Here is a 55,397-nt window from a genome sequence, read left to right as displayed (position 1 = left end):
CCAGGTCGAGCGTCTGCTCCAGGATGCGCCCCGCCCGACGCCCGTCCCCGGCGCCCTCGGCCAGCACCGCGTCCAGCAGCCCCGCGTCCAGGCGTACCGGTAGCGGCCAGGCAGTGGCGGCCGGGGCCTGCCAGTCCGGCAGGGTCCGCCCGGCGGCGGCGGGGTCCCCGGCCAGTAGCTGCACCTTCGCCATCGCCACCGCGAGCCCCGGGTCGGCCCCGTCGTCGGCGGCACCGGTCAGCAGGTCACGGGCGGAGTCCAGGTCGCCCCGCGCGGCCCGCAGTTCGGCTTCGGCGGCCCGCAACAGAGCTGTCAAATCGGCGGCGGACGGTGTGTCGGCCAGCGCCTCCCGGGCCAGCACGAGCAGCCGCTGGCCGGTGGCGGGGTCGCCGGAGTCGCGGTGCAGGTGCGCCCGGCACAGCGCTGCCACGGCTGCGGCCACCGGTTCGCCGGCAGCGCCGGCGCTCCAGTCGTCACCGATCTCGGGGTCGCCGGACCAGCCGCCCGCCACGTCGAGCGCCGGAAGAGCGAGGGCGAGGTTCGCGGCGGCCTCTTCGGGTTGGTCACGCAGCAGTGCCACCACGGTGAGAGCCAGGTACGCGTAGCCGCAGTCGAGCCGACAGGACCAACCCCGACAGGGCGGCATGCCGAGCGAGTCCCGGGCGGCCTGCTCGGCCGCCCGCAGCTCGCCGCGCACGGCGAGGAGCAGCGCGGCACGGCTCGCGGCGACCAGCTCGGTTCGCGGCCGGCCGGCTTCCCGGGCCGCCGCCCGGGCCCTGACGAAGCGGGCGGTGGGCAGCGCGCCGTCGGCCAGTTCGACGAGCCCCAGCGCGGTGCCGGTGAACGCCCGCAGGTCCAGGTCGTCGGCCGCGCCGCCACCACCGGCCGTCGGCGCGGAACCGGTCGCCCCGACCGGCACCCGGGTCGGCGTGGCCTCCGCGGGGCGGGTGCGCAACAGGCGAGCGGCGGCGGCCCGGACCTCGGCCCGGTCGTCGCCGAGCCGGGCCACTGTCAGCTCCAGCGCGGTGACCAGCCGCAAAAACCGGTCCCGGCGCGGCACCGGCAGACCGGCGGCATGCCCGGCGGCGACCCGCAGGTGCCCGGCGGCAGCCGGGAGGTCACCGGCGTACGCCCGCTCGGCGGCACACGCCAACGCCACCTCCGGGTCGGCGCGGATCACCTCGTTCGGCGGCGGCGCGGATGCCGGGGCGTGCACCCGGTCCCGGTCGTAGCGGGTCAGCTCCGGCCAGTGTGCGACGAACAGGTCGCCGGCCAGGTCCCAGCGGCCAGCGGCCAGGGCATGCCGCAGAGCGTCGGCGGGCCGGCCGTCGCCCGCGTACCAGTCGGCGGCCCGGACGTGCAGCTCGCGCAGCTCGTCGACGGGCAACCGGCCCAGGTCGGCGCGGAGCAGGTCGGCGAGGAGTGACTCGCACCGGTACCACGGCGGCCGGGTGTCGTCCCGGTGCAGCAGACCACCGGTGCCGGCCAGGTCGGCAAGCACCTGACCGGCGTCGGGTCGGCCGGTCAGGGCTCCGGCCAGGTCGGCGCAGACGCTGTCCACGACCGCGGTACGGCGGAGCAGGTCCGCCTCGGCCGGGGCGAGCGTCGCGAGCACCTCCTCGTGCAGGTAACCGGCGATCTCCGGTTGGTCTCCGCCGAACTGCGCCACCCAGCGCTCCGGGTCGGGCTGTGCGCGGACCGCCAGGGCAGCGATGCGCAGCGCCGCCGGCCAGCCGCCGGTGCGTTCCCGCAGCCGGTGCACCGCCGTCGCCGGAAGCGCGGCGGCGTGGGCGGTGAGCAGGTCGGCCACCTCGTCGTCGGTGAACGCCAACTCGTCCGGGCCGATCTCGGTCAGCTCGCCGGCCAGCCGGAGCCGGTGCAGTGGCAGGTGCAGTCCGGCCCGAGCCCCGATCACCAGTCGCAGCCGGCGGCCGGCATGCCGGAGCAGGAACTCCAGGCCAGTCAACGCCGCCGGGTCGGCAACCCGGTGCAGGTCATCCAGGACCAGCAGCACCGGACGGTCGGCGGCGGCCAGCCTGGCGGCCAGCGCCTCCAACTGGTCGGGGCGGGGCGGCCCTTCGGGGACCGGGCCGTCCTGCGCCGACCCGGTAGCCGATCGCAGCGCCGCGGCGAGGTACGCCCACAGCCGGTCGGCGTCGTCGCCGGACTCCACCGACATCCACGCCGAGACCGGATCGTCGGCGGAGGACACCGACAGGTCACCGGAGTCCGGCACCACAGCGCCCGGCTCCACGTCGGGCGGAGCAGCACCCAGCCGCACCCAGGAGGCGAGCAGGGTGGTCTTTCCCCAGCCGGCGGGGGCGGCCACCACCGTGACAGGTCCGGTGCTGCCCTCGTCCAAGCGCCGCAGCAGGCGGGGCCGGGCCACCACCGGCTGCGGCGGCACGGCCGGCGTCAGCCGGGACGCCAACAGCGGCGGCCCCGGAGCCGGCTCGACCCGTACGTGATTCTGTTCCGGCACCCGGCCCCACCCCCACCACGCGCTCCGCCCCCGGTCGGCGAGCGGTTACCCGACGCGGGCCGGTTCACCCCTTCCGGGCGAGCGCGCTTCACCCGACCGCGACCGACGATCGGGGGACGTGAACCGGGAGGACGGGTGGTACCGATGGGACGGCTGACGCGGGTGGGACCCGCCCTGGGCGGCGCTGCGCTGGCCGGGGCGGCGCGGTTGCTGCGCGTACCCCATCGAGGTGGCCGACCGGGCGCGGACGGCGACGCCCGGGCGCCGGCCCGGTGGGAGGTGGTGACCGTCGACCGGCCGCCGGAGCAGGTGCTTCCGCACGGCCGTTGGCCGGAGCCGCTGCGCCGCCTGGACGGTGCGGTGGAGGTGCGGGTGCGGCCCGCGCCCGGCGACCGGGGCACCGAGCTGGCCGCGAGGCCGCTGGCCGGCGTCACCCCGCCCACCGGGCTGGCCGCGCACCTGGTCGGGGACGACACGGGTCTGCTGGTCCGCCGGGCGTTGCGCCAGGTCAAGCAACGGGTGGAGGCCGGCGAGGTGCTCCGCGCGGACCGCTCCGCGCTGGACCGCCCCGGAGCCCACGGGTGAGGGCGCTGTGCTGGGTGGCCGCCGGCGAGCTGGCGGTACGCGAGGTGCCCGACCCGGAGCTGCGCAACGAGCGGGACGTCATCGTCCGGGTCCGGCGCAGCGCCACCAGCGGGGGTGACCTGCCGCTGCTGGCCGGCCGGCACCCGCTGCTGCGGGCCGGCGACGTGTTCGGCGCGGAGTTCCTGGGCGAGGTGGTCGAGGTCGGCCCCGGGGTCCGCCGACACCGCGCCGGCGATCGGGTGGTCGTCGGCGCGGGAGTGGCCTGTGGCGGCTGCTGGTACTGCCGCCGGGGTCTGCACTCCTGCTGCGACAACGCCCGCGCCGACCTGGCCAGCACCGACCCCGACCGGGCCCACTCCGACGCCGGCTGCTTCGGGCGGCCCCGCGCGGCCGGCGGCTTCGCCGGCGGTCATGCCGAGTACGTGCGGGTGCCGTACGCCGACGACAGCGCGTTCCGGGTGCCGGACGCCGTCGACGACGACCGGGCGGTGTTCGCCGCCGACGCGGCACCGACCGGGTGGCTCGCCACCGAGTTGGGTGCGGTGCGTCAGGGCGACGTGGTGGCGATCTGGGGCGCCGGCGCGGTGGGCCAGTTGACAGCACGGGCGGCGGTGCTGCGCGGCGCCTCCCGGGTGCTTGTCGTGGACCGGCACGACGACCGGTTGCGGATGGCCGAGCGGTACGCCGACGCCGAGCCGCTCGACTACCGCCGCACCGATGTCGCCGCCGAGCTGCGCGACCGCAGCGGTGGGCGCGGGCCCGACGTGTGCGTGGTGGCGGTCGGCACGCCGCCGGCCCGTTCGATGGTCGACCGGTTCGGCGGCCAGCACGCCGACCGACCGGACGCGCTGCGGGAGGCGGTGCACTCGTGCCGCAAGAGCGGCGTGGTGGTGGTCCTCGGCGGGACGGGCGGGTTCGTCGACGCGTTCCCGCTGGGTGCGCTGGCCGAGCGGCGGCTCACGCTGCGCGGCGCCGGTCGACCGGATCTGCGGAACGTGCCGATGCTGCTGGACCGGATGGCCCGCGACGAGTTGCCGACCGAACACCTGGCCACCCACCGGCTGCCGCTGGCCCGGGGCCCCGAGGGGTACGCGCTGTTCCGGGACCGGGCCGACGGCTGCGTACGCACCGTGTTCACTCCCTGACCCCCCGATCGTGATCACCTCATCGTCGCCGGCAGATGGCAGACTCCGGGGATGGCGGTGGAGCGAACGTACGACGTGGTGTTGTTCGGGGCGACCGGGTTCACCGGCGGTCTGACGGCCGAATACCTGGCCCGACACGCGCCGGCCGAGCTGCGTTGGGCGCTGGCCGGGCGCAACCCGCAGCGCCTCGCCGCCGTACGGGATCGGCTCGTCGCCATCGACGCGGGCCTCGCCGACCTGCCGCTGCTCACCGCCGACGTGACCGACGCCGACTCCCTTCGGGCGGTGGCGGAGAGCGCCCGGGTGGTGGCCAGCACTGTCGGCCCGTACGTCCACCACGGGGAGCCGCTCGTCGCGGCCTGCGCCACGGCCGGCACCGACTACCTGGACATCACCGGCGAGCCGGAGTTCGTCGATCTCATGTACGTGCGGCACCACGCCGAGGCGACCCGCACCGGCGCGCGGCTGGTGCACGCGTGCGGCTTCGACTCCGTCCCGCACGACCTGGGCGCCTGGTTCACCGTCAAGCAGTTGCCCGCGGACGTGCCGATCACTGTGGACGGGTACGTGCGGGCCGGCGGCCGGTTCTCCGCCGGCACCTACCACTCGGCGCTCACCGCGTTCTCCCGTACCGGGCAGGCCAGCCAGGCCGCCCGGGACCGTCGGGCGGTCGAGCCGCGCCCCACCGACCGGCGGGTCCGGGCGGTGCCCGGCCGGCTCGCCCGCTCGGCGGAGCTGGGCATCTGGACCGTGCCGCTGCCGACCATCGATCCGCAGGTGGTGCGCCGTTCGGCAGCGGCCCGCCCGGAATACGGTCCGGACTTCCGCTACCGGCACTTCGCGGCGGTGAAGCGGCTGCCCACGGTGCTGGTCGGCGCGGCCGGGCTCGGCACGCTGATCGGGCTGGTGAAGCTGCCGCCCAGCCGGCGCTGGCTGCTCGGGCGGCTCGCGTCCGGGCAGGGGCCCACCGCACAGCAACGGGCGTCGTCCTGGTTCCGGGTCCGGTTCGTGGGCACCGGCGGCGGGCAGCGGGTGGTCACCGAGGTGGCCGGCGGTGATCCCGGCTACGACGAGACGGCGAAGATGCTCTCCGAGTCGGCGCTGTGCCTGGCGCTCGACCAGCTGCCGCCGACCGCCGGCCAGCTCACCCCCGTCGCCGCGATGGGTGACGCGCTGCTCGACCGGCTCGTCCGCGCCGGCCTCACCTTCCGGGTGCTCGAGCGTTCGGCTTGACCCTCGACCGGGTCGAGGGGGCAGGATGCCCGACGTGAGCGACCTGCACAGCATCGGCGAGCTGGCCCGGGCCAGCGGCCTGACCGTCAGCGCCCTGCGCTTCTACGATTCGGCGGGGGTGCTGGAGCCGACTCTCGTCGACCCGGTGACCGGCTACCGCTGGTACGCCGGGGAGCAGATCGCCCCGGCCCGGCTGGTGGCCGGGTTGCGGCGGATCGGCATGCCGGTGCCGGAGATCGCCGCCGCGGTACGCGCCGAACCGGCAGTGGTGCACCACCTGCTCGACGCGCACCTGCGCCGGCTCGCCGACGGGCTCAGCGACGCCCGCCGTGAGGTCGAACGGCTCCGGGCCCTGGTGGACCCGGCCCCGCCGACCGCCACCACGCTCCTGCTCTCCCCCGCCGCTCTGGCCGCCGCGCTCGACGCGGTGCGCTTCGCCGTCGGCGTCGACAGCGAGTTGCCGATGCTCGCCGGCGTGCTGTTCGACGTGGAGCCCGACGGTGTCCGGTTCGTCGCCACCGACAGGTTCCGGCTCGCGCTGGCCCGGGCCGGGGCCGACGTCGACGGTCCGCCGGTGCGGGTGTTCGTGCCGGTGGCCCTCGTCGACCAGCTCCGGCCACTGCTCGACACGGCCGACACCTGGCCGGTACGGCTGACCGTGGCGGGCGCGGATCTGCGGGTGCGGGTGGCCGACAGCACGGTGACCGGCACCGCCCTGCCGTACGACTTCCCCGACTACCACCGGCTGCTGCGCAAGGCCGTCGGCGAGCGGCCGACCGCCCGCCGGATTCCGGTGGACGTGGCCGCGCTTCGCGCCGCGCTCGCCGACCCGGCGGCCCCCCGGGTCGCCCTCGACCAGGACGGTACGACCCGGCAGGTCACCGTGCTCGGCGTCGACGACCAGGGTGGGCTGCGACTGCTTCCCGCCGCCGACGTGGGCTCCGACGCGCTGCGCGTCGGGGTGGACGGCGGCTACCTCCTGGACGCGCTGGACGCGGCGGGCGCGCCGCAACTGGTGCTGGAGCTGGACGGACCGATCGCCCCGCTGGCCGTCCGCCGGCCGGACGACGCGGACACCTACTCGGTGCTCATGCCGATCCGGCTCTGAGGCGGCGGCCGGCACTCCCCGTCCGGGGACGAAAAGCCCGCGACGGTAGCATCTGGTGGTTCACCTGTGAACCCCGGACGGAGGCGTACGGAGCAGCATGCTCGACATGGAGTTGATCCGGAAGGATCGCGAGGCGGTGGCGACCGCGCTGGCGAAGCGTCTGGATCCCGCCGAGGTCACCCGGGCCCTGGACGAGATCCAGCGGCTCGACCAGGAACGCCGCGCCCTCATCACGGGGATCGACGCCGAGCGGCAGCGCCGCAAGGCCGAGGCCCGGGCGTACGCGCAGGCGAAGCGGGCCGGCGAGGAGCCGCAGGCCGCCGCACCGGAGTCCGAGCGTCAGCAGCTCGCCGAGCTGGAGTCCCAGCTGGACGAGGTGCAGGCTCGGCTGCGTGACGCGATGAGTGAGCTGCCCAACCTGCCCAGCGACGACGTGGTGGCCGGCGGCAAGGAAGCCAACCGGGTGGTGAAGACCTTCGGTGAGCCTCCGGTGATCGAGAAGGTCCGCGACCACGTGGAGTTGAGCCGTGCGCTGGGCCTCGTCGACTACGAGCGCGGCGTCAAGCTCGGCGGGTCCGGTTTCTGGATCTACACGGGCATCGGTGCGCGCCTGGAGTGGGCGCTGCTGAACTACTTCATCGACCAGCACATCAAGGCCGGGTACGAGTTCCTGCTCCCGCCGCACCTGCTGCTCGACTCGGCCGGCTTCGCCGCCGGGCAGTTCCCCAAGTTCTACGACGACGTCTACCACCTGGACTCGGCGTCCGCCCCGCGTGGCCAGTTCCTGCTGCCCACGTCGGAGACGGCGATCCTCGGCGCGTACCAGGACGAGATCCTGGAGACCCCGAAGCTGCCGCTGAAGGCGTTCGCGTACACCCCGTGCTACCGGCGGGAGTCGGCCGGCTCGCACTCGGACGAGCGCGGCACGGTGCGGGGGCACCAGTTCAACAAGGTGGAGATCTTCCAGTTCACGTTGCCGGAGCAGGCCGACGCGGCACTGGAGGAGATGCTCGACCACGCCGAGAGCCTGGTCGAGGGGCTGGGTCTGCACTACCAGCGCACGCTGCTCTCGGCCGGTGACGCCAGCGCGTCGATGAAGAAGACCCTCGACATCGAGGTGTGGATGCCGAGCACCGGCAAGTACAAGGAGGTGTCGTCGGTTTCCTGGGCCGGTGACTACCAGGCCCGCCGGGCAGCAATCCGTTACCGCGAGCCGGGCGGCAAGCAGACGCGCTTCGTGCACACCCTCAACGGGTCGGCGCTGGCCACCAGCCGGCTCTTCCCGGCCATCCTAGAGCAGTACCAGCAGGCCGACGGCAGTGTCCTGATCCCCAAGGCCCTCCAGGATCGCCTGGGAACCGACCGCCTGACCCCGCGCTAGACCCCGTCACCCCGTCGATCTTGCAGTTTCGGTCCCCGTTGTGGGGCTGTCCGCGGCTTTTGTCGCCACCGAAACTGCAAGATCGACGGGGCGGGGGCGGCGGGTCAGGGCTGCGGCGAGGAGGAGGACCGCCAGGGCTGCGAGCAGCAGTGCTGGGCCTGCCGCGTCCAGGGCGCCGGCCACCGTGTGTTGCAGCTGGGACGCCGCCTGGATGATCGGGTCGCGCAGGGCGTCGCGGCGGTCGGCGGCGAGCCTGATCTCGTACCAGCCGTACCAGGCGACGTAGCCGCCGGCGAGCAGCAGCACCAGCCCACTGAGGCGGGGCACCAGCGCGCCCGCGACGCGCAGCCGGGCCACCAGACCGTCGCGCAGCAACGCCACCCCGAGCGCGGCGACCGCGACCACCAGACCCATCCCGAGGGCGTACGCGCCGAACAGCGCCAACCCCTGACCGGTCGAGCCGGCCTGGAGGCTGGTCACCACGATGGCCAGGAACGGCGCGATGGCGCAGCCGAGCGACGCCAGCGCGTACGCCGCGCCGAACATCGCCATCGACGGCCAGGACCGGGTCAGCCGGGGTGCCCGCGCGGACCAGCCGGGGGCGGGCAGCCGCCGACCGGCGAGCAACCAGCAGCCGGCCACCACCAGCAGCACGCCGAGCGCCACGGTCAGCCACGGCAGCCGGGGCCGCAGCCAGCCGGCCAGCGGCGCGAGCGCCAGGCCGAACGCACCGAACACCAGCACGTACCCCACTGTCAGCCCGGCCGCCGCGGTGAGCGCGCGGCCGACCGCGCCGCGGGTGTCCGACGTCCCGGCGACCAACAACGAGAGGTACGCGGGCAGCAACGCGAAGCCGCACGGGTTGACCGCGCCGAGCATGCCGGCGGTCAGCGCGAGCAGCAGTGCGCCGGTCACGCCCCGGCCAGTGCGGTGACCTTGGCGGTGAGCGCCTCACCGTCCAGGAAGCCCTTGTGGACGACCGCGCCGTCCCGGTCGATGATCACGAAGATGCTCTGCTCGGTCACCTTGAACCGCTTCCAGAGCGCGCCCCTGGTGTCCTCGATCTGTGGCGTCGCGCCGAGGTCGAACTCGGTGACGAACTCCTTCATGGCCTTCCGCTCGCCCAGCCCGGCGACGCCGACGATCGGCACTGTGTCCCGGTACTTCGGTGCGATCTCGGCCACCGTCCAGGCCTGACTGGCGCAGGTGGCGCACCACGGGGCCCAGAACCACAGCACCACCGGTCTGCCGGCGAGCTGCGCCGCGTCGAACGCGGTCCCGCCGAGGGTGGTCCCGGTGAAGCGCAGCACGTCCGGGACCGGAGCCGGACCGGCGGGTGGGGCGGTGGTGGGTGCGCTGGTCGGCGTGGTCGGTGCGCCGGTCGGGGCGGTGGCCGATCCGGCGGCGGTGGGCCCACCCGGTGCGGTGCCGGTACAGGCGGCGCTGCCGGACAGGGCCACCACGAGCACCCCGGCGGCGGCGGCTCGACGTAGCTGCCCGGTCCCTGTCCACGCCATGCCGATCCGCATCCGCTTCTCCGTTTCGGTCCGGAAGGGACTCTTTCTGGGCCCGTGGCTTCGCTATTCGGCAGTGGCGAGTCGGAGTGCCAGCTCCGGGCAGAGCTTGACCGCCTTCAGCGCGCCCTCCCGCAGCCACGTCGGCACGGGGGTGGCCGGGAAGGCGGGAAATCCGTTCGCGTCGAGCCGGATGAAGTCCGGTACGACGTGCGCGCACAGGCCGTGTCCGTCGCAGCGCGACCAGTCCAGGGTGAGCTTCTGCGGGTTCGCGTCGGGGGCACCCGGCAGCCCCATCACGCCCTTGACCCGTCGGCCGCAGCCGTCACCTGTGCTGTGCAGACGCAGGTCCTCGGTGAAGACCTCGATCGCGGAGAGCGCGAACCGGGCGGTGCCGTCCGGGTGGCTGCACGCCCCCCGGCCCTTCACCTCGCCGGCGGCGGCGCGCACCACGTCCGCCGGTTGGCTGCCGGCGACGGCCAGGTCGACGGCGCGGGCCAGGTCGGGCAGGCCCATCTTGCACGGCCCGCACTGGCCGGCGGACTCGCCGGCCAGGTAGCGCACCACCTGGGCGGCCTCACCGAGCGGGCAGGTGTCGATGCCGATCGGGATGATGATGCCCGCGCCGAGCGTGCCGCCGACCGCTGCCAGGCCCTTGCGGGACACCTCGGCCGTGTCCGCCGCCTCCGGGGTGATCCACTTTCCGTGGTAGCCGCCCATCAGGATGCCCTGGACCTCGGGCACCTCGCACAGGTCGAGGACGTCGCGCAACGGCATGCCGGCGGTGCACTCCACCACCGCCGGTCGGCCCGCCGCTCCGGTCACCGTGAGCAGCACGGTGCCCGGCTCGTCGTCGGTGCCCAGCGCGGCGTACTCGTACGGGCCCAGGCGGGCGCCAACGGCGAGCTGGGCGAACGTCTCGGCGTTGGAGAGCAGGGTGGGCAGGCCGCTGACCCCGGAGTCGCTGGAGCGCTTCTTGGTGCCCGGCGGGATGTGCGGGAGCCCGTTGATCCCGTTGACGAGCGCGCCGCCCTCGCCGGAGATGAACCGGTGCGGCACCGTGACGATGGTCGTCTGCACCGGCATCCGGCGCTCTTCGAGAGCCTCCATCAGCGAGTCCCGGCCGACCCCGTCGTCAGCGACGCCGATCACGATCTCCTCGGCGTCCAGCGCGTACGCGGTGAGCGCCGCGCCGTCCAGGACCAGGTGCGGCGCGCGGGTCAGCAGCACCTTGTCCTTCCAGCTGGCCGGCTCCCCCTCGCTGGCGTTGACCACGACCACGGCGGCGAGGTCCTGCCGCTCGCAGGACTCCAGCACCGCGCGCATCTTGCGGGCGAACGGGAACCCGGCCCCGCCCTTTCCCTTGAGCTGCATGCCCTCGGCGAGTTGGAGCAGCTGCGCGGGCTCCATCGGGCCGATCGGGCCGTGCACCTCCTCGTGCGCGAGCAGGTCGAGCCGGCCGTACTCGGCGAAGCCTGCGGTGAGCCGGGGCTCGCCCACACAGGCGACGGGTGGCACTGCTGTCCGCATCACTTCGCCTCACCCCGCAGCCCGGCCCAGTACGCGCCGTCCACCGCGTCGGCGCTGGCCTTGCGCCGCTTGGACCGGCCCTCGCCGGCTGCCCGGCGGGCACGGCGGGACGCCAGGTCGACCAGGGTCGGGGTGTCGTCGACGGGCGGCGCCACCTCGTCCGGCACGTACCGGGCCGGCGGGCGCCAGTAGTCCGGCTCCTCGGGCAGGTCGTCCTCGACGCTGTGCCGGGCACTGCCGCTGCGCGGCGCCGACGAGATGGGGCTGCCGGAGACCGGGCCGGCCGAGATCGGCTCCGCGGAGACCGGGCCGGCGGAGATCGGCTCGTCGGCCTGCCAGCGGCGCGGGCTGTCCCACGGCTCCTCGGCCTCGTCGAGGGCCGGCTGCGGCGGCGCCGAGTAGCGGCTGCCGTCGTCCTCGCTGCGGGACCGGCGTCCGGACCGTTCGGCGACCGGCTCGTCGGCACGCCGCCGTCGGGTCGGCACTTCCTCGTCCCGGGTACGGGAGCCGCGTCGCCGGGTCACCGGCTCCAGCTCTTCCTCGTCGCGTCGGCGGGTGCCGGTCTCCTCCACGCTGCGGCGAGCCGATCGGGTGGTGGTGGTGGTCTCCTCGGAACGCCGGCTGCGCGAGGACCGTTCGGTGTCGCGGCGGGCGGCGGGCTCCTCCTCCCGCCGACGTCGACTCGGCCGGGTCGACTCGACGAGGGAACCGGGTTCGGGCACCACCGGGACGGTGAACCGTTCGGGATCACGCCGTGCGGCCGGCGCGGCCCAGGTGGCGGTGGTGGTCTCCGCCCAGGCGGGACGCTTGTCGGCAGCCTTGCTGCGTCGACCCAACCCGGCCAGCAGCGATCGGGCGGTCTTCGCCTCCTCGGCGCGGCCGGCCATCACCGCGTTGCGCACCGCGGCCTGGTGCTGCTCGCGGCTGCGCCGACCGATGGTGACCGAGAACCGGACCAGCAGGGCCAGCACCACGAGCAGGATGCAGCCGAGGTAGCTGAACACCACCCAGGGCTTCGCGGCCCGACCGGCGTTGAGGCCGTGCAGGATGGCGAACGGCCAGGCCAGGTACGCGGTGGAGTGCAGCGTGCGCCACAGCCACTTCGGACCGACGCCGGCGAAGCGGGCCCGGATGATGCCGGTCCAGATCACGCTGACCATCAGCAGTGCGGCCACCGTGCCGAGCCCGACGTAGAGCCCTCGCCCTCCGACGAACGGCACCAGCGCGTCGGTCGGCGCCGCCCGCCCGGTGGCGACCTTGGTGAGGACGTGGAAGCCGAGCCCGGCCACGCCCAGCACGCCGGTGGCCCGGTGCGCCGACTGCAACAGCACCCGGTGCGAGATGCGCAGCACCAGCCGGTCGGTGGCGAGCAGGCCGAGCATCACGGTGAGGCTCAGCGCGACCAGTGAGACCACGCCGGCGAAGAACTCGGTGAAGAAGAAGCCGTACGCGTACGCCGTCTGGCCGGCTCCGGTCAACATGACCGCCGCCCAGAGCGCGGCGAACACCGACGCGATCAGCAGGGCGCTCGCCGACCGCGACGGGGTCCGCACCCCCCGACTGCTGGTGCTGGTCCGGACCGTCGCCGCCTTCTTGTCCTGCTGTGCCCGGGCCATCTGCTCCTCGATCGTCTCGCGGCGGCGTACCACCGGCCGACCCCTGCTCCCCCATCCAGTACGGACCGGCGGGGCGTGCGGATCACCTGCCGGCGGAAATTTCTCTGCCGGAATCGAACCGAGGGGCGCGGCAGTGCGTTGTACCCGCTTCCACCCACGGACCTGAACAGTGACCACCGTCCATGCATTGACAGTGGCTGCAACACGCTTGTAACCTTTCAGCAAATTTCAGCCAGGCTTGCAAGATTCCGGCAAGCCGGCTCTCCCCCACCGCACCACCACCCCCGCTCCCGCTCCCGTCAGGAGTCCCCATGCACCGACGTCGACGCGGCACGGCGCTCCTCGCCCTCGGCCTGATCGCCAGCCTGCTCGTTCCCGCCACCGTGACGGCACCCCCGGCCGTCGCCGCCCCGTCCGGCGGCAAGAAGGTGATCGTCCAGCTCTTCGAGTGGAACTGGCCCTCGGTGGCCAGCGAGTGCCAGAGCACCCTCGGCCCGAAGGGCTACGGCTACGTACAGGTCTCGCCCCCGCAGGAGCACGTGCGGGGCAACCAGTGGTGGCTGGCGTACCAGCCGGTCAGCTATCGGGTCGAGTCCCGCAAGGGCACCCGGGCCCAGTTCCAGTCGATGGTGAACACCTGCCACGCGGCCGGGGTCAAGGTGATCGTCGACGCGGTGATCAACCACATGTCCGGACAGGCCAACGGCGGCACCGGCTGGGCCGGCTCGTCCTACTCGCACTACGACTACCCGGGCATCTACCAGACCCAGGACTTCCACCACTGCGGGCGCAACGGCGGCGACGACATCGCCAACTACAACGACAGGTACGAGGTGCAGAACTGTGAACTGGTCAACCTCTCGGACCTGTCGACCGAGTCGGACTACGTCCGTACGAAGATCGCCGCGTACCTCAACGACCTGCTCGCACTCGGTGTGGACGGCTTCCGGCTGGACGCCAGCAAGCACATGCCGGCCGCCGACATCGCGGCCATCAGGGGCAAGCTGTCCCGCTCGGCGTACCTCGTGCAGGAGGTCATCTACGGGGCCGGCGAGCCGGTCCAGCCGACCGAGTACACCGGCAACGGTGACGTGCACGAGTTCCGTTACGGCAAGGACCTGGCCCGGGTGTTCCGCTCCGAGCGGTTGGCGTACCTGCGCAACTTCGGCGAGGGCTGGGGGCACCTGCCCACCGGCCCGGCCTCGGTGTTCGTCGACAACCACGACACCCAGCGCGACTCCAGCGGGGTGTTGACCTATCGGGACCGGGGCATCTACGCGCTGGCGAACGCGTTCATGCTGGCCTGGCCGTACGGCTCCCCGACCGTCATGTCCAGCTACACCTTCAGCAACCGGGACGCCGGCCCACCGTCGGACGGCGCCGACAAGACGCTCAACACCACCTGCTACTCGGGCTGGGAGTGTGAACACCGCTGGCCGGTGATCGCCAACATGGTCGGCTTCCGCAACGCGACCGAGGGCGCCGGCGTGGCCAACTGGTACGACAACGGCAACAACCACATCGCGTTCAGCCGCAGCGGCAAGGGCTTCATCACCGTCAACGACGAGGACGCGGCGGTGAACGGCCGTTCCTACTACACGGGGTTGCCCGCCGGCCGGTACTGCGACGTCATCCACGGCACGTACACGGGAGGCACGTGCAGCGGGCCGGTGATCACGGTGGACGGTAGCGGCTGGTTCGCGGCGAACGTGCCGGCGCACGACGCCGTGGCCGTCCACATCGGCGCCCGGATCTGATGCGGCAGGGGCCTCCGGACGGCGGGTCTCGCCGAACCGGGGGCCCCGACGCATCCGCCACCATAGAGTGGTTTCGTGTCGTTTGACCGAAAGACCCCGTACCGCCGTCGCGGCGTCTGGGTGGCCGCCGCGATCGGCGTACCCGCGCTGCTGGTGACCGCGCTGCTTGTCGGCCAGGCTCTCACCCCCAGCTCGACGGCCCCCGACGACCGCAACCCGGTGGCGGCCGACCCGACACCGAGCAGTGTGGAGCAGAGCGCGGACGAGTCAGTCCCCCCGGCCGCGCCCGCCCCGGACGGGTTGCCGGTGGTCGACTACGACCCCGCACCCGGCGGGTTCCCCGCCGACCCGAACACCATGGACGTCACGCCGCTGTCCGACGGCGCGCACCCGACCCGACGGATCGCCGCGTACGACGCTCCCGGTGGTCGGCCGCGCGCCTTCCTCGAACCGACGATCCGCGGCGTCGAGCTGACCATGCCGATCGCCCAGCGACGCACCGGCTGGACCGCCGTCCTGCTGCCCTCGGCCAACCGTCGACTCGCCTGGCTGCCGCCCGGCGGGTTCGAGACGGTGCCGCTGCGCGACCAGATAGTGGTGGAACGCACTGTCCACCGACTCACCTGGTACCGGGCCGGCAAGGCGGTGCGTTCCTGGGAGGTGAGCCTCGGCCAGTCGGGCCAGGAGACTCCACTCGGACGGACCTTCATCCTGGGCCGCACCCCACCGCCCGAGGAGGTCTACGGCGGGGTGGACATCTACGCCCTCGGCTCGGTGCCCGACGACCCGGAGTCGGTGCCGACCGGGCTGCGCGGCGCGCACATCGGGGTGCACACCTGGCAGCACGACGACGAGTTGGGCGAGAACACCACCAACGGCTGCATCCGGCTGACCCGCAGCGGTCAGCGGGAACTGCTCGCCGAGGTCCGTCCCGGGAGCAGCGTCGTCGTCGTCGACCAACTGGCCGCCCCGCCGCCGACCGCCTGAGCGCGGGCACACACGCTCACTCGCCGAGCAGCCAGCCGTTCTGCTCGGCGACCCGGATCGCGTCGGCCCGGTTGCGGGCACCTGTTTTGCCGATCGCCGCCGACAGGTGGTTGCGGACCGTGCCCTCGGACAGGTGCAGCGCCCTGGCCAGGTCGGCGACGGTGCCACCCCCACGTCCGGTACGCAGCACCTCGGTCTCCCGGTCGGTGAGCGGGCTGACACCGGCGGCCAGGGTCTCCGCGGCGAGCGTCGGGTCGACCACCCGCAGGCCGGCGTGCACCCGGCGGACCGCGTCGGCGAGCTGCCGGGCCGGGGTGTCCTTGACCACGAAGCCGCTCGCACCGGCCTCCATCGCCCGGCGCAGGTAGCCGGGTCGGCCGAAGGTGGTCACCACGAGCACCCGGCAGGTAGGCAGCGCGGATCGCAACGCGGCGGTGGCGGCGATGCCGTCCAGGCCGGGCATCTCCACGTCCAGCAGGGCGACGTCGGGTGCGCTGCGTCGCGCCTCGGGCACCACCTCGTCGCCCCGACCGACCTCGGCGACCACCGTCAGGTCGTCCTCCAGAGAGAGCAGCGCGGCCAGCGCACCCCGGACCAGCGCCTGGTCGTCGGCGAGCAACAGCCGGATCGGCGTGGACCCGCCGCTCACCGGGCCTCCCCCGGCGCGTGCACCCGCAACAGGAAACCGGCACCCTCCGGCCGCCGTCCGACGCTCACCACCGCGTCCAGCCGCCGCGCCCGCTCCCGCAGGCCGACGAGCCCGTTCCCCTTCGGGTCGGGGGTGGACGGCCCCCGACCGTCGTCAGCGATCTCGACCCGATCCGGGTGCACCCGGATCACGCAGCACCGCGCCCCACTGTGCCGGACCACGTTCGTCACCCCTTCCCGCACCGCCCAGCCGAACAGTGCGTCCCACTCCTCCGGCAGGTCCGGCACCTCGGCCGGCAGGTCCGCCGCGATGCCCGCCGCGGCCAGCGCCGAACGGGCGCCGGCCAGCTCCGCGACGAGAGTGACCTCCCGGTACGCCCCGACCGTCTGCCGTACGTCGGCCAGCGCCGCCCGGGCCAGCGCCTCCACCTCGGCGATCTCGACGGCGGCCCGGTCCCGGTCGACCTCGATGAGCCGTCCGGCCAACTCGGCCTTGATCGCCACCACTGTCAGCGAGTGCCCGAGGATGTCGTGCAGGTCGCGGGCGGCACGGGCGCGCTCCTCGGCGACCGCGAGCCGACCGATCTCCTGCTGGGCGGCCCGCAGTTCGCTGTTGCGCTGGGCCAGCCGGGACACCCCGAACATGGCGAACGAGGCGAGCAGCACCGCCCAGACGATGCCGTGCTCGGCCTCCCAGCCCGGCACCAGCCAGGACGTCAGCGCGGGGGTCAGCGCACACAGCACCACGACGGCAAGCGACTCCCACGGCGGCAGCAGGAACACCGCCGCCGCCGCGACGTAGACCAGGGCGGCCAGCCAGTCCCCGCCGGTACCCGGAAGGCTGGCCAGGCCCACCGCGAGCAGCAGCGCCAGCCCGGCCCGCGCCCGGCCCACCGGAATCGGGAGCAGGGCCTGACGCAGCGTGCGGGCCCACTGGAACAGCAGCACGTAGCCGACGCCGAAGGCGACGAGAGCCACCACGCCGAGGACCCGCCGCCACGGCTCCGGCTGGTGCAGCGCGGTGGCGAGCGGCACGTTGAGGAAGAACAACCACACGGCGGCCAGCAGCCAGCCGGTGACCCGCCAGTGGCGGCTCATCGGCTGCGGCTGACCCGTGGAAAGGTCCATCGGGTTCACGCTATCGGTCGCGGCCGGTCAGACCCGCGCGGTGTCCCGGCGGAACAGCCGGGCCGCGCCGACACCGAAGAGCACCGCCCAGACGACGAGGTTCGCCACCGCCGCCATACTCACCCCGTCGCCGGTCAGCGGCGCGCGGGCCAGCACGCCCATGCCGTACACCGGGGTGAACTTCGCGACCTGCTGGAGCACGTCCGGCAGGACCTCGACCGGGACGAACAGCCCGCCGAACATGGCCAGCACCGCCAGCACCGGGCCGATGATCTGCATGACGTTCTCGGCCGGCGCCAGGTAGCCGATGAACAGACCGAACGCGGCGAAGACCAGCGAGCCGACCCAGGCGGCGAGCCCGGACAGCAGCCAGACGTACGCCGGGACGCGGACGCCGGCCGCCGCGCCCACCGCGAACTCGACGACGACAGCGAGCAGGCCGAGGCTCATCGCGGTGATCAGCTTGGTCGCCACGTACGCCGCCGGGCGTAGCGGGGTGAGCCGCAGTTGCCGGCTCCAGCCCAGCGCCCGCTCGGTGGCCACCGCGCCGCCGACACTGGTGGTCGCCACCATCGCCGCGTAGACGGCCAGGCTGATCATGACGTACGCCGTCACCGGCCGACCGTTGTCCAGCGACTGCCCGCCCTGCGGCAGTCCGAAGATGAGGAAGAAGACGCCCGGCATGATCAGTGTGAAGGCGAGGGTGCGCCGGTTACGCAGCACCCGGCGCAGCTCGATGCGCAGGGCACCCGGGGCGAACCCGCCCAGTGCGGGCAGCCGACGGTCCGGTGCGGTGACACCGGCGCGGACGGGGGTGGAGGTGGTCATCTCAGGCTCCGGTCTGCGCGGTGGTCAGGGCGAGGAAGGCGTCCTCGAGGTTGCGAGAGGTGATCTCGACGTCCCGGGCCGCGGTCCGGGTCAGCAGGTGCCGGGCGATCGCGTCCGAGTCGCCGGTGCGCACCAGCACGCTGTCACCGCGAACCTCCACGGCGTCCACGCCGGGCAGCGCGGCGAGGGCGGCCTGGTCGGCGCCGGGCAGGGTGGCCCGCACGGTACGGCCGGCGGCCAGGTTCTTGATCTCCGCGGTGGTGCCGTCGGCGACGATCCGCCCCTGCCGGACCAGCACGATCCGGTCGGCGTACGCGTCCGCCTCGTCCAGGTAGTGGGTGGCGAAGATGACGGTCCGCCCCCGTCGGGCGTCGCGGCGCAGGGCCTGCCAGAAGTCCCGCCGACCCTCGACGTCCATGCCGGTGGTCGGCTCGTCGAGCACCATCAGGTCCGGGTCGGGCAGCAGGGCCAACGCGAAACGCAGTCGCTGCTGCTGACCGCCCGAGCAGCGCCCGACCACCCGGTCGGCGATGTCGGTGATACCGGCCCGCTCCAGCACCTCCGCCACCGGGCGGGTGTGCCGGTAGAAGTACGCGGTCATCCGTACCGTCTCGCCCACCGTGAGGTCCTTGAGCAGGCCGCCGGTCTGGAGTACGGCGGCCACCCGACCCCGGGCCACCGCGTCGTCAGGGGTGCCGCCGAGAACGCGGACCGTGCCGGTGTCCGGGCGGGACAGCCCGAGCAGCATGTCGATGGTGGTGGTCTTGCCCGCGCCGTTCGGGCCGAGGAACGCCACCACCTCGCCGGGCTGCACCCGAAGGCTCAACCCGTCGACAGCGGTGACCGCGCCGAAGCTCTTGGTGAGGCCGTCCAACTCGACAGCCGGATGCGAACTGGTCATGGGTAAATGCTGGGGTGTCGCGGGCCTCGACTCTTGAAGCGGCTGTCACGTTCCGGCCGTGACATTTGTCAGGGCCCGAATCGCACGGCCAGGAACAGGCTGGCGGGCGAGGGCCGCGACGAGCGTGATGCCTCTGTGTCATCAATATGTCCCTGAGTCATCACGCTCGCAGACACCTCCGCCCCCGACGGAGGCATCGTGGGGGCGGCAGCGGGTAACCGCCGGGCCGGACGCCACGACACCGGGAGGACGCGATGGGTGCCACGCCGCAGGGTCGGGTCGACACGATCGTGCTGATCCACGGGCTCTGGATGACGCCGCGCAGCTGGGAGGGGTGGGCCCAGCGGTACACCGAGCGGGGCATGCACGTCATCGCCCCCGCCTGGCCCGGCATGGACCGGTCGGTGGAGCAGTTGCGCGACGACCCCGCCCCGATCGCCGAGCAGAGCATGGCCACGATCGTCGCGCACTACGACAAGATCATCCGCGCGTTGCCCCGACCGCCGATCATCATGGGGCACTCGTTCGGCGGCCTGTTCGCCCAGGTCCTCGCCGATCGGGGTCTCGGCGCGGCGGTGGTGGGCGTGCACCCCGCGGCGATCAAGGGGGTGCTCAAGGTGCCGCTGAACCAACTGCGCTCGGGCTTCCCGATCCTGCGCAGCCCCGCCAACCGGAACAAGGCCGTCCCGTTCACCACTGACGACTTCGCGTTCACCTTCGGCAACGCCATGAGCCGCGAGGAGTCCGACCGGGCGTGGACGCGGTACGCCGTCCCCGGTGCCGGCCGGGTCTTCTTCGAGGGCGCGTTCGCCAACGTCGACCCGCGCTCACCGGCCCGGGTCGACGTCGGGCGCAACGACCGGGCACCGCTGCTGCTGATGGCCGGCGAGGTCGATCACGTGGTGCCGGCGTCGGTGGTGCGCGCCAACGCAGGGCTCTACCAGAAGTCCCGCGCCCTCACCGCCTACGAGGAGTTCCCCGGCCGATCACACTTCACCGTCGGGCAGGACGGCTGGGAGCCGATCGCCGACTACGCGTTGGACTGGGCGCTGCGCGCTGCGGCCCTGCCCCGGGAGGCGACAATCGCCAGCGAAACCCCGCGCCGCTGACCTGGAGGGGTCGGTCATCGCCGTCCGGAAGGCTGGCTCAGCCCCAGCCCACGGAGATGTCGAGAATCTCCAGGTCGGGCGGCGCGGCTGGGGCGACCCGCTTGGGGTCGTGCGTGACCAGGTAACAGCGGTACAGGACGGCGGTCGCCACGGCGTGAGCGATGTCCAGAGGGACGTCGAACCGCGCTGCGATCCGGGCCACCCGCCGGCTGGTCGCCCCGTCGTACACCGCCACTTTGATGTCCCGCTCCTCGCTGAGGAGCAGGTCGAGCAGGTGGACGGCTGGTGTGCCAGCCACCTCCAGTTGGGCCTGCCCCAGGCACAGTGCCGGAATCCACACCTCCTGCGCCGGGTCCTCCTCGGCGAGGGTCAGGATCGCCCCCGGCTCGATGCTCGTGCCGGAGGCATAGGCGAGCAGAGCGGACGTGTCCAAGACGAGACCGTTCACGCGGCAGCCGACCCGTCCTGGTCGAACTGGCGCAGCCACTCGGCGTTGCGGGAGTGTTGTTCGTCGGTGATCGGCGCTCGTGCGGCGAGGTGCGAACGGGTCCGCTCGATATCCTCGTCGGTCACTACGTAGCCGAGTTGCGCCCACCTGGCACGAAGGCCGTCGGCGCGCATCTTTCGGCGCAGGATCCCGGTGATGAAACCCGACGTGTTGCCCTGCGTGCGCTCCACGTACGCGGCCACGTCGTCGGGCAGGCTGATAGTGATGCGGCGAGTCATACTCCGAGCCTACCTGCTGCATACTCGGACCGGGAGGATGCAGCGTCGCGCGTGTCCAGCTCAGCCGGGTCTGGCATGGACCGGCCCGCCCGGGGTAACTCGGCGGGATGAGGGCCAGTTTCCGGCTTGGCCGGGTCGCGGGGGTTCCGGTCGGTGTCAACTGGAGCGTTCTGGTCATCTTCGCGTTGATCGCGTGGGGGTTGGCGGCGAACCAGTTCCCCCGCTCGTACCCCGACCACTCGCCGGTGGCGTACACCCTCGCCGGGCTGGCCGCGGCGGTGGTGTTCTTCGTCGGCCTGCTCGCCCACGAGGTGTCGCACGCCGTGGTGGCCAAGCGCAACGGCCTGGAGGTCGACGGCATCACGCTGTGGCTGTTCGGCGGCGTGGCCGAGTTGCGGGGCGAGCCGCGCGACCCGGGCGCGGAGTTGCGGATCGCCGGGGTCGGCCCGCTGGTCAGCCTGCTGATCGGGGCGTTCTTCGGTGTCATCGCGGCGCTGCTCGCGCTGGCCGGGCAGGGCGGGCTGCTGTTCGGGGCGGTGGCCTGGCTGGCGGGCATCAACGTGCTGCTGGCCATCTTCAACGTGCTGCCGGCCGCGCCCCTGGACGGTGGTCGGTTGCTGCGCGCCGCGGTCTGGAAGGCCACCGGTGACCGGACCAGGGCGTCGGTGGTCGCCGCCCGGGCCGGCTGGGTGTTGGGTGTACTGCTGATCGGTCTGGGCCTGTGGCAGTTCCTGTCCGGGGTCGGTTTCGGCGGGCTCTGGTTGGCGCTGATCGGCTGGTTCCTGATCGGCGCGGCGGGGACGGAGGAACGGCAGGCCCGCACCGGGACGGCGCTGCGCGGGATCCGGGTGGGCGACGTGATGACGCCCCAGCCGCAGACCGCCTCGGCGGAGATGACCGTCGCGGATTTCGTCGACCACTACCTGTTCGCGTACCGGCATTCGGCGCTGCCGCTGACCGCTGACGGCCGGCCGATCGGCCTGGTCACCGTCGACCGGGTGCGGGGCGTACCGCCGGAGCGGCGGGCATCGACCACGCTGGCCGAGGTGGCCTGCCGCGCCGACCAACTGGTGCTGGCCCAACCCGGTGAGCAGCTCAACGACCTGCTCCCCCGGCTCACCGAGTGCGCCGACGGTCGAGCCCTGGTGGTGACCGAAGACGGCCACCTGACCGGCATCGTCTCCCCCAGCGACATCAGTCGCGCCGTCCAACGAAGCACCCTCCGCACTCCCACCCCCTCCCGGTGATCATGGGGTTGACGGGTGCGACACGCCGATATCGGCACCGCCAACCCCATGATCACCGCAAGCGGGGCGGGGTCAGGAGTGGGGGCAGGTGTCCCGGTACTCCTGGATGGTCGTCGAGGCGGCGGGTGCGGGGCAGAGGAACTGGTCGTAGCGGGTGTCGTCGTCCACGAAGCGCTTCAGCCAGGAGATGCTGTACTTGGCTATTGTCACGTTCGTCGAGTTGGGCGCGGAGTGGCTGGCGTTGTTGAGTTCCAGGTACGCCTTGTCCAGCGTGGACGGCAGGCTGGTGTAGAACGGCTCCGAGTGCGACGAGACCGGCGCCACCGAGTCGTTCTCCGCGCCGACCACGAGCGTCGGCACCCGTACGCCGGACCAGTTCTTGACCGTGTGCCAGCCGGTCAGCGGGATCGCGGCCTGCAACTGCGGCCGCGAGTTCGCCGCCGAGAGGCTGCCGCCGCCTCCCATCGAATGCCCCATCACGGCGAGCCGGTTGCGGTCGATCCGGGTACGCACGCCGCTGGTGTTGGTGAGGTAGTCCAGGGCCGCGAGCAGTTGCGTGCCCCGGCTGGCCGGCTGGTCGTAGCGGGACAACGTGTCGATGGTGATCACCACGAAGCCCTGTGAGGCGAGGCGCGGCCCCAGCCAGGCCACGCTGGACTGGGTGGCGGTGTAGCCGGGTGAGATCGCCACCGCGCCGAAAGTGCCCTCGGCGGTGCTGGTCGGGTAATAGATCGTTCCGCCCCGGAAGCCACTGACGCTCGAGGCGGCGACTGTGCTCTGGGCGATGGCGAACGCACCCCGACTGGCCTCGATGCTGGCCACCGAGGGTGCGGGGCCACGCTCGTACGGGCTGGCGGCGGCGTGGGCGGCCGGCGCGGCGCCCAGTCCGGTGCCGAGGACGGCCAGGGCGACCGCCCAGCGCAGGCCACGACGGGGGCGGCGGGGGACTGGGTCGGGGATGATGGCGGGTACGGGCTGCATGTCTCGCTCCGAGGGGTGGAGCCGACGGCCCCGGGACGGGGACCGGCCGATGTGATTCATCGACAGGCATCAGTGTGTGTCGGGCGTCCTCCGGCCCACCAATCCCATCCACCCCATGCCGGCGCGCTATGGCACCGGAGCGGGTCAGCGGGGGAAGTAGCGGTCCAGGGCGTCGGTGCGGAACGTGCCCTTCGGGTCCAGGTCGGCTAGGAGCGCGGCGAAGTCGGCGTACCTCGGGTAGCGGGCGGACAGCTCAGCCGGGTCGGTGACGAACACCTTGCCCCAGTGCGGGCGGGGCGCGAAGGGCGCCAGGCGCTCCTCCACGGCGGCCACCACCGGCAGCACCGCCGCGGTGTCGTCGACCCAGGTGAAGTGCAGCACGAAGCTGTCCCGACGGTAGTTCGGGCTGAGCCACAGCTCGTCGGCCGCCACGCTACGCAGCTCCGAGACCAGCAGCACCGGGGCGATCAGGTCCGCCACGTCGTCCAGGGCGGCGAGCGCGTCGGCCGCCGACGTCCGCGCGACGTGGTACTCGGACTGCAGTTCGTCACCGCTGCTCGGCGTGAAGCCGAGCTTGAAGTGGGGCAGCCGCTCGTGCCACGGACCCGGCTCGCCGAGCTGCGGGGTGCAGTTCTCCGCCGGCATCCCGAGCACCGGGTGGCGGGGCTGCTCGGCGGCGGTGGTGCCCAGCCAGTCCGCCGCGGGCGGCGGCTCATCCGCCACCTGCTTGCGCCACACTTCGCGCAGTCGGGGCGTACGGAAGTCGGTGAAGACACTCACGCTGTACGCCGAGCCGAGCGCCTCGTCCAACGCCGTCCGGTCGAGGTCGAGGCGTACGTACTGGCGCAGCGCGAAGGTCGGCACGACGTTCAGCGTGACGGTGGTGACCAGGCCGAGCGCGCCGAGCCCGACCACCATGCCGGCGAACGCGTCGGTGCCGTTGTCGACACGCAGCAGGTCGCCGTCGGCGGTGACCAGCTCCAGGCCGGCGACCGCGCTGGCCAGGTTGCCGTGGGTCTGCCCGGAGCCGTGGGTGGCGGTGGCCACCGCGCCGGCCACCGAGATGTGCGGCAGCGAGGCGAGGTTGGCCAGCGCGTACCCCTGGGTTTGCAGGTGTCGGGCGAGGTCGCCGTAGCGCATCGCGCCGCTCACCGTGACCTGCCCGCGCTCGTGGTCCACCTCGACGACCGGGGGCAGCCCGGCGAGGCTGACCAGGTCACCGTCGGTGTCGCCGAGACGGTTGAAGGAGTGCCCGCTGCCCACCGCCCGGATGCGGCTGCTGCCGGCGACGAGCCGGCGCAGGTCGTCGACGGAGGTGGGCCGGTGGAACGCCTTCGCGGCGTACCGCACGTTGCCGGCCCAGTTGCGGCGCGGAACGTCGGTCATCGACCCGGCCTGCGGTTCCTGCGCGGTCATGTGGCGGTCTCCCGGTCGGTGGTGTCGTGGTCGGCCAACGCGGCGACGAGGTCGTCCAGAACGGTAGCCGCCTGGCCCGTGTGGTAGCCACGCTGGGCGATCGGCAGACCGGCCGTGATCGCGCGTTCGATCTCCCCCCGGGCCGCGCGGCGGGTCGACGCGTCGGCGGACAACAGGGCGTTTTGGCCGCGTCGGATCAGCCGGTCGACCCGGTCGATCTGGTAGCCGCGCAGTCCCACCGGGAGATCCGGGATGTCGAAGGCGGCGCGACGCAGCGCGAGCAGGTCGACGAAGCGGCCCCCGGCGAAGCGGGTGAGTGCCGCGGACACCTGATCGGGTTGCTCGCGGACCTGGTCGAGAACGAGCACCTCGACGGCGGGGCGGCCGTCGAGCGGATGGCGGGCGGTCACCGGCTCGATCGTCACACCCGGCACGGGAACGAGCAGCAGTCGCGGCGGCTCCGGGTGCCCGTCGCGCCGGGGCGGCTCGTCGAGGACCAGCGTGTCGACCTCCGCCCACCTGACGTCGCGGCGCAGGCCGGGCCGTCGGATGCTCAGCCCGTCCGCGTGGATCCCGAACCGGAACCGACGCAACGCGCTGACCAGCGCCACCGCCCCGATCGCGATGGCACCCACCGCGATGATCGTTCGTAGCAGGGCGCCGTCGCTGGGATAGACCAACAAGAGCACTCCACCGAGTACGCAGACCAGGGCGAGCACGCGGGCGCCCCGACTCCGGCGCAGTTCCACGCTCGGACCCCCGTTCATGACCGTGGCGTCGGTCCCCGCATCTTCCGCCACACCGGGCACCGGGGACACCGGTCGATCGGGCACGGTTGTTCTCGTCGTCGTCGGGGAACCCTACGCCCATGAGCAGCTACCGTGATCCGGCCCTACGGGGCGACGTCTTCCCCTCCGAGGAGGAGCTGGACCCCACCGGCACCGAGGTCGAGCAGGTCGGCGCGCCGCCGTCCGGTGGGTTGCCGAGCCACCCGTCTCCCTCACCTGGCCCCCGGCCCACACCGGCACCCGCGCCCGCGCCGACGCCGGTGCCGGCACCCGGGCCGCCGCCGCGCGCTCCGGGCGCGCAGTCGATAGTGACCCGTCACCTGGACGGCTCGGTGGAGGTGGTCACCGACCTGGACGGTGACGGCGTCGCCGACGTCGTCCAGATCGACGTCGACGGTGACGGGATCCCGGACATCACCTATGTGGACAGTGACGGTGACGGGCGGTTGGACACCGTGCTGGGTGACCCGAACGCGGTCCGGACGGCGGCCCACCGGGCCTGATCGGCGGCGGGCGCCCCACCGGCACCGGTCGACTCAGAGCTTCGACATCACCTCGCCGGCGACCAGTTCCAGGTGGTCCAGGTCGCCGAGGTCCAGCACCTGGAGGTAGAGCCGCTCGCTGCCGATCTCCGCGTACCTGCCGATGGTGTCCAGCACCTCGGCGGGCGTACCGGCCAGACCGTTGGCCCGCAGCTCGTCCGGTTCCCGGCCGATGGCGGCGGCCCGGCGGGCCACCTCGGCGTCGTCGCGCCCGCAGCAGAGCACCAGGGCGTTCGACCAGACCATCCCGGCCGGATCCCGGCCGATGTCGACGCAGGCCGCGCGAACCCTGTCGAACTGCGCCGCCGTGTCCGGCACCGAGGCGAACGGCAGGTTGAACTCGTCGGCGTAGCGGGCCGCCAGCCGAGGGGTGCGCTTCGGGCCCGTACCGCCGAGCAGGATCGGAGGGCGCGGCTGCTGCACGGGCTTCGGCAGGGCTGGTGAGTCACGGACCGGGTAGTACCTGCCGTCGTGGTCGAACCGCTCCCCCTTCGGCGTGGACCAGAGCCCGGTGATCACGGCGAGCTGTTCCTCGAGCCTGTCGAACCGCTCGGCCAGCGGCGGGAACGGGATGCCGTACGCGCTGTGCTCCTCGGCGTACCAACCGGTGCCGATGCCCAGCTCCACCCGGCCGCCGCTCATCTGGTCGACCTGCGCCACGGTGATCGCCAGCGGGCCGGGCAGCCGGAAGGTGGCGGCGGTCATCAACGTGCCGAGCCGGATGCGGCTGGTGTCCCGGGCCAGGCCGGCGAGGGTGGTCCAGGCGTCGGTGGGGCCGGGTTCGCCGCTCACGTCGCCCATCACCAGGTAGTGGTCGGACCGGAAGAACGCGCCGTAGCCGGCGTCCTCGGCGCAGCGGGCGACGGCGAGCAACTGGTCGTAGCTGGCGCCCTGCTGGGGCTCGGTGAAGATCCGCAGTTCCATGATCCGAGCATAGGGAGCCGGTTGGCGGTGCCGCGCCGGGATGGCGATCGCAGCGTCGGCGAGATGGCCGACGGCCCCGGAGCCCGGAGCCGCCGGAACCCGGTCAGACGTACGGCCGCTTGGCGTACGCCTCGCGGAGCGCGGCCAACCCGATCGCCTTCGGCGTCAGGGTGCCCCACCCGGAGTTGAAGTAGTTGGTCCGCACGATCCGGGGGCCACGCTCGGCGTTGAGCTGGGCGATCGCCGGCGGCACCGTGGCGATCCAGGCCGCCTGGTCCGGGATCTCGGCTGACCTGACCCCCCACTCGGCGATGATCACGGGTCGGGACAGCGCCACCGGGCCGAGATCCGTCACCGCCCAGTCCTTGGTACGACGAAACCGGGCCAGCGCGGTGTGGCTGGCGTTGGTGCCGTACACGTTCCACTGGAGGTAGTCGAGGCGGGACATCAGCGACTCCGGGTGGGTGCGCTGGAAACAGGCCCGGTCGAAGCCGCCCAGCCCCACCGAGAAGGTCGTCCCGGTGGGCAACGTCCGCGCCTTGAACCACGTCAGGATGTAGGTCATGGCCTGCACGGCGCGCGCGTCCGACTCGGCCCAGGTGTACGCCTTGCCGTCCTCGGTGGTGCCGAACTCGTGATCGGTGTCCAACTCCGAGGCGAGCTGGATGTTCACCCCGAACCCGAGCGACCGGTACTGCGACAGGGCACGGGCGAACAGCCCGTCGCACTGCCCCTTGAGCACCTGGCTGTACCCGTACGCCCTCGGCCAGGTGGTGCCGGGTCGCTGCTGGATGGTCATCGACGGCGCGGGCACCGTGCAACTGACGCCGTCCACAGTGAAGCTCTGCGGTCCGTAGTTCGGGGAGCCGTAACTCTTCAACTCCAGGACCATGTTCATCTGCACCCCGACCTTACCCAGGTTGACCAGCCAGGGCCGGTTGTAGCCGGGGAAGATGTAGCCGTCGGCGAAGCTGCGGTACTGCGTGAGCGACCGGAAGTTGCCGCCCGCCATGTCGGCGGTCGGATCGGCACCGCCGGACAGGTAGTAGCCGCCGAGTACGGGTTGGCCCAGGCCCACTGTGTAGTCGACGCCGGCCGTCGCGGTGTTGCCGGCGGCGTCGCGGACCTGGACGGTGACCCGAGGCATCAGGCCACCGACCGGTAGACGGCCACCGAACCGTTGTCCGAGAGCCGGGTCCAGGTACGACCGGAGTTGTCGGAGACGGTCACGGTGAGCGGGTCGATGACCGCGGTGACCTTGACCGGCGCGCTGCTGTTGCCCTGCGCGTCGGTGACCACGATCGTGACGGTGAGCGGTTTGGTGTCGGGGTCCGAATAGTTGACTGTCAGCAGCATCTGCTCACCCGGCGCGAAGACGGAGGCGTTCAGGGCTGCGGTTGCGGTGGGAGCGGCCATGTCGGGCCCTTTCTGGCTCGATCGCCAGGGCTCGGCGCGCGGTTCGACGACGCCGGACCCCGGCGGGTCCACAGTGCGAATGGCCGGCGGGGCACGGGGACGCCTGGCACGACCGGCGGACGACGTTGCCCGACTGCCGGCGGTGCTGACGTCTTTGTCCGGATGGGCGGTGTCCCCGCCGGGCCGGAGGATCGGGATGTGGCCCGCCACCCGTCTACCTCCACCTGCCCCAAGGGTGCTCTACCAGGGGCTTTACCGTCTTGTCCGGTTTGCGACATGGGCCGGTGGGGCTCCGGCGCGACGGCTACGCGGGCCTCGTGCCCCGCACGGCCCAGGCCCGCGCGGTGAGCCGGATCGACCCGTCCGGCTCGACCGGCAGCCGGGTGGCAAGCAACTCCCGCAACGCGGCCCGGTCGTGTTCGGCCAACGTCGCGACGTACCCCGGCGCCGACCCCTGACCGCCGAGGAACGGCGTCCAGTAGTCGGTGAAGTCGGTGAAGACCGTCGGTACGTCGACCGGCCAGGTCGACACGTCCCGCAGCCCGGCCTGCTCCCACAACGCCCTCAGTGCGTCGGGCTGGCACACAGTGGTGCGGTTTTGCTCGTCCAGCTTCGTCGAGACCCTGTCGAGCTGGGCGGCGGCGGCCCAGAAGTGCCGCATCATCGCCATTCCCTCGGCGTAGTCCCAGACGTAGGCGGCGGCGACTCCGGCCGGCCGGACCACCCGGGCGAACTCCGCCACCGCCCGCGCGGGCTCCGGCACGAAGTTGAGCGTCAATCCGCTGACCACCACGTCCGCGACACCGTCGGGCAGCGGCAACGCCCGCGCGTCACCGACCCGGAAGGCCGCCCGGGGGTCGGTGACCCGGGTACGCGCGACAGCGACGAACCCCTCCGACGGGTCGATGCCGGTTATCTCGACGGGATCGTTGTGGGTGAGGATCGTCGAGGTCAGCGCCCCGGTGCCGCTGCCCACGTCGAGCCACTGCCGCCCCGGAGGCACTGCCAACCCGCGCAGGAAGTCCACCGCGACGAGGCGGCTCCACCGACCCACGTACGCCTCGTACGCGTCACCGTTCGCCCACACCGGCTGCGCCATTCCGGAACGATACGACAGGCCGGGGCTCTCGGTGCCGGCGTTCAGTCCAGATGGTCGGCGGGGGCGGTCTGGAGCAGCCAGGCCAGCGGCATCCGTGCCCGCGCCTCGTAGGTGCCGTCCCCGCTCAGCCGGTGCAGGGTGACCGTCTGCGCGCCGTCCCGATCGACCACCCAGTATTGCGGGATCCCCGCAGACGCGTACTCGCGGACCTTCGTCACCGAGTCCATCGCCTCCGAGCCCGGCGAGACGATCTCCACGACGAACCCCGCTACGAGGCGCGTCGCATGGTCGAACTCCTCGTCGCGGGGCTGCGCCAGGGTCGGAGCGCAGGGCCGCGCTAGCTTATTGATCATGGTGGACTGGGTGCTTCGAGCGGCTTCCGCGGCGGACGTCGAGGCGGTGGCCGAGTTGCGGGCGGTGGTGCTGCGGGCCGATCTGGAGCGGCTCGGGCGGTACGACGAACAGCGGGTGCGGCAGCGCCTGCGCGACGGTTTCGCTCCGGCGTACACCTGGGTTGTCGAGGTGGACGGCGCGTTCGCCGGCTGCGTGGCGCTGCGGCCCGACGCGGACGCCCACTGGCTGGAGCCTTTCTATCTGACCCCGCGGCTACAGGGCAGTGGCATCGGCACTGCCGTACTGCGCGAGCTGCTGGCCCGCTGCGACCGCGCCGGTACGCCGGTCCGGCTGAACGTGCTGCGGGGCAGCCCGGCCCGGCGGCTGTACGAGCGGCACGGTTTCACGCTCGACACCGAGGACCCGGTGGACGTGTTCCTGGTCCGCCCACCCGGAACGATCACCGCCGACGCCCCGACGCTGTCAATGTAAAGTTGACGGATGACGGAGCTGGCTCGGTTGGCGGAGATTCGCGCCAACCGCGCCCACCTGGACGCGCAGGAGCTGGAGACCATCGACCGGGCGCGCCACGGCGGGGCGACCTGGGCGCAGATCGCGACGGCGCTCGGCCTCGGCAGCCGGCAAGCTGCCGAGCAGCGTCGACAACGGCTGGTGGCGACGCGGTGGTTGAGGCGGCGGCGGCTCGACCTCCGGTTGCCCCCGCAGATCTCGGCGCTGCGGGCTGCGGTGGCCGACATCGCCGGCTGGATCGGTGCCGACCAGCGGTGGGACACCCGGTTCCGTCGAGCGAGTCTCGTGCGAAGCACAGTGGACACGGCGCTGGACGCCGCCCCGGGTTCGCTGTACGAGCTGGCCCGGCACCTCGCCACCGACCTCGCCGAGGCGGGTGAGCGACTGCCCGCACCCGTTCGAACCGCCGCGACGAAGCTCGACATTGCCTTGTCAACGAACCGTTGACAGGCGGTGGTGCCATTGCTTGCCCTCCGCTCAGGCTTGATGATATGAGTCACCTCGACTCAACTCGGAGCATTCATGCGTCGCAATGCGGGCCTGTTCGTGGTGATCTCCCTGCTGTCCGGCTTTGGCAGCAGCGCCATGTCCCTGGTCGCCGGCATCTGGATCCTGGACCTCACCGGCTCGACAAGCCTCGCCGCACTCGCCGGCCTCTGCGTGTACGCACCGGTGCTCGCCGGCCCGTGGCTGGGCGGTCTGCTCGACCGGGCCACCCGGCGACACCTGATCGTCGCCGTCAACCTCATCCTGGCAGCCGCCCTGCTGGCACTGCTCGCCGTGCGGGGGCCGGGGCAGACCTGGGTCATCTTCACCGTCTCGTGCGCCTACGGCGTCAGCTACGTGCTGATCGACGCCGGCGAGACGGCGCTGCTGCCAGCGGCGCTGGCACCTACCGAACTCGGACACATCAACGGGTGGCGCTCCAGCGCCCAGGAGGGCATGAAGCTCGTCGCTCCCCTGGCCGGGGCCGGTCTCTACGCGTGGCGAGGCGGCCACGCGGTCGCCGTCCTCAGCGCGGCCATGCCGGTCCTGGTCGCCATCCTCTATGCGGCGCTCCGCCTCAACGGGACGCCCACCGCCCAGCCCACCGAACGTGACGGCGGCCCCCGTACCGGATTGGTGGTCCTGTTCGGACAACGGGTGACGCGTCTGCCGGTCGTGCTCGCCTCGGTATCGATCGCCATGTCCGGCTTCATCACTGCGGCGATCTACTCGACCGTCGTCACCGAACTGCGCCTGCCGACGACGTTCCTGGGGGTGCTGGCCAGCGCTCAGGGCGCCGGCTCGATCCTCGGTGGCCTGATCGTCGGTCGGCTCGTCCTGGCAAGGGGCACGGGTGCGGCGGGTGCCGCCGGGACGGCACTGTTCGCGGTCGGCTGCCTGGCGCGTTGCCTGCCGTGGTGGCCGGCCACCGTCGTCGGGGCGGTGGTGGCCGGCGTCGGGCTGCCCTGGACCCTTGTCGCGGCGGTGACCGCCGTGCAGACCCAAACGCCGTCGGCGCTGCTCGGACGGGTCTCCGCGACGGCCAACACCGCGATGTTCGGGCCGCTCGTCGTGGCCATCCCGCTCGGCTCGGCGGCCGTCCACCTCGGCGCCCGCCCACCGCTCATCGCCGCCGCGGCCATCTGCCTGACAGCCGTGGCCGCCGCCTTCCACCGCCAGTCGACGCCACACGGTGGGACAGCGAGGGTACGAGCGCCGCGTGCTCTCGGCCCCTCTCGCGGGGCACCAGGGCTGGTGCGTCTTGGCTACGCTCCCCAGCACCAGGGAAGGGGTCCAGCGGTGAGAATTCGCGTACGTACCCCGACTGGTTGGCACGCTTGTGACGATCGTTCTGCTTCCGGGCGTCGTGTTCACCTGGCATGGCCTGGTCGTGAACGGATTGACTGAGCCGACATGGCCGATCTGGCCGGCTCTGGCTCCCGTGCTGGTGCCGCTGGCGCTCGTCCTGCTGTGGGGCGGGGTGATCTTCTACGCGGGTCGGCGGGAGTCGAGCAGCCGGGAACCCCACCCGAGCGCAAGCCAGCCCTGAGCCGTGCGACTGGATACTGTCTAGTCATGCCGCTCAGTCCGGACGAGGTCGAGCTGTTCGAGCGCTCCAGGGCCCGCCTGGAGGCGATCGCCTATCGCCTGCTGGGCTCGGCAAGCGACGCGGAGGACGCCGTTCAGGACACGTTCCTGCGGTGGCAGGGCGCCGACCGGGAGCACGTCGAGACGCCCGAGGCGTGGCTGACGAAGGTCCTCACCAACGTGTGCCTCAACCAGCTGACGTCGGCGCGGGCCAGGCGGGAGACCTATGTGGGCATGTGGCTGCCCGAACCGGTCCTCGCCGGGGACCGGATGCTCGGCCCGCTCGACACCGCCGAGCAGCGCGAATCCGTCTCGACGGCGGTGCTCACCCTGTTGGAGCGGTTGTCACCCAACGAGCGCGCCGTGTACGTGCTGCGGGAGGCGTTCGGCTATTCGCACGGTGAGATCGCCGAGATCCTCGGCATCACCGAGTCGAGTTCCCAGCAGACCTACCGGCGTGCCAAGCAGCACGTCACGGTCGAGCGGGCCCGCGCGGAGGTCGACCAGGCCACCGCACGGAAGATCATCGCGGAGTTCCTCACCGCTGCCAACAACGGCGAGATCCAGCGGCTGGTGGAGTTGCTGACCGACAACGCGACGAGCACCGCCGACGGTGGCGGCAAGATCCCGGCCCGGTCCGCGCCGATCGTCGGCGCGCTGGCGGTGGCGAAGTTCCTGCGCGGCCTGTTCGCACCGGCCGACGTCAAACGGGGCCTGGCCGGTGGCAGCCCCGCGCTGCACGTCACCGCCGCGAACGGCGCTCCGGCGGTGGTGGTCGTGGTCGGCGACCGGGTCATCGGCGTGATGTCCCTGACGGTGACGCCGGAGGGTGTCGCGGCCATTCACAACCAGGTCAACCCCGACAAGCTCGTCCGCGCCACCCGGCAGTGGGCCGCCTCCGCGCACGAGGAGCCCACCCTCCGCGTCTGGTGATCCAGCTCATAACCGACTCCTGTCAGGAATCGCGTCGCTGTCCGGTTCAGGAAGCGACCACCACCGAGACAGGAGTGCCACCATGAAGCACCGCATCGTCGTCCTCGGAGCGGGGTACGCCGGAGCCATGACCGCCGGGCGACTCGCCAGGCGGCTGTACGCCGACGACACCGAGATCACTGTCGTCAACGCCGACGCGGATTTCGTCGAGCGGGTCCGCATGCACCAGCTCGCCACCGGGCAGGACCTCACCCGCCGCCCCCTGAGCGAGGTCTACGCCGGCACCGCCGTCTCGCCTCGGCTGGCCCGGGTCACCGCCGTCGACGTCGACCGCCGGACCGTCGCGCTCACCGACGACAACGGCACCGACGAGATCGCGTACGACACTCTCGTCTACGCCCTCGGCAGCGTCGCCGCCGACCATGGCGTGCCCGGGGTCGCCGAGCACGCGTGCGACGTCGCCGGCAGGCCGTCGGCGCTGCGGTTGCGCGACCGCCTCGCTAACCTCGCGGCCGGCGGGACCGTGCTCGTCGTCGGCGGGGGCCTCACCGGCCTCGAAGCGGTCACCGAGATCGCCGAGGCCCGGCCGGACCTCGACGTCGCGCTCGCCGCCCGCGGCGGTCTCGGTGACTGGCTCAACGGCAGGGCGCAGCAGCACCTGCGCGGCGTCTGCGACCGGCTCGGCATCACAGTGCACGAGCACGCCGACATCGCTCGCGTCGAGGCGGCCGGCGCGGTCACCAGCGACGACCGGCAAATCCCGGCGCAGGTGACGGTGTGGACGACGGGCTTCGCCGTGCATCCCATCGCCGCGGCCACGACCCTGGCCGTCGCGCAGACCGGGCAGATCATCGTCGACCCGACCATGCGGTCGGTCTCACACCCCGAGGTGTACGCGGTGGGCGACGCCGCGATCGCCGCAGGCCCGGGCGGTAAGCCTCTGCGGATGTCCTGCGCCTCGGGCATCCCGATGGCCTGGCAGGCCGCCGACGCGATCGCCGCACGGCTGACCGGGCGGGCGAAGTTCCCGAAGGCCCCGCTGCGTTACGTCAACCAGTGCATCAGCCTCGGCCGCCGGGACGGCATCATCCAGTACGTGACCGCCGACGACCGGGCCCGGGGGGCGCAGCTCACCGGGAAGCTGGCGGCCCGCTACAAGGAGTTCGTCTGCGCGGGCGCGGCCTGGAGCATCTCCCACCCGCTGCTCTACCCGGTGCGCCGCCACCGCGTCGTCCCGACCCGAACGGAGATCCACGCTGCCGCGTCCTGACCGGTCGCACGTCGGCCCTAGGCTGTCGCCACGGCGGCGGAGCAGGTGGTGATCGACCTCGACGGACACGGTCATCAGCCGGGCATCACTCATCGGAACGTCGCGAAGAGGCGGAGGGTGCTCCTTCAACTCGTCGCCGCCTTCGTGATCGGTGTGGTGCTCGGCGGCATCGGTGTCAGCGAATTGCGAAACTCTCGCGACCAGCGAGAACGGTCCAATGCGGTTGCCCTCGTGGCCCTACCTGGCAGGAGGACGTTCTGCGCTTATGCGAGCCCCAACTCGACTCGCAGCCGGGGCGGCTCATGCCCACGACCGAGCCGGGCCGCCCCCGTTGGAAACGGCCCGCCCGCATTCGCCCGGAGCCGGTTACCCGCCGTGGCCCCAACCGGCCTGAGCCGGTGCAGCCATCCAGGTGGCCGCCAGGACGGCCCCGACGGCTACTGCGTAGATAACACGACGGATTCGCATGATGTCTCCCTCTTCAGGATGTGTGCCGCCGCCTGAACGGGCGACAGCGCTGACGGAACGTTGCGGGTCCCCCACCTGTCATCACCCATGTCGTTCGCCGGCGTTCTGGGTGATTGGACGTCAGAGTATTGCCGTCAGTTAGGCATCGGCTACGGTCGGCGCCTGTCCCGAACAGCCACCCGCCTGTCCGGGCTGGTCACGGGCCTGTCCGGATCTGTTCGGGCCTCTCAGAACGGCTGTGTCCGCGCGAGAGGCCGGAGCGCGGCCCAGCCGTCCTCGAACGGCTCGGCCCGCTCGTCGCGGCGTCAGGGTGTCACCCGGGTGGCCGGGCTGTTACCGGGCAGTCCCCCCGCGTCGTGGTCCGTTTCCACCGGAGGCAACGGAGTGGTCCCGAGGACGCCGCCGTCTCTGGCGTACGCGGTGAGCGTGGCCGGCCGAGCCGGCGGTACCTGGGCGGTGCCGGCACTCGAAGCGTCGAGCGCGACAGTGACCGGGGGTGCGCCTGCGACCGTCACCGTGACGCGGGCCGCGTCCGGCGGGGCGATCACCCGCACCTGGCCGGTGGGAGGCCGGGTGCCGTCCTCGGTCCGCACCCGCCAGCCGATCGGTCGCTTGTCGACGCCCGCCACCGGCAACAGCAGCCGCAGGTCGGTCCACCAGCCGGTCCGGTCGTCGCCGTGCATGGCATACGCGATCACTCCGCCACCGGACGGCTGCACGGTGAGCAGCGCGGCGCTCTGTCCGTGATCGCGGCCCGCCCACCGCACCCGTACCGTCGTGCCGGCGGCTGGGAGGCGGCTGTCCTGGAGTGCCGTCTGGACGAAGGTGAGCAGGTCGGCGTCGTCGAGCGGCGTGCCTCGGGTGGGTCGACGAGCGCCGGTGAGCAAGGCGTCCATCTCGGGCCCGGTCGGGTCGAGCCCGGCGTACGGGCCGCCGCCCAGACCGCCTTGGAAGAACACCTGGTCGCCATGGCTGACTCGGACGACGGGCTCGTGCGGAAGTGGTTCGGGCGGCAGGACGGCGATCCCGATTCCTGTCCCGTCGGCCCTGGCAATGTCCTGATATTCCAGGGTTCCTCTCGACGTGTATCGGGGTTCGCCACTGATCGTCACCGTGGATGCGGCCGGACCGACGACGACGGCGAACCCGGCCCGGTCGGGGTGGACCTGCATCAGCGTCATCACCGGGTCAGTGGCATCCTCGCTGTGGCCCCCGTAGCGCATCTGCTGGGCGCCAGCTCCGGCCGGGCCCACGTACCAGACCAGCGCCTCCCTGGTCAGCAGGCCGAAGCGCAGCGGCACCGCGACCAGTGCGACCCGCTGGCCCGGCTGGTCACTGCCGTAGAGCAGTCGGATCCGGTCACGGTCGCCGGCCTTCCAGGAACCCACCGGGGCCTCGATTCTCACCGGCAGATCGGTGCTGATCCGCGTCCGCAGCGTGTCCAGCCAGGCCCGATCTTCGGCGAGCGCGCCCCGCGGTGGCGCGTCGAGCAGCGCCGCCGGGGCGGCGACCGCGATGCCAGGTGCCCATCCGGGCAGGGGAACCACGTTGGACTGGACCCCGATGAGCACGACCCCGACCGCGGCGGCCAAGGCCGTGCGAATCAGCCGCGTCCGCCGGTGCCGTCGCTCACGCCGGGCGAACCCGGGCCAGGGGTCCTCGGGTACGTCGACACCGTGCGCGGCCTGCCGGAGCGCCGGACCGAGCGTCGAGTTGGCGAAGCTGCCGGTCATGCCAGTTCCTCCTCGAGCCGTACCGGGGACTGCCCGGCGGGTGGGGCGAAGTCGTTCCGCAGCCGGGCCAACCCGCGCGACGCCTGGCTCTTGACCGCTCCCACGGAGCAGCCGAGAACCTTTGCGGTGTCCGCCTCGCTGAGATCCTCGAAGTAGCGCAGCACGAGCACCGCCTGAGTCCTGGGCGGTAGCCGCCGCAACGCGGCGAGGAGCAGTTGCCGCTGCTCCACCTGCACGTACGCGTCATGCGTCGGCTGGCTGTCGGAGGTCAGCAGCGGCACCTCCAACGGCCGCCGCCGACGCCGCCAGGAGATCGCCGTGTTGACCATGGCCCGGCGTACGTAGACCTCGGGCGCGTCCCTGCGCAGCACCCGCCCCCAGCGCCGATGGGTCTTCTCCAGGGCCGACTGCGTCAGGTCCTCAGCCGTCCCCCGGTCACCGGTCAGCAGGTAGGCCGTTCGGAGCAGCGATCCCCACTGCCGTTTGACGAAAAGCCGAAACTCTTCGTCGTCGTCGTGCCGACTCACGCCACCTCCAGGTCGCGTCCACCTCGCGTCTGAGTACGGACGCAGAGTGAGACGCCACCTGGGGCGTCCGGGGTTGAGTGGCGGGTCGCTCGGCGGTCAGATCCGGGGTCGCGAGCGGCTACCCCGGCGGGGCGGATATCTGGGCACCGATCATGGTGAGCGCCGCGATTGCCGGGATGATCGACCCGAGCGCGGTGTGAACCGTCAAGCCAGCACCAGCCCTACCAGCGCGAGGCGGGCACCGACGACGAAGATGGCTCGCTGCACCCGAGCCATTCGGGACCAGGTCCGTTCGCACCTCGTCGCCTGGCCAGTAGCGTTCACGATGCACAGCACATCGCCGGGCTCGTGACACGCTCATGCAGACCTGCTCAGTCCTCTGGTTCTTGACCTGTAGGCGGCCCGTTCGACTCAGCCTGGCGCTCGGCCTGCCAGATGGCGTGTCCTTTGAGCAGGTATCCGATCCAGTAGATTGCGAACAGGATCAGGAAGCACGCGAAGAACACTCCCGAGACCACGCTCGCGAAAACGAACCCTTCCCTGCTGTCGGCCAACCCGTGCGCCGTGAAGCTAACGAGGCCCAGCACAAAAAAGATGACCATGTAGAGCGGCAGTGTCGAGCTGTCGGCTGGGTGGGGCGCGCGAGGCATCCACGGGATGCGAGGCTCATTGCTGATCACTTGATGAGTGTGAGGGACGCACTCGGCCAGAGCTACCGTCCGTCTCTACCGAACACGCACCGGCGCTGCCGTCCGGCAGCAGCGAGCATCGTCCGATGGAACCACTCCCCTGCCCGATGGGGTTCGATCCGGGTCAGTCTGCCTCGATGCCGGCGGCTCGCAGGATCTGGCGGACCCGTTCGCGGCTGTAACCGGTCCGCTTGACGAGATCCACCTGCCGTGCGCCGGCCCGGTGCTCCGCAACCATCGCACGGTGCAGCTCGGCGCGGGCGTGGTCGACCCGGGCGCGGGCATCGGCCTTGATCTGGCGGGCGGCCTGCGCGGCTTGTTCCTCCGCCTGGGGTAACGCCTCCTCGGCGGCCTTCAATGCGCGCATAGCCCCGTCGAGATCCACTTGGCCATCTTGTCCGCCACTTGCCTAGGCCAATCGCATCGGGGTTATCATTTGGCCTACACGCATACTGTAAGTAGTTGGCACTGGAGGATGCGTCCCCCGGTTCGCGCTGCGAACGCTGACCGGGGGACTTGATCGCCCCAGGGAGGCGACCCATGACCAAACTACCTTTCGCGCTGGTCGACTGCGGAAAGCCTGCGGCCCTCCGAATCGAGGTCTACAGCCACATCAGGGCAGAGTCGTTGGACGGCGTGGCCTACGTCTGCTCCGCCCATCCGAGCGCGGCGACCGACGCCATCACGGCTGCCGGGTTCACCACTGCCTTGGCCCCGGTGACACGAGATGTGGAACGGCGGTGCGGGTTTGTGCACATCTTCCCCACCGGGACACTGGCGGCGGACGTCCGCCACCCCAGCTGGTGTGGCGGCGATGGATGCGACCGAGGCAGGGAACACCGGTCCCGGATCTCGGGCGTGGACACCAACCGGCCCGAAGCGTCGATCGTCATCCTGGGGTTGGTGCAGACGACCCAACCGGCGGCCGAACCCATGGTGGTGATGACCGCGACCGACGGCGCGGCGTCGAACCAAGTGGTGTTGTCCATCGGCCAAGCGCGCGTCCTGCGCTACCGCCTCGGCGCACTGGTCGACATGGCCGAACGCGGACGTATTTCATAGTCGTGGCCGCAAGCGCGGAACCCCGCTCCGCGTCGACCGGTCCCCCAGTCGGCGGAAGGCATCTTCGATCGCTGCGCGGTCCAACAGCGGATCAGTGGCGCTCACGCGACGTTCAACTCCTGGGCCGCTACGTAGATACCGCGACGCCTGAACGCCGCTGGCGCATGCACCACCGCGTCGACACGCGCAGCACGGGAGTTGAAGGGGAACCAGAACTGCCGCAGTGAGCGCGTCGCAACCCACGACGGCGCTCCTCGCCCATCTTTTGCCGCTAAATGCTCCGCTAACGCCGCCAGGAAGACGTCCCAGTGCTCATCACCGATTAGGGCTGGTTCCGCCTCCAGCAGAGCGACGCGGTCCACGGCCGGTTCCCACCGGTACTCCTCCAGAAACTCCGCCACCAACCTCCACCGTCGCGTCTCGTCAGCCCCGACAAGCAGGGCACCCAGTCGCTCCACCGTCAGGGGCTCGTAAGCCGCAGCACGATCATTCACAGCTATGACGCTAGTACACGGACAGGTAGATCCAGGGTCAGCCAGCGCACAACCCAAGCGTGGAATCCCGCTCCGGGTCGACCGCTGAGGTCGACCCGGAGCGGGACCGTGGACGGGCTGCCCGTCAGAACCCGCCCCACTGACGGGCCGAGCACTTCCAGGTTTTCCCGTCGTCCTGCGAGACGCAGAACACCAGGATCTTGCCGAGGATGGGCAGGTTGAGGGTGAAGAGGTGACCCTTGGTCTTCGCGTACGCGACGCCGGACTTCTCGGCGACGTCGGCCAGCGCCCACCCGGGGTCCGGTCGGTCCACCGTCGCCACCCGGCGCAACGTCGTGATGTCCTTGCCGTCGAGGAGCGTCTTGATCTCGTCCGCCGACGGCTCACCGTCACCGACAAGCGTCTGCACGGCGTACGGGCCCTCGGCGGCTGCACCGTTCGCCTTCTCGAAGGCAGCCTTCATCCCGCCCACAGTGGTGCTGCCGGCGAGTTCGAGGGTGAAGATCGTTCCGCCCGGCAGGCGCGACAGCAGGCACTCCCACACGGATTTGCCCGAGGCGACGCACATGGTCAGGCACCACTCCCGGCCGTCGGGGGTGGACGAGGCGAAGAGCAGCGAGGTCGCCGTCCCGCCGCTGCCACGGCCGTCGTACGCCCCGTCGGCGAGGTCGGCCATCGTCGTGCCGAGGACGTCCCGGCTGCCCGGAATCGTGCCGACCACAGTGACACCGTCGACCTTCTTACCGGCGGCGAGCGCTTCGAGTTGGTCGGTGGTGAGGTTCCGACCGCCGGTGTCGACGGCCAGCACCTTGTCCAGGTCACCGACGGGCCGACCGGTCTGGTCCTCCAACTGTCGAAGCATCGTCCCCGGCGCGCCGGGGTGGTCGGTGACAGTGGTCCGGGCGGCGTCCTCGGCGGCCTGTGACGGGGCGTACGACGCGGTCAGCCCGACGACCAGGACGGTCGCGACGATCGTGGCGCGCCTGGTGATGTCCCGCAGAGTTGTCATCGTGTCCTCATCTCGGCGATCGGGGGTGTGACGGGCTACCAGCGACACGTGACGATGTCGCCGACGGTGTTGGGGGACCCCCAGTCGCAGTGGTCGTCGATCCACTCACCGATGTCACCGATGGTGTCCACGATCCAGGCGAACACCGACTTGATCGCGCCCCAGAGGCTGAAGTAGACGACTGTGGACTCGGGTGTGCCGCCGGCCTCGTCGATGACGTCCTTCGTCGACATGGCGGCGTTCGGCTTCTCGATGACGTCCAGCACCCGTACGCCGGTGTCGTCCTTGCCGGCCAGCAACGCCGCGACCTGCTCCGGGGTCCGCTCCTTGCCGTCGTCGACCGCCACTATCGCGCGGTCGACGAACACCTCCCGGCTGCCGCTGACGGCCCGGGCGATGCCGGTGATCTCGCCGACCGTGAGGTCGTTGCCGAGCGCGGGGCCGGTGAACCGTCGAACGGACACGGCACCGGACGGCTCGACCTGGATCTCGTCGGCCGTGATCATGTCGCCCGCTCCGAAGGGCGCCCACGCGAACGTCCACTTTCCGCCGACGCAGCGGAACGGGCCGTACTCCCGGCCCTCGGGCGCGGTCTCGGTGCGGAGAATCTTGCCGCGCTCGTCGACGTGCTGGACCACGCAGTCGGCGCCCTTGCTCGGCGGCTTGTCGGTCTGGGCGACGGCGGCGGACGACATGGCCAGCACCGTCGCGCTGACCACCCCGATCACCGCGAGGCGGTGTGCCAGAAGACTCATCGAACGCTCCATTCCTGATGCGGAAGAGACTGGTGTCCGAAGAGTGCCGGGCGGCCCTGAAGCGGCCCGGAAACGGCGCTGAAAGCGGGGGTACGTCAGCGCAGCCGGGTGACGTCGAGCTGTTCGAGATCCGTACGGATCTTGTCGGCGTCGGCGTCACCGAGTTCGTCGAGGATGGCCAGGGCGCGACTCCAGGCGGCACGGGTGGCAGCGAGGTCGGCGAGGGCGCGGTGGCTGTCACCGAGATTGACGTACGTGCCCGCCTCGGCGTACTTGTCGTTGACCTGCGTGAAGAGTTCGAGGGCGTGCTCGTAGCAGGCGATCGCCCGCCGATCGTCCCCGAGCTGGTGGTGGGCGTGGCCGAGGCTGTCCCAGGTGTCCGCCTGCCCCTGGACGTCGTCGACCTCCTGCAACATCAGCAGCGCCTCGCCGCACGATTCGAGGGCCTGGTGGTAGTTGCCGAGCAACGCCTCCTGCCAGCCGACGGCGTTGAGGGTGTACCCCTGCCCGGCCCGGTTTCCGGTCCCCCGGAACAGGGCCAGTGCCCGCCGGGAGTGGCGCAGCGCCTGCTGGTGCTGCCCCTGCCGTTCGGCCAGTTGGCCGAGGTTCAGGTAGGTGTGTGCCCGGCCGGCGTCGTCGTCGACGTCGGTGAACAGGTCGAGTGCGCGGCGCAGGTGGTCGTCGGCCTCGTCGTACCGTCGGAGCCGGGAGCAGGCGAGACCAAGGCTGCGGTGCGCGTGGCCCTGCCCTGCCTGATCCCCGACACCTGACGCGGCGGCCAGGGCGATCCGCTGCGTGCCGAGCCAGTCCTGCCAGTGCCCCTGCCGGTGAAGGAAGCCGGCCATGGTCCAGGCGAGCCGCCACGCGTGCCCCTCGAAACCGGACCGCGCCGCGAGCGGTACCGCGGCGAGCAGGACGGGAACCTCGGCGGCGAACCACGCGGCGGCGGCCGACCGGTTCTTGGGGCGTTCCGGCGTCACGCCCGCCCGGGGTGGGGGAAGGCCGATCGTGCTGAAGTGCGGGTGCAGTGCCAGGTCCGCGGCGTGGGCGGTGTGCAGGCAGTGGTCGAGCAGCCGGTGCACGGCGTCCCGACGGTCGGCCGGCGGCTCGGCGTCGTCGGCGAGGTCGGCCGCGTACGCGCGCAGCAGGTCGTGGAACGCGTAGCGCCCGTAGGTGTGCTCGGTGAAGAGGTTCGCCCGGGTCAACTCGGTCAGCAGTGGACCGGTCGCCGGTCCGTCGACGCCGGCCAGGCTGGCCACGGCCGGGGCGGAGATGTCCGGGCCGGGATGCAGGCTCAGCAGCCGGAACAGCCGGGCGGCGGGTGGGCTGAGCGTCCGGCACGACCAGGAGAAGACCGCCCGGACGTCGGTGGTCTCGTCGCCCGCGCGGAAAGCGTCCAGGTCACCGAGTTCGCCAGCGACGGCGGCCAACGAGAAGTGCCTGTTGGTGGCGGCTCTGGCCGCCACGATGGCCAGGGCGATGGGCAGCCGGGCGCACCTGTCGGCGATGGTGTCGGCCGCGGCGGGTTCGGCGGCGACCTGGCGCGCACCGAGCCGGCGGACCAGCATGTCGCGGGCCTCGTCGGCGGTCAGCAGGTCGAGGGGCACCGGTTGGGCGCTTTCCGTGACGACCAGCGGGATGAGCTGGTCGCGGCTGGTGACGATCGCGAGGCAGTCCGGTGAGCCGGGCAGCAGCGGCCGGACCTGGTCCGCGTCCCGGGCGTTGTCGAGCACCACGAGCAGTCGCCTGCCCGCCACCGTCGTGCGGTACAAGCTCACCATCGTGTCCGGGTCGCTGGGCATCCGGGCCACCGGAACGCCGAGCGCCTCCAGGAAGCCGTGCAGCGCTCGCGCCGGCTCGGTCGGTGGGGCGGCCGGGTCGAAACCGCGCAGGTTGACGTAGAGCTGCCCGTCGGGGAAACGCTCGGCCGCGCGGTGCGCCCAGTGCACGGCGAGCGCGGTCTTGCCGACGCCGGCGGTCCCGGACACCACCACCGCGCCGCCCCGGTCGACGAGCGCGTCGAGGGCGGCAAGCTCCGCGTCGCGTCCGGTGAACGTGGGTACGGGAGGAGGCAGTTGCGCCGCGACCGGGGCCACCGCGACCGGGGCCGGTGCGTCGATCGCGGTGTCCTGCCGCAGGATGGCGCACTCCAGGTCCCGTAGCCGCGGCCCCGGGTCGATGCCCAGGTTCTCCCGCAGGTTGTCGCGCAGCCGTCGGTACGTGGCGACCGCCTCACCCTGCCGGCCGTCGCGGTAGAGGGCGAGCATCAGTTGCGCGTGCAGGCGCTCGTCGAGGGGGTGCTGTCGGACGAGACGTTCCAACCCGGGGACCAGCCCGGCGTGCTCACCGACCGACAACCGGGCCTCGGCGAGCGACCGTTCGGCCTCCAACCGCAGGCGGGCCAGGTGTTCGGCCTGCTCCTCGAGCCAGGCTGACCCGGCCACGTCGGCCAGCGGCGGGCCCCGCCACAGGGCCACCGCGTCGGTCAGGTGCTTCACCTGCTCGCTGCGGTCCGTCGACCGCCGGGCCAGCTTGATGAGGTGCTCGGCGGCCTGCACGTCGGTGGAGTTCGGCCCGGTGTCGAGCAGGTAACCCGGGGGGCGTGCCATGATCGCCCCCGGCTCGCCGAGCACTCCGCGCAGGTAGGAGATGTGGCGTTGCAGTGTGTTCGCCGCGGTGGCCGGTGGCCGGTCGCCCCAGACCACGTCGAGGAGCCGGTCGACGCTCACCACCCGGCCCGCGTGCAGCGCCAGCGTCGCCAGTACCGCCTTGCGGCGCAGGCCGTTGACCGCCTGCGGACTGCCGGCGACGACCACCTCCACCGGCCCGAGCAGCCTCACCCGCACGCCCGTACCAGCCGTCGAGATCACCGAATCAGGCTAAATCTCCAGCCCGGCAAGCTCGGTCTGTTCGTCGGGCACTGGACAGCATCCACGCCGAGGCCGGTGGCGGTGGGCGTGGCGCGGAACCCACCGCCACCGACACTGCTAGCCGGTGTACTTGCCGTTGCGGGTGTCCCCGGACGTGCCGTCGTAGAGCACCTTGCGGTAGCGGTGCACCGAACCCTTCTTGACCGCCTGCCAGTGGAACGACGCCACCTCGTAGTCGTGGTGCTTGTAGTAGTCGCCGGCCGACTTGTAGTAGATCCGGTGCCGGGCGTACCCGCCGCAGTTGGCGAGGTAGCTGTAGGAGTACATCTTCATGCCGCCGAAGTCGGACGAGTAGTACGTCTTCGGCTGGTGCCACACCGAGCCGGGGTTCGGGTAGCCGGGCAGCTCCGCCCAGTTGTACGAGTTCCAGTACAGGTCCCAGCAGGTCATCACCGCCGCCGCGGCCATGCCACCCGACGTCGGCACGGCGAGGTCGTCGGCGACGACCACCGACGCGGCGATGGTGCGGTAGGCCAACTCCGGCGGGGCCGGCGTGCCGGCCGGCGGTTCCGACAACAGCTCGCGCGGGACCGGCACGGACCGGGGCGTGATGGTCAGGTACGTCTTCAGGATGCCCTGCTTGTCGTCGTACGCCACTGGCGCGTTGCGGCCCATCTCCCCGTCCTGACGAATGCCCCAGTCGCCGGACGCCTGGTCGCGGGAGAACACCACCCGCACACCGTCGCGGTAGCCCAGCCGCGCCAACTCGATCTCGCGGTCCACGGGCTCGTCGTCGTACACCGCCGCACTTGATCCCCCGGCGGCGCTTGCCGGCGCGGCGTTCCACGCGGCCACCGTCGGCAGGACGACAAGCACCGCGAGCAGTGCACGTCCTGACAGCACTACTGCCATGACAACTCCTTATTCGATCGGTCCCGAGACGCGGACCCGGTCGGATCGCGCCTCTGTGTGCCGTCGACATCCTGCGAGGCGAGGTTCAGAGCGTCGTCAAAGTGGCGTCAATCGCGCCCCCGATTCGCTGTCGTAACGGCGACGTTCGCGTACGTACGCCCGCCACCGCAGCGCCAAATGAGAGAGGAACCAGCTTCCACCGGAGGGCAGCCGATGAGCGCGACAGCGGATCACCTGTTGAGCCGGCGGTGCACGCTCGTGGTGGGCGCAGCCGGGTACGGCAAGACGTTCGCCGTACGACGCTGGCTGGGCGACCGCCCGGCGCACTGGTGCGACGCGGCGGACGTCACAGCTCTGGCGAGGGCCGGTCCGGAAGCCCTCGTTCCACTCAGCGCACGGTCAGCGCTGGATCCACCCGTCGACGCGCCGAGGTGGCTCGTCCTCGACGACGTGCCGCGACTCTCCCGCCACCGACTACAGGTGTTGCTGGACAGTCTTGAACACCTTCCGCCGCAGTTCAGGGTGGTGCTGGTGACCCGCCACCCACCGACGCTCTCCCGTCGGCAGTCGGGGCTGCTCGCCCTGCACGGCCCGCCGGACCTTCGACTGTCACTCGACCAGGTGGCGGCCATCCTCGCCGACCACGGCCTGACCGACCCGACCCTCGCAGCCCGGATCCACGCCGCGACCGGCGGTTGGCCGGCGCTTGTCACCTGTGCCGCCCGGACGGCCACTGCCGGCGGCACGGACCCGGACGACCTGACCGAGCCGGGTACGCCGCTGGAGTCCTGCCTGGTGCGCGACGTGTTCACGGAGTTGGCGCCCGAGGTCCACCGGTTGCTGCGGGACGCGGCGCACCTCGATCCGTTCCACAGTGACCTGGCCCGCCTGCTCGGGCACCGACACCCAGACCGCTGGCTGGACCAGCTGACCCGCGCCGGCATCCTCGTGACGACGGACGAGCACGGGTACCGGATGGTGCCCGTCGTCGCCAGCGTCGCCCGCCGCCGGTTCCCGTTGACAGGGGCGGCGGTGCGACGCCTACACACGAGGGCGGCACCGTGGTACGCCGAGCACGGGTTCCACGTCCCGGCCCTCCGGTCGTACCAGAAATCGGGTGTCACCGAGACCACCGCGCGGATCCTCGCCGACCACGGCGCGGCGCTGCTCGCCGCGGGCGGTGCCGAGGCCGTCGTCGACGCCTTCCAGTTTCTGCCCGAGCGCACCCGGTCCGACTGCCTGCGGCTGCTCTACGGGGAGGCGCAGCAGATGCGCGGCGACTTCGATACCGCACTCGCCGTGTACGCCGGGCTGGCCGATCGGCCGGGGCCGATCGCCGCCGGGCTCGCCTGGCGGTACGGCCTGGTGCACTACCTGCGCGGCGAACCGCACTCCGCCCTGGAGGTCTTCCAGCGTGGCGTGCTCGACCCGCACCCGTCCACCGACAACGCCCGACTGCTGGCCTGGACCGCCGCAGCACAGTGGACCAGCGGAAACGCCGCAGCTTGCCAGGACAACGCCGAGCGGGCCCTCGCGGCGGCGACAGCGATCGGAGGCGACGCCGCACTCGCCGCCGCGCACACCGCGCTCGCCCTGGACGCCAAGCTCCGTGGTGACCGACCGGCAGCCGACGAGCACCACGAGAAGGCGCTGCGCGCGGCCGAGGCGGCGCACGACACCGTCCAGGTGACCCGCATCCGCGCCAACCGCGCGTCAGCCCTGGTGGGCGAGGGCCGATACCTCGAAGCCCTGGCTGAGACGCGGCCCGCTGTGGAGTTGGCCCAGACCAACGGGTACGCCGCGATGCTCGCGCTGGCGCTCTGCAACGAAGGGTCGGCGCACTTCCACCTCGGGCAACTCGCCCAGGCCACCGCGTGTTACGAACGCGCCGTACCGCTCCTGCAGCGGATGGGATCCCGCAAGGTGGCGTACCCGTTGGTGGGTATCGGCGACATCCACGCCCTGCGGGGGCGCACCAACCTGGCCCGCGCGGCGTACGAGGAGGCGCTGCGCGCCAGCGAACCGGTGAACGATCTCCAGATCCAGGTGCCGGCACTCGCCGGACTGGCCCGCGTGCTGGCCGCCGAGGACGGCGCCACCGCGTTCGCCCTGGCCCAACGTGCCGTCGAACTGGAACGCGGCCCGGACTCGGCGACCGCCCGTCTCGCGCTCGGCTGGGTGGCGCTGGAGATCGGCGACCGCACCCGGGCCGTGGAGGTGGCGCTGACGGCGTCCGCCGCCGCCCGGCTGCATCGTGACCGTGCGGCGCTGGCCGAGGCGTTGGAGCTTCGCGGGGCCGCCGCCACCGACACCGACGACACCCGGCGCGCCTGGCGGGAGGCGGCGGCGACCCTGCGTGACATCACCTCGGTGGTCGCGGCAGACCGACTCACCGTGCTGCTCAGCCGGTTGCCGGGGGCGGACCCTCAGGAACGCGTCGACGCCCGAATGGCAGCCGAACGGCTGGCAGGTGCCGGGGTGCCGGCACCGACGCTCAGCCGGCAGGGCCCGCGCCGCGCCGCGCAGGTCACCATCCGCACCCTCGGGCGCTTCGAGGTGTACGTGAACGGTGTGCAGGTGGTGGCGGCGGCCTGGCAGTCCCGCAAGGCCCGCGATCTTCTCCGGATCCTCGCTGCCCGGCGTGGTCGCGCGGTGCCCCGGGAACAACTCGGCGAGATGCTCTGGCCCGCCCAGGACCCGGCCCGGGTCAGCCACCGGCTGTCAGTGGCGCTGTCCACCCTCCGAGGCGTGCTCGATCCACAACGCCGCAGCCCGACGGACCACTTCATCATCGCCGCCCACCCGAGCCTCGCCCTCGACGTCGGTCACCTCGAACTCGACGTCGAGGAGTTCCTCGGCGAATCGGCACACGGCCTCCGGTTGGCCGAGCAGGGCGACACCGACGACGCACGCGCCGCGCTGCTCCTCGCCGAGCAGCGCTACCGGGGAGACTTCCTGGAGGACGAGCCGTACGACGACTGGTCCCGACCGACCCGCGAGGAGGCACGTCGGGCCTACCTACGCGTGGTACGCAAGCTGGCCTCGCTCGCCCGCGGCGCCGACGACGTCGACGAGACCATCCGGCACCTCGGCCACGCCCTCGACCTGGAGCCCCACGACGAGGGTGTGCACGGCGAGTTCATCCGGACGCTGGCAATGGCGGGCCGGCACGGCGAGGCCGCTCAGGCGTACCGACGCTACGAGGAGGCGATGTGTGCCATCGGCGTCCCGGCGCAGGCGCGAGACAGGGTGTGCGGTCCACCAGGCGGAAAGCCCGTCCCCGCGGTGATGGCGGGTGGCAGAACGTCAATGCCCGACCGGGATCGATGATGGCCGTAGTCTGATCCGTGGTCCACGAGTCGTCGATGGGAGCGCTGTGACCACACGTAGTGGCAAGGTGATCGCCGACCAGACGATCTTTGCCGACGGATACTCGGCCGGGCTCAACCAGATTGAGGAACGCCCGTTCGGCGACGACGGCGGCGACGGCTGGGGCCGAGGGCTGCACTCCTGGATGTTCGACGCGGCTGAGGAGAACCACGCCGAGATCGAACAGCTCACACTCGCCTCAGCCGTCATCATGGGGCGCAACATGTTCGGCCCCGTGCGCGGGCCCTGGGATCGAGAGTGGAACGGCTGGTGGGGTGACGATCCACCGTTCCACAAGCCGGTGTTCGTGCTCACCCACCACGTGCGCGAGCCGCAGCCGATGGCGGGCGGCACCACCTTCCACTTCGTGACCGACGGGATCGAGTCGGCGCTCGCACAGGCACGCAAGGCGGCCGGCGACGGCGACATCCTGATCCACGGCGGTGCCACCACGATCAACCAGTATCTCGCCGCCGGTCTGGTCGACGAGCTGCGGCTGCACATCGTGCCGCTCACCCTCGGCGCTGGCGTGCGGCTGTTCGAGGGCGTCCCACCGCTGAAACTCGAACAGGTGACGGCACGGGCGGCGAGCACGGTCCTGCACGTGACCTACCGCGTGCTCTCCTGAACCAACGGAGGATGCGTTGTCTGCTATCGCGTCACTGACAGTGGTCCCCAGGGACAGCATCAGCGAGCTGAGCCGCCTGGCCCGCACCTCGCCGTCGTCCTTCCGAATGTATCTGGCCGAAAACGGGAGCAAGACGCGGCAGGAGTACGACTGGTCCGGGTACTGCATGTTGTACGTGCTCACCTACCTGGAAGAGCGCGGCATCGACCTGGAGTCGTCGGAGTTCAATGCCGAGTCGGAGGCCATCAACAGCGTCTACGGCCTGACCACGCTCATCGCTCCGGCCCAGCGGCTGGTGGAGCAGCTCGACCCCGGCGCGCACCGCGAGGAGGAGTTGATCGCCCACTTCGAGGAGATGGGGATGGACTTCGAGGAGAGCGGCACGGCCGGTCTGGACACGCTGAGGCTGTTGCGTGACAGCATCTCCGACCTTCGCGACGACCAGGTGTTGCTCGTCAACGTCGGCTGAGAGCGACCGAGCGCCGCTGGGCCGGCGAGGGCGTAGTACGCCGGTTTGGTTCCTCCGACGGCGGGAAACCCGCAGCGTGCTCTGACCGTTGGGGGAGGCTCATGTGCTGGTTCCGCGCGGCTCGCGATGGCTCCACGACAGGCGCGACCAGATCCAGCAGCCCGATCGGTGCGGAACGAGATCCGAAGCGGCTGGTCACCTTCAGCGACGCGGTCATCGCCATCGCCGTCACCCTGCTCGTCCTGGAGATCCAGCCACCGGAGGACACCGAGCACCTGCTCCGTGGCCTCATCGACCTGTGGCCCTCCTACGTGGCGTACGCCATCACCTTTTTGCTGATCGGGCAGATGTGGGTGAACCACCACGTCATGTTCGACCACATCCGCTCCGCGGACCGCATGCTGCTCCTGCTCAACACACTGCTGCTGATGGTGATCGCGTTCCTGCCGTTCGCCTCGTCCCTGCTCGCGCACGCTTTCGAGTCCGGCCACGGCAAGCGCACCGCACTCATCTTCTACGGCGCCACCTACGAGGTGGCCGCCATCCTCTTCAACGTGATCTGGGAGTACGCCAGGCACGGTCGTCGCCTGTTGACCTCCGCCACCGACAACGACACCGCCTGGGCGATCAGTAGACGGTTCCGCCCCGCGCCGTTCTGGATCGTCGCCGGGACCGCGCTGGGAGCCCTTCATCCGGTAGTGGGCCTCGTCGTGGTCATCGCGTTCATCCCGTTCTACTGGCTGCCGATCAGAGGCGAGGTCGCCAGCATCGAGCGCACCCGCGAGCAGAGTCACGGTGAGTCGTAGCCACACGAACCCGCTGCCCTGGTACCCGGTGACTAGCGGGGCCGGCTGTCGCGGGGAGTGAGCGGTCGACCCAGCGCATCCTGGACGGAGACTGACACCGAGTTCTTACCGACCCACTCCGGCCCGGGTGGTGCGGCCTGCATCACGAAGCGACCGGCCCCGTCGAAGCTGTGGACTTCGAGGGGCACCATTTCGGCGTCGCGGAACCGGGCCTGAACATCACCGCCGTCCGCGGCCACCTCGGCTCGGGCTGCCGCTGCGGGAAGCATGCCGAAGAGGATCGGGGTGGTGGCACCGCGGAGTGTGCGGACGCTGATCTCGTAGTTCTGCAGCACCCCGGACTCGGTGCAGGTGCGTGCCACTGTCGCGCCGTCCTGACGCAGGTAGAGACAGTCGCCCCAGGTGCTTTCCCGAACCTGGACCACCGACCAGTTCACGCCGCCGGTAGTGCCTTCGGTGAGGAGCCGGGGGCCGGTGACGCTGGGCCGCCGCCCGTCCCAGCCCTCCCAGGTGAGGCCACCGACCACGGCGAGCCCACCGAACACCACCAGGACGGCCACCAGGGTACGGAAACGGCTAGTAGACACGCAGTCCACCGCCCTGCGCATCGCGCAGCCGCAGCGACACGACCTCGACCCGGTCGCCGGCGTTCGGCACGTACAGGGCGTAGACCCGATAGTCGTCGTGACCCGATCCGATGGTGACCGCCTCGCGTGGCGTGCCGTCGTCGAGAACGATCTCGATTGACGTGGCGGCGGCCGGCACGATGCCGTAGAGAATCACGTCCGGCAGACGCCGTCCCAGACGCTCCGAGTTGACCTGCTCGACCCGTCCGCCGGCCAGCCAGCCGTCGCCGTCCGCCACGCGGGGCCAGGCACAGTCCCTGCCCGCCTCCCGCCAGTTGACGTACGGATCGGAGAACGTCTCCCGCTCCAGTTTGGCGCAGCGGACATCGAACGAACCGGTGACCCGGAGCCGATAGTTGTCGCCTTCGTCGAGGGTGAAGAAGGCGACGTTGCTCTTCCACCGGTCACCGATGGCGACGTAGGCCCACCCGGAGACCGCCAGCAGGACGAGAAGAACGATGAGGGTACGGCGTAATGCCTTGCGCGGTGCGGCGGTCATGCGGCGCTCCCCGGTGGGTGTGACGCACCCACGGTAGCGGCGACACACCACCACGTCGGGGAGACTGGAGTACCGGCCCGATCAGCTCACCGGCGCCGGGCTGCCCCTCCGGCCGATGCCTCCGGGGTTAAGAAGATCGACGGTCGTAAGATGCCTGTCGTGGGATATTCGGTGTGGCCGTCGGGCCGTCTGCACCTACCGGAGTTGGACGACATCGCGGCGGCCTCCGCCGCCAAAGCCGCGATGGCCGAACACGCGGGTTGGTACAAGCCCGATGCGTCTTCGTCGGATGACAGGCTCGTCGACATGGCGTGCGAGGCCAGAGCCTCGATAACCCGTGACGGAGACTGGATCGAGTTCGATCATGACGACGAGGGCGACCCCAAGTGGTCACTCCAGGCCATAGCCTTCTACGTCGCGATCGCGCCGTTCGTCCGCTCGGGGGTGCTTCACTTCGAAGGCGAGGACGGCGCTCGCTGGTCCTACATCTACGCCGGCGGGCAGATGAGCCAACAGGGTTGGTGCGGTTGGGACGGGTCCGTCGAGCCCTTCGGCCAGTACGTCGATCTCCCATCCCAGGTTCGCTCCACCTCTGAGTGAGGCAACCGACGGTGACCGGCCTGGCCAGCACCCGAGTGCTGGGGGTTGAACAACACCCGGTCAGCGCGCCCGCGTTTCCCAGACCGGCCGCTGTGGCTCGTCGTTGTGCACGACGATGTCAGCCCGGTGCGCCGGCTGGGCCGTAGCGAAGTAGAGCTGCTGGGAGGGGATGTACCGTTCCCGCCAGCGCCGTTCGACGTCGGCCCGGGTCGACTGCCGGCGCTCTCGGACCACGGCACGATCCACTGTCTTCTCGAGTGCCACCGACACGAAGACGCGCCACTCCCACCGGTCGACCAGTTCCGGGCGCAGGAGGAAGACGCCGTCGAAGACGAGCACGGCGTCGGCCGGGGCCGTCGTGACCGGCGGGGACAGCACAGCATCCGAGGCGTGGTCGTACACCGCGGGTTGGAAGCGTCGGTCCCCGCCCGGGCCGAGCGGATCGAGCAGAACCCGTCTCAGTGCGTGATGGTCGTGGGTGTCGTAGTAGCAGCCTTCGGCCGAGTACTCGCCGCGCGGATAGCGCCGCGCCCGGGGGAAGAGGTAATCGTCGATCGCGGCGCGGATGACGTCGCGGCCCCGATCGCGCAGGACGACGGCCAACTCGTCGGCGAGGGTGGTCTTGCCGGCGGCAGGCGGCCCGTCGATGGCAACCCGCGTCGGGTGGGTTACTGCGACCGACCCGACCGCCTCGGCCAATAGGCTGATCAGTTCGTCGCGGGAACCCTGAGCCCTGTTCTGCCTGTTCAGGGGCGGCAGGTGTTCGTTTTGAGCGTGTCGACGAACGCGTCCCAGGAGGCGGGCGCGAAGCTCAGCATTCCGGCGTCGTGCGCCTTGGAGTCGCGGACGTCGACCTGGACGCGCCGGTCACGCACCTCTACACACTGGCCGTTGCTGCCGGACCGGCTCGACGTGCGCCAGGCGTTACGTTCCATGCTTGCTCAGCTCCCTGATCAACCTGATGGACTCGGCGGGTGACATCGCCAGCGTCTTCAGATTGTCGTACGCCGCTGCCAGCCGCGCCAGGTCGCGACTTGACTCAAGGAACAGCTCGCCAGCCAGGGTCTCGATGTAGCCCAGTGGAGGCTCGTCCCGCTCGAAGCTCAGTAGAGCGAAGCCGCTGCTGTCCGCCAAATGGGCACCGGCCTCGAAGCGCAGCACCTGGATCGTCACGTTCGGCAGCCGACTCAGGGTGACCAGGTGATCCAGTTGCTCACGCAACACGTCCGGACCGCCCACCTCGGTACGCACGGAAGCCTCGGACAGGATCGCGTGCATCCGCAGCGGAGCCGGCTTTCGACGCAACACCTCCTGCCGGGTCATCCGGGCAGAAACCCGCTGGTCGACGGTGTCCGGGTCAGTCTCTCGACCGATGACGTTGACCTCGCGGGCATAGCTCTCGGTCTGGAGTAGACCGGGCACGAGCATCGGCTCGAAGTTCTTGAGTTCAACGGCCTCGGTCTCGTACGCGATGTAGGTGGCGTACTTGCCTCCGAGGCGCTGCCACCAGCCGTCCTCCCGCAGGCCACGTGCCTGGTCGAGCAGCGAGATCCCCGGCTCCTCGTCAATCTTGACGCCGTACGCGACAAGCAACTCCATGACGTCACCGACCCGAGGTCTGATCTCGCCCGACTCGATCCGACTGATCCGGGACGGCGAGCAGGCAAGCGTCTCTGCCACTCCCTCACCGGTCAGACCCTTGGCTTCGCGAAGCTTGCGCAGCTCCCGGCCCAGTCGCCGAGAGCGCGGTGTCGCGGGCGTGAATCGAGGCATGTCGTGATTCTGCACCGCTTCTAACCTTCTCCATCTCATGACTCACGTGCTCGGAGTGTCGATCATGCGCATCTTCTTGCTTCGCATCACTTGATGCGCGAGTCTGATGACTGTCAGCATCGAAGCGTTGCCGCAGCGTGAGTTACGCGCGCGGCAAGATCCGGGCCCCGGTGTCATTAGAGAGCGAGCGCGCATGGTTTCCGAAGTCGTGTCGATCGTGTTCGGCGGCCTGGTCCCCGGGTTTCTGTGCGGGCTTCTCGCCTTCCGGGTCAAGTCGCGATGGTGCCCGCGCTGCGGAGAATCCACCGACGCCCTTCAACCGTCACCGGAGCGGGACTGATGACCAGTCCTGGCCGCCGCGACGAGGACGAGCCGCCGATCGGGCGGCGGATGGCGGAGCTGCGCGTACGTCGGGGCATGAGTCAGCAGGTCTTCGCCGATCGAATCCGCAAGTCGAAGAGCTGGGTGGACAAGGTCGAGCGAGGAGTGCGTACCCTCGACCGGCTCTCGGTGATCGAGACGGTCGCCGCAGCCCTCGGCGTCGCCCCCGACGTTCTACTCGCGGGCAAGGCCCCGCGCCAGCAACTCCCCAACACCGGCGATGACGTGGAACGACTCCGCGCGACGCTGGCCCGGTACGACCTACCCGTCGGGGACAACCCAGCGCCGTCGTTGGCCCAACTCGACGCTCAAGCGGGGTACGCGTGGACGGCGTACCGCCACGGTCACCACCCTCAGGTGCTGCGGCTACTGCCTAATCTGCTCGACGACAGTCGGAAGCAGCCGGGAGACGCCGCGGATCTGCTGGTACGGGTGTACCGGCTCGCCGCCCAGGTGCTGGTCAAGCTTGGCGAGGCGGATCTCGCCTGGCTGGCCGCCGACCGGGCGATGGCTGCCGCCTCCGGTGACCCCTGGCGTACCGGCCTCGCGACAATCTCTCTCGCTCAGGCGCTGCGAGCCCTGGGTCGGGGCCGGTTGGCGATGACGGCCGCTATCGCTGCCCTACGACAATTGGATGTGGAACCGTCCCACGTCCGCCGGCCGGGCGTAACCGGGACCCTGTTAATCGAGGGGGCGCTTGCTGCCGCCATCAGCGGGGACGCCAGCGCGGCAGGCGAACTCACCGCGCGCGCCGGCCGCCTCGCTGACGGCCAGCCCCAGCACGACTGCGACGGCATCGGGTTCGGCCCCACACCTCTCGACCTCGCCCGCGCACTGATCGCGATGTGGTCGGGCAACCACCAACTGGCAGTCACCATCCACCAGCGAGCCACCAGCGGTAACGCCTGGCATCTCCTCCCCGCCGAACACCGGGCTGCCCACCTGATCGACATCACCCATGCCTATCTGGACCTCGGCGACACGCGCGCCGCCGGCCGAACGCTGGTCGCCGCCGGCCGGATCGCCACTTGGGAGACACGAATTCGCCCCGTGGCCCGTGCAGCGCTGACCGCCGTGTTCCGCGCAGGACCCGACGCGGCCGACGTGTCCCGCCTGGCTACCACCATCGGATTGACGCCGTAGGCCAAATCCCCTTGTTGCGAAGCGAAAGAGGCCGGCATGCGCAAGCACGCCGGCCTCTTCCTGCGCACGCCGAAGCCGGGCTGTCGGCATGCAGAGGCGTCTACCGGATCACCATCATGATGGCCTGATTGACCAATTCCCATCGGCTGTCACCTGTACCAGAGCTGGCGTCTCCAGTGGTCGGGTGCCCGAGTACCCGCCGATTTCGTTCACCAGTAGGCCGCCTTCCCCTGTCTCCAAGCTGTAGGCGTGAATAACGAAGTTTCCTTGACCCTTAGAGTGGGTGATCTTCGCTGCGTCGGCTTCTCCACCCAACATAATCACGTCGTCGCCCCGCCCCGACGCCTTCCCGC

The 55,397-nt window shown here is 71.5% G+C and carries 57 protein-coding genes (2 of these 57 cut by a window edge); 23 read left to right on the top strand and 34 right to left on the bottom strand.

The genetic code is table 11. From position 1 onward, the window contains the following. On the bottom strand, positions 1-2,482 hold the 5' portion of the coding sequence (locus ABZ406_RS11960) for a LuxR C-terminal-related transcriptional regulator (RefSeq protein ID WP_357759317.1). Its footprint begins 365 nt before the window's first position; the window shows 2,482 of its 2,847 coding nt (coding positions 1-2,482); the start codon lies at positions 2,480-2,482; the stop codon falls past the left edge of the window. A 144-nt stretch (positions 2,483-2,626) separates the two neighbouring features. Here ABZ406_RS11960 and ABZ406_RS11955 point away from each other — a divergent pair, with 144 nt between their 5' ends. The 5 genes from ABZ406_RS11955 (at position 2,627) to serS (ending at position 7,934) form a co-directional block, all read left to right on the top strand. Beyond that, on the top strand, positions 2,627-3,067 hold the full coding sequence (locus ABZ406_RS11955) for a hypothetical protein (protein ID WP_357759315.1): 441 nt from the start codon (positions 2,627-2,629) through the stop codon (positions 3,065-3,067). Continuing rightward, the gene (locus ABZ406_RS11950; RefSeq protein ID WP_357759312.1) at positions 3,064-4,212 is read left to right on the top strand and encodes an alcohol dehydrogenase catalytic domain-containing protein; all 1,149 of its coding nucleotides are present in this window, start codon (positions 3,064-3,066) and stop codon (positions 4,210-4,212) included. The genes ABZ406_RS11955 and ABZ406_RS11950 overlap by 4 nt, the downstream gene beginning before the upstream one ends. Before the next feature lie 51 nt (positions 4,213-4,263). Continuing rightward, positions 4,264-5,445 (top strand): saccharopine dehydrogenase NADP-binding domain-containing protein, encoded by a 1,182-nt coding sequence (locus tag ABZ406_RS11945; protein ID WP_357759309.1) that lies wholly within the window; start codon positions 4,264-4,266, stop codon positions 5,443-5,445. 25 nt (positions 5,446-5,470) lie between these two features. Then, positions 5,471-6,553: a MerR family transcriptional regulator gene (locus ABZ406_RS11940; protein WP_357759306.1), complete on the top strand. Its 1,083-nt coding sequence runs from the start codon at positions 5,471-5,473 to the stop codon at positions 6,551-6,553. Between the two features lie 97 nt (positions 6,554-6,650). Beyond that, positions 6,651-7,934, top strand: a complete 1,284-nt coding sequence (gene serS / locus ABZ406_RS11935; RefSeq protein WP_357759303.1) for a serine--tRNA ligase — start codon at positions 6,651-6,653, stop codon at positions 7,932-7,934. A gap of 6 nt (positions 7,935-7,940) precedes the next feature. Here the strand turns inward: serS and ABZ406_RS11930 are convergent, their stop codons facing one another. From ABZ406_RS11930 to ABZ406_RS11915, 4 genes are read right to left on the bottom strand one after another with little or no spacing between them, the layout of a single operon-like run. Beyond that, complete coding sequence (locus tag ABZ406_RS11930; RefSeq protein WP_357759300.1) at positions 7,941-8,849, bottom strand: cytochrome c biogenesis CcdA family protein; 909 nt, start codon at positions 8,847-8,849, stop codon at positions 7,941-7,943. After that, positions 8,846-9,463: a redoxin family protein gene (locus ABZ406_RS11925; RefSeq protein WP_357759297.1), complete on the bottom strand. Its 618-nt coding sequence runs from the start codon at positions 9,461-9,463 to the stop codon at positions 8,846-8,848. The genes ABZ406_RS11930 and ABZ406_RS11925 overlap by 4 nt, the downstream gene beginning before the upstream one ends. Positions 9,464-9,514: 51 nt before the next feature. Beyond that, positions 9,515-10,978 carry an NADH-ubiquinone oxidoreductase-F iron-sulfur binding region domain-containing protein gene (locus ABZ406_RS11920; protein ID WP_357759294.1) on the bottom strand — a complete coding sequence of 488 codons (1,464 nt, stop codon included), beginning with the start codon at positions 10,976-10,978 and terminating at the stop codon, positions 9,515-9,517. Continuing rightward, positions 10,978-12,627: a hypothetical protein gene (locus tag ABZ406_RS11915; RefSeq protein WP_357759291.1), complete on the bottom strand. Its 1,650-nt coding sequence runs from the start codon at positions 12,625-12,627 to the stop codon at positions 10,978-10,980. The genes ABZ406_RS11920 and ABZ406_RS11915 overlap by 1 nt, the downstream gene beginning before the upstream one ends. Before the next feature lie 278 nt (positions 12,628-12,905). Between ABZ406_RS11915 and ABZ406_RS11910 the strand changes: the two genes are divergently transcribed. Both ABZ406_RS11910 and ABZ406_RS11905 read left to right on the top strand, forming a co-directional pair. Beyond that, complete coding sequence (locus tag ABZ406_RS11910; RefSeq protein ID WP_357759288.1) at positions 12,906-14,351, top strand: alpha-amylase family glycosyl hydrolase; 1,446 nt, start codon at positions 12,906-12,908, stop codon at positions 14,349-14,351. Between the two features lie 75 nt (positions 14,352-14,426). Beyond that, on the top strand, positions 14,427-15,338 hold the full coding sequence (locus tag ABZ406_RS11905; RefSeq protein ID WP_357759285.1) for a L,D-transpeptidase family protein: 912 nt from the start codon (positions 14,427-14,429) through the stop codon (positions 15,336-15,338). 16 nt (positions 15,339-15,354) lie between these two features. Here the strand turns inward: ABZ406_RS11905 and ABZ406_RS11900 are convergent, their stop codons facing one another. The 4 genes from ABZ406_RS11900 to ABZ406_RS11885 are packed head-to-tail and all read right to left on the bottom strand — an operon-like array spanning position 15,355 to position 18,843. After that, a complete protein-coding gene (locus ABZ406_RS11900; protein WP_357759282.1) occupies positions 15,355-15,987 on the bottom strand; it encodes a response regulator transcription factor in 633 nt (210 codons plus the stop codon). Then, a complete protein-coding gene (locus tag ABZ406_RS11895; RefSeq protein WP_357759279.1) occupies positions 15,984-17,114 on the bottom strand; it encodes a histidine kinase in 1,131 nt (376 codons plus the stop codon). Before ABZ406_RS11895 ends, ABZ406_RS11900 begins: the two co-directional genes overlap by 4 nt. 27 nt (positions 17,115-17,141) lie before the next feature. Beyond that, on the bottom strand, positions 17,142-17,942 hold the full coding sequence (locus ABZ406_RS11890) for an ABC transporter permease (protein ID WP_357759276.1): 801 nt from the start codon (positions 17,940-17,942) through the stop codon (positions 17,142-17,144). 1 nt (position 17,943) lies between these two features. After that, entirely contained in the window at positions 17,944-18,843 is a 900-nt protein-coding gene (locus ABZ406_RS11885; protein ID WP_357759273.1) for an ABC transporter ATP-binding protein, read from the bottom strand. 254 nt (positions 18,844-19,097) lie between these two features. Here ABZ406_RS11885 and ABZ406_RS11880 point away from each other — a divergent pair, with 254 nt between their 5' ends. Then, complete coding sequence (locus ABZ406_RS11880; RefSeq protein WP_357759271.1) at positions 19,098-19,952, top strand: alpha/beta fold hydrolase; 855 nt, start codon at positions 19,098-19,100, stop codon at positions 19,950-19,952. A gap of 37 nt (positions 19,953-19,989) precedes the next feature. Here ABZ406_RS11880 and ABZ406_RS11875 read toward each other — a convergent pair whose 3' ends face one another. Beyond that, a complete protein-coding gene (locus tag ABZ406_RS11875) occupies positions 19,990-20,385 on the bottom strand; it encodes a hypothetical protein (RefSeq protein ID WP_357759268.1) in 396 nt (131 codons plus the stop codon). An 11-nt stretch (positions 20,386-20,396) separates the two neighbouring features. After that, positions 20,397-20,678, bottom strand: a complete 282-nt coding sequence (locus ABZ406_RS11870) for a hypothetical protein (RefSeq protein ID WP_357759265.1) — start codon at positions 20,676-20,678, stop codon at positions 20,397-20,399. 107 nt (positions 20,679-20,785) lie between these two features. Between ABZ406_RS11870 and ABZ406_RS11865 the strand changes: the two genes are divergently transcribed. Further along, a complete protein-coding gene (locus tag ABZ406_RS11865; RefSeq protein ID WP_357759263.1) occupies positions 20,786-21,925 on the top strand; it encodes a site-2 protease family protein in 1,140 nt (379 codons plus the stop codon). Positions 21,926-21,997: 72 nt separating this feature from the next. On the opposite strand, the gene ABZ406_RS11860 is transcribed toward ABZ406_RS11865, so the two are convergent. The 3 genes from ABZ406_RS11860 to ABZ406_RS11850 all read right to left on the bottom strand — a co-directional run bounded on the left by ABZ406_RS11860 (position 21,998) and on the right by ABZ406_RS11850 (position 25,071). Continuing rightward, on the bottom strand, positions 21,998-22,906 hold the full coding sequence (locus ABZ406_RS11860; protein ID WP_357759260.1) for an alpha/beta hydrolase: 909 nt from the start codon (positions 22,904-22,906) through the stop codon (positions 21,998-22,000). A 144-nt stretch (positions 22,907-23,050) separates the two neighbouring features. Then, positions 23,051-24,322, bottom strand: coding sequence for an FAD-binding protein (locus tag ABZ406_RS11855; protein ID WP_357759258.1), 1,272 nt, complete (start codon positions 24,320-24,322; stop codon positions 23,051-23,053). Next, positions 24,319-25,071 carry a hypothetical protein gene (locus ABZ406_RS11850; protein ID WP_357759255.1) on the bottom strand — a complete coding sequence of 251 codons (753 nt, stop codon included), beginning with the start codon at positions 25,069-25,071 and terminating at the stop codon, positions 24,319-24,321. The genes ABZ406_RS11855 and ABZ406_RS11850 overlap by 4 nt, the downstream gene beginning before the upstream one ends. 119 nt (positions 25,072-25,190) lie before the next feature. On the opposite strand from ABZ406_RS11850, the gene ABZ406_RS11845 reads away from it, so the two are divergent. Further along, a complete protein-coding gene (locus tag ABZ406_RS11845) occupies positions 25,191-25,613 on the top strand; it encodes a hypothetical protein (protein ID WP_357759252.1) in 423 nt (140 codons plus the stop codon). 33 nt (positions 25,614-25,646) lie between these two features. Here the strand turns inward: ABZ406_RS11845 and ABZ406_RS11840 are convergent, their stop codons facing one another. The 5 genes from ABZ406_RS11840 to ABZ406_RS11820 form a co-directional block, all read right to left on the bottom strand. Next, positions 25,647-26,576 (bottom strand): LLM class F420-dependent oxidoreductase, encoded by a 930-nt coding sequence (locus ABZ406_RS11840; RefSeq protein ID WP_357759249.1) that lies wholly within the window; start codon positions 26,574-26,576, stop codon positions 25,647-25,649. Between the two features lie 103 nt (positions 26,577-26,679). Further along, positions 26,680-27,723, bottom strand: coding sequence for a hypothetical protein (locus ABZ406_RS11835; RefSeq protein WP_357759246.1), 1,044 nt, complete (start codon positions 27,721-27,723; stop codon positions 26,680-26,682). After that, the gene (locus ABZ406_RS11830; protein ID WP_357759243.1) at positions 27,723-27,992 is read right to left on the bottom strand and encodes a hypothetical protein; all 270 of its coding nucleotides are present in this window, start codon (positions 27,990-27,992) and stop codon (positions 27,723-27,725) included. Before ABZ406_RS11830 ends, ABZ406_RS11835 begins: the two co-directional genes overlap by 1 nt. 304 nt (positions 27,993-28,296) lie before the next feature. Beyond that, positions 28,297-29,091, bottom strand: coding sequence for a class I SAM-dependent methyltransferase (locus ABZ406_RS11825; RefSeq protein WP_357759240.1), 795 nt, complete (start codon positions 29,089-29,091; stop codon positions 28,297-28,299). A gap of 41 nt (positions 29,092-29,132) precedes the next feature. After that, positions 29,133-29,444 carry a Uma2 family endonuclease gene (locus ABZ406_RS11820; protein WP_357759237.1) on the bottom strand — a complete coding sequence of 104 codons (312 nt, stop codon included), beginning with the start codon at positions 29,442-29,444 and terminating at the stop codon, positions 29,133-29,135. Here ABZ406_RS11820 and ABZ406_RS11815 point away from each other — a divergent pair. The 6 genes from ABZ406_RS11815 (at position 29,443) to ABZ406_RS11790 (ending at position 34,231) form a co-directional block, all read left to right on the top strand. Then, complete coding sequence (locus tag ABZ406_RS11815) at positions 29,443-29,916, top strand: GNAT family N-acetyltransferase (protein ID WP_357759234.1); 474 nt, start codon at positions 29,443-29,445, stop codon at positions 29,914-29,916. The genes ABZ406_RS11820 and ABZ406_RS11815 overlap by 2 nt on opposite strands. 9 nt (positions 29,917-29,925) lie before the next feature. Beyond that, entirely contained in the window at positions 29,926-30,402 is a 477-nt protein-coding gene (locus tag ABZ406_RS11810; RefSeq protein ID WP_357759230.1) for a hypothetical protein, read from the top strand. Between the two features lie 75 nt (positions 30,403-30,477). Continuing rightward, a complete protein-coding gene (locus tag ABZ406_RS11805; RefSeq protein WP_357759226.1) occupies positions 30,478-31,848 on the top strand; it encodes an MFS transporter in 1,371 nt (456 codons plus the stop codon). Further along, positions 31,841-31,990 (top strand): hypothetical protein, encoded by a 150-nt coding sequence (locus ABZ406_RS11800; RefSeq protein WP_357759223.1) that lies wholly within the window; start codon positions 31,841-31,843, stop codon positions 31,988-31,990. Before ABZ406_RS11805 ends, ABZ406_RS11800 begins: the two co-directional genes overlap by 8 nt. Before the next feature lie 26 nt (positions 31,991-32,016). Continuing rightward, positions 32,017-32,961, top strand: a complete 945-nt coding sequence (gene sigJ / locus ABZ406_RS11795) for an RNA polymerase sigma factor SigJ (RefSeq protein ID WP_357759220.1) — start codon at positions 32,017-32,019, stop codon at positions 32,959-32,961. Positions 32,962-33,043: 82 nt separating this feature from the next. Further along, positions 33,044-34,231 carry an FAD-dependent oxidoreductase gene (locus ABZ406_RS11790; RefSeq protein WP_357759217.1) on the top strand — a complete coding sequence of 396 codons (1,188 nt, stop codon included), beginning with the start codon at positions 33,044-33,046 and terminating at the stop codon, positions 34,229-34,231. A gap of 773 nt (positions 34,232-35,004) precedes the next feature. On the opposite strand, the gene ABZ406_RS11785 is transcribed toward ABZ406_RS11790, so the two are convergent. The 4 genes from ABZ406_RS11785 to ABZ406_RS11770 all read right to left on the bottom strand — a co-directional run bounded on the left by ABZ406_RS11785 (position 35,005) and on the right by ABZ406_RS11770 (position 38,033). Next, positions 35,005-36,432, bottom strand: a complete 1,428-nt coding sequence (locus ABZ406_RS11785) for a hypothetical protein (protein ID WP_357759213.1) — start codon at positions 36,430-36,432, stop codon at positions 35,005-35,007. After that, the gene (locus ABZ406_RS11780) at positions 36,429-36,959 is read right to left on the bottom strand and encodes a SigE family RNA polymerase sigma factor (protein ID WP_357759210.1); all 531 of its coding nucleotides are present in this window, start codon (positions 36,957-36,959) and stop codon (positions 36,429-36,431) included. Before ABZ406_RS11780 ends, ABZ406_RS11785 begins: the two co-directional genes overlap by 4 nt. Positions 36,960-37,330: 371 nt before the next feature. Next, positions 37,331-37,639 carry a hypothetical protein gene (locus ABZ406_RS11775; RefSeq protein ID WP_357759207.1) on the bottom strand — a complete coding sequence of 103 codons (309 nt, stop codon included), beginning with the start codon at positions 37,637-37,639 and terminating at the stop codon, positions 37,331-37,333. Between the two features lie 133 nt (positions 37,640-37,772). After that, a complete protein-coding gene (locus tag ABZ406_RS11770; protein WP_357759204.1) occupies positions 37,773-38,033 on the bottom strand; it encodes a hypothetical protein in 261 nt (86 codons plus the stop codon). Positions 38,034-38,506: 473 nt separating this feature from the next. On the opposite strand from ABZ406_RS11770, the gene ABZ406_RS11765 reads away from it, so the two are divergent. Next, complete coding sequence (locus ABZ406_RS11765; RefSeq protein WP_357759201.1) at positions 38,507-38,710, top strand: hypothetical protein; 204 nt, start codon at positions 38,507-38,509, stop codon at positions 38,708-38,710. Positions 38,711-38,811: 101 nt separating this feature from the next. Here ABZ406_RS11765 and ABZ406_RS11760 read toward each other — a convergent pair whose 3' ends face one another. The 5 genes from ABZ406_RS11760 to ABZ406_RS11740 all read right to left on the bottom strand — a co-directional run bounded on the left by ABZ406_RS11760 (position 38,812) and on the right by ABZ406_RS11740 (position 44,750). Beyond that, positions 38,812-39,111 carry a hypothetical protein gene (locus ABZ406_RS11760; RefSeq protein WP_357759198.1) on the bottom strand — a complete coding sequence of 100 codons (300 nt, stop codon included), beginning with the start codon at positions 39,109-39,111 and terminating at the stop codon, positions 38,812-38,814. Between the two features lie 217 nt (positions 39,112-39,328). Next, complete coding sequence (locus ABZ406_RS11755) at positions 39,329-40,213, bottom strand: hypothetical protein (RefSeq protein WP_357759195.1); 885 nt, start codon at positions 40,211-40,213, stop codon at positions 39,329-39,331. A gap of 35 nt (positions 40,214-40,248) precedes the next feature. Beyond that, on the bottom strand, positions 40,249-40,968 hold the full coding sequence (locus ABZ406_RS11750) for a hypothetical protein (RefSeq protein ID WP_357759191.1): 720 nt from the start codon (positions 40,966-40,968) through the stop codon (positions 40,249-40,251). 95 nt (positions 40,969-41,063) lie between these two features. Then, complete coding sequence (locus ABZ406_RS11745; protein WP_357759189.1) at positions 41,064-43,838, bottom strand: BTAD domain-containing putative transcriptional regulator; 2,775 nt, start codon at positions 43,836-43,838, stop codon at positions 41,064-41,066. A 117-nt stretch (positions 43,839-43,955) separates the two neighbouring features. After that, a complete protein-coding gene (locus ABZ406_RS11740) occupies positions 43,956-44,750 on the bottom strand; it encodes a hypothetical protein (RefSeq protein ID WP_357759186.1) in 795 nt (264 codons plus the stop codon). Positions 44,751-44,963: 213 nt separating this feature from the next. Between ABZ406_RS11740 and ABZ406_RS11735 the strand changes: the two genes are divergently transcribed. The 4 genes from ABZ406_RS11735 (at position 44,964) to ABZ406_RS11720 (ending at position 50,022) form a co-directional block, all read left to right on the top strand. Next, positions 44,964-48,080 (top strand): BTAD domain-containing putative transcriptional regulator, encoded by a 3,117-nt coding sequence (locus ABZ406_RS11735; RefSeq protein WP_357759184.1) that lies wholly within the window; start codon positions 44,964-44,966, stop codon positions 48,078-48,080. Between the two features lie 46 nt (positions 48,081-48,126). Further along, positions 48,127-48,747: a dihydrofolate reductase family protein gene (locus ABZ406_RS11730; RefSeq protein ID WP_357759181.1), complete on the top strand. Its 621-nt coding sequence runs from the start codon at positions 48,127-48,129 to the stop codon at positions 48,745-48,747. Between the two features lie 16 nt (positions 48,748-48,763). Continuing rightward, positions 48,764-49,216 (top strand): hypothetical protein, encoded by a 453-nt coding sequence (locus tag ABZ406_RS11725; RefSeq protein ID WP_357759179.1) that lies wholly within the window; start codon positions 48,764-48,766, stop codon positions 49,214-49,216. Between the two features lie 101 nt (positions 49,217-49,317). Continuing rightward, positions 49,318-50,022 (top strand): TMEM175 family protein, encoded by a 705-nt coding sequence (locus ABZ406_RS11720; RefSeq protein ID WP_357759175.1) that lies wholly within the window; start codon positions 49,318-49,320, stop codon positions 50,020-50,022. Positions 50,023-50,054: 32 nt separating this feature from the next. On the opposite strand, the gene ABZ406_RS11715 is transcribed toward ABZ406_RS11720, so the two are convergent. Continuing rightward, entirely contained in the window at positions 50,055-50,609 is a 555-nt protein-coding gene (locus tag ABZ406_RS11715; RefSeq protein WP_357759172.1) for a hypothetical protein, read from the bottom strand. After that, positions 50,599-51,147: a hypothetical protein gene (locus ABZ406_RS11710; RefSeq protein ID WP_357759169.1), complete on the bottom strand. Its 549-nt coding sequence runs from the start codon at positions 51,145-51,147 to the stop codon at positions 50,599-50,601. The genes ABZ406_RS11715 and ABZ406_RS11710 overlap by 11 nt, the downstream gene beginning before the upstream one ends. A 159-nt stretch (positions 51,148-51,306) precedes the next feature. Here ABZ406_RS11710 and ABZ406_RS11705 point away from each other — a divergent pair, with 159 nt between their 5' ends. Then, positions 51,307-51,747: a hypothetical protein gene (locus ABZ406_RS11705; protein WP_357759167.1), complete on the top strand. Its 441-nt coding sequence runs from the start codon at positions 51,307-51,309 to the stop codon at positions 51,745-51,747. Positions 51,748-51,807: 60 nt separating this feature from the next. Here the strand turns inward: ABZ406_RS11705 and ABZ406_RS11700 are convergent, their stop codons facing one another. From ABZ406_RS11700 to ABZ406_RS11690, 3 genes are read right to left on the bottom strand one after another with little or no spacing between them, the layout of a single operon-like run. Further along, on the bottom strand, positions 51,808-52,446 hold the full coding sequence (locus ABZ406_RS11700) for a uridylate kinase (RefSeq protein ID WP_357759165.1): 639 nt from the start codon (positions 52,444-52,446) through the stop codon (positions 51,808-51,810). 47 nt (positions 52,447-52,493) lie between these two features. After that, positions 52,494-52,682, bottom strand: a complete 189-nt coding sequence (locus ABZ406_RS11695) for a DUF397 domain-containing protein (RefSeq protein WP_357759163.1) — start codon at positions 52,680-52,682, stop codon at positions 52,494-52,496. Continuing rightward, the gene (locus tag ABZ406_RS11690; protein WP_357759160.1) at positions 52,672-53,520 is read right to left on the bottom strand and encodes a helix-turn-helix transcriptional regulator; all 849 of its coding nucleotides are present in this window, start codon (positions 53,518-53,520) and stop codon (positions 52,672-52,674) included. The genes ABZ406_RS11695 and ABZ406_RS11690 overlap by 11 nt, the downstream gene beginning before the upstream one ends. Before the next feature lie 339 nt (positions 53,521-53,859). On the opposite strand from ABZ406_RS11690, the gene ABZ406_RS11685 reads away from it, so the two are divergent. Beyond that, positions 53,860-55,044 (top strand): helix-turn-helix domain-containing protein, encoded by a 1,185-nt coding sequence (locus ABZ406_RS11685; RefSeq protein WP_357759157.1) that lies wholly within the window; start codon positions 53,860-53,862, stop codon positions 55,042-55,044. 114 nt (positions 55,045-55,158) lie between these two features. Here ABZ406_RS11685 and ABZ406_RS11680 read toward each other — a convergent pair whose 3' ends face one another. Then, positions 55,159-55,397: the 3' portion of a hypothetical protein gene (locus ABZ406_RS11680; RefSeq protein WP_357759154.1), read on the bottom strand. Its footprint extends 634 nt past the window's final position; only the last 239 of its 873 coding nucleotides appear in the window; its start codon lies beyond the right edge, outside the window — the gene reads right to left on this strand; it ends in the stop codon at positions 55,159-55,161.

It is taken from the genome of Micromonospora sp. NPDC005710, from assembly GCF_040630995.1.
In the GTDB taxonomy this organism is placed as follows: Bacteria; Actinomycetota; Actinomycetes; order Mycobacteriales; family Micromonosporaceae; genus Micromonospora.
The sequence above is the reverse complement of the archived record's forward strand: the minus strand, read 5'-3'. Positions and strand labels throughout refer to the sequence as shown.

Excerpts from the sequence above, each read along its gene's own strand:
- ABZ406_RS11735 (WP_357759184.1), top strand. The coding sequence starts at position 44,964 with ATGAGCGCGACAGCGGATCACCTGTTGAGCCGGCGGTGCACGCTCGTG.
- ABZ406_RS11870 (WP_357759265.1), bottom strand. The coding sequence starts at position 20,678 with ATGACTCGCCGCATCACTATCAGCCTGCCCGACGACGTGGCCGCGTAC.
- ABZ406_RS11750 (WP_357759191.1), bottom strand. The coding sequence starts at position 40,968 with ATGAGTCTTCTGGCACACCGCCTCGCGGTGATCGGGGTGGTCAGCGCG.
- ABZ406_RS11945 (WP_357759309.1), top strand. The coding sequence starts at position 4,264 with ATGGCGGTGGAGCGAACGTACGACGTGGTGTTGTTCGGGGCGACCGGG.
- ABZ406_RS11880 (WP_357759271.1), top strand. The coding sequence starts at position 19,098 with ATGGGTGCCACGCCGCAGGGTCGGGTCGACACGATCGTGCTGATCCAC.
- ABZ406_RS11920 (WP_357759294.1), bottom strand. The coding sequence starts at position 10,978 with ATGCGGACAGCAGTGCCACCCGTCGCCTGTGTGGGCGAGCCCCGGCTC.
- ABZ406_RS11845 (WP_357759252.1), top strand. The coding sequence starts at position 25,191 with ATGAGCAGCTACCGTGATCCGGCCCTACGGGGCGACGTCTTCCCCTCC.
- ABZ406_RS11690 (WP_357759160.1), bottom strand. The coding sequence starts at position 53,520 with ATGCCTCGATTCACGCCCGCGACACCGCGCTCTCGGCGACTGGGCCGG.
- serS (WP_357759303.1), top strand. The coding sequence starts at position 6,651 with ATGCTCGACATGGAGTTGATCCGGAAGGATCGCGAGGCGGTGGCGACC.
- ABZ406_RS11835 (WP_357759246.1), bottom strand. The coding sequence starts at position 27,723 with ATGCCTCGGGTCACCGTCCAGGTCCGCGACGCCGCCGGCAACACCGCG.
- ABZ406_RS11890 (WP_357759276.1), bottom strand. The coding sequence starts at position 17,942 with ATGACCACCTCCACCCCCGTCCGCGCCGGTGTCACCGCACCGGACCGT.
- ABZ406_RS11865 (WP_357759263.1), top strand. The coding sequence starts at position 20,786 with ATGAGGGCCAGTTTCCGGCTTGGCCGGGTCGCGGGGGTTCCGGTCGGT.
- ABZ406_RS11860 (WP_357759260.1), bottom strand. The coding sequence starts at position 22,906 with ATGCAGCCCGTACCCGCCATCATCCCCGACCCAGTCCCCCGCCGCCCC.
- ABZ406_RS11815 (WP_357759234.1), top strand. The coding sequence starts at position 29,443 with ATGGTGGACTGGGTGCTTCGAGCGGCTTCCGCGGCGGACGTCGAGGCG.
- ABZ406_RS11885 (WP_357759273.1), bottom strand. The coding sequence starts at position 18,843 with ATGACCAGTTCGCATCCGGCTGTCGAGTTGGACGGCCTCACCAAGAGC.
- ABZ406_RS11785 (WP_357759213.1), bottom strand. The coding sequence starts at position 36,432 with ATGACCGGCAGCTTCGCCAACTCGACGCTCGGTCCGGCGCTCCGGCAG.
- ABZ406_RS11825 (WP_357759240.1), bottom strand. The coding sequence starts at position 29,091 with ATGGCGCAGCCGGTGTGGGCGAACGGTGACGCGTACGAGGCGTACGTG.
- ABZ406_RS11805 (WP_357759226.1), top strand. The coding sequence starts at position 30,478 with ATGCGTCGCAATGCGGGCCTGTTCGTGGTGATCTCCCTGCTGTCCGGC.
- ABZ406_RS11755 (WP_357759195.1), bottom strand. The coding sequence starts at position 40,213 with ATGACAACTCTGCGGGACATCACCAGGCGCGCCACGATCGTCGCGACC.
- ABZ406_RS11940 (WP_357759306.1), top strand. The coding sequence starts at position 5,471 with ATGCCCGACGTGAGCGACCTGCACAGCATCGGCGAGCTGGCCCGGGCC.
- ABZ406_RS11685 (WP_357759157.1), top strand. The coding sequence starts at position 53,860 with ATGACCAGTCCTGGCCGCCGCGACGAGGACGAGCCGCCGATCGGGCGG.
- ABZ406_RS11895 (WP_357759279.1), bottom strand. The coding sequence starts at position 17,114 with ATGGACCTTTCCACGGGTCAGCCGCAGCCGATGAGCCGCCACTGGCGG.
- ABZ406_RS11830 (WP_357759243.1), bottom strand. The coding sequence starts at position 27,992 with ATGGCCGCTCCCACCGCAACCGCAGCCCTGAACGCCTCCGTCTTCGCG.
- ABZ406_RS11910 (WP_357759288.1), top strand. The coding sequence starts at position 12,906 with ATGCACCGACGTCGACGCGGCACGGCGCTCCTCGCCCTCGGCCTGATC.
- ABZ406_RS11810 (WP_357759230.1), top strand. The coding sequence starts at position 29,926 with ATGACGGAGCTGGCTCGGTTGGCGGAGATTCGCGCCAACCGCGCCCAC.
- ABZ406_RS11790 (WP_357759217.1), top strand. The coding sequence starts at position 33,044 with ATGAAGCACCGCATCGTCGTCCTCGGAGCGGGGTACGCCGGAGCCATG.
- ABZ406_RS11840 (WP_357759249.1), bottom strand. The coding sequence starts at position 26,576 with ATGGAACTGCGGATCTTCACCGAGCCCCAGCAGGGCGCCAGCTACGAC.
- ABZ406_RS11925 (WP_357759297.1), bottom strand. The coding sequence starts at position 9,463 with ATGCGGATCGGCATGGCGTGGACAGGGACCGGGCAGCTACGTCGAGCC.
- ABZ406_RS11695 (WP_357759163.1), bottom strand. The coding sequence starts at position 52,682 with ATGGAACGTAACGCCTGGCGCACGTCGAGCCGGTCCGGCAGCAACGGC.
- ABZ406_RS11820 (WP_357759237.1), bottom strand. The coding sequence starts at position 29,444 with ATGATCAATAAGCTAGCGCGGCCCTGCGCTCCGACCCTGGCGCAGCCC.
- ABZ406_RS11740 (WP_357759186.1), bottom strand. The coding sequence starts at position 44,750 with ATGGCAGTAGTGCTGTCAGGACGTGCACTGCTCGCGGTGCTTGTCGTC.
- ABZ406_RS11855 (WP_357759258.1), bottom strand. The coding sequence starts at position 24,322 with ATGACCGCGCAGGAACCGCAGGCCGGGTCGATGACCGACGTTCCGCGC.
- ABZ406_RS11955 (WP_357759315.1), top strand. The coding sequence starts at position 2,627 with ATGGGACGGCTGACGCGGGTGGGACCCGCCCTGGGCGGCGCTGCGCTG.
- ABZ406_RS11710 (WP_357759169.1), bottom strand. The coding sequence starts at position 51,147 with ATGACCGCCGCACCGCGCAAGGCATTACGCCGTACCCTCATCGTTCTT.
- ABZ406_RS11720 (WP_357759175.1), top strand. The coding sequence starts at position 49,318 with ATGTGCTGGTTCCGCGCGGCTCGCGATGGCTCCACGACAGGCGCGACC.
- sigJ (WP_357759220.1), top strand. The coding sequence starts at position 32,017 with ATGCCGCTCAGTCCGGACGAGGTCGAGCTGTTCGAGCGCTCCAGGGCC.